Here is a 57127-nt window from a genome sequence, read left to right as displayed (position 1 = left end):
CGACGCTGTGGTTTGATCGGGTACCGAAACTGCCGGATGTCGAACGTTATATCGCCGAAGGCTGCGTGCCGGGCGGCACCGGGCGCAATTTTGACAGCTACGGCCACCTGATTGGAGAAATGACCGATCTGCAGCGCCAATTGTTGTGCGATCCGCAAACTTCCGGTGGCCTGCTGTTGGCGGTACTTCCTGAAGCGGAACAGCAGGTGCTGGCGATTGCCGAACGCCACGGTATTCAGCTCACCGCCATCGGTGAACTGCATACGGCAACGCCGGGCAAGCCACTGATTGAGGTTAAGTAGTGTCGTCTATGCCGCCACGGGCCGACACCCACGACTATCGTCGTATTTTTTTGCAGGATATTCCGCTGATTGATGTGCGAGCGCCGGTTGAGTTCCAACAGGGCGCCTTCGCCAATGCGTTGAATCTGCCGCTGATGAATGACAGCGAGCGGCAGGCGGTAGGCACCTGCTACAAACAGCAGGGGCAGCATGCGGCGTTAGCGCTCGGCCACAGTTTGGTAAACGGCAGGTTGCGTGAGCAGCGCACGGCGGCCTGGCTGGCACAGTGCGCCCAATGGCCGGAAGGGTATATCTACTGTTTCCGTGGTGGGTTGCGTTCGCAACTGGTACAGCAGTGGCTGCGTGAGGCTGGGGTGGCATACCCGCGCATCAGCGGCGGCTACAAGGCGCTGCGTCATTTCCTGATCGGCACGCTGGAACAGAGCGCCAAATTGCCCATGGTGCTGGTCGGCGGCAACACCGGCAGCGGTAAAACCCTGTTGGTCAACGAGTTGGCGGAGGGCATCGATCTGGAAGGTGCTGCGCGCCATCGAGGTTCATCTTTTGGCCGAACGCTGGTGCCGCAGAGCTCGCAGATTGATTTTGAGAATCGTCTGGCTGTGTTATTGCTGAAAAAACAGCATGGTGGCTGCCGCCGTTGGATACTGGAGGATGAAGGGCGCATTATCGGCAGCAATAATCTGCCGCTACCGATCTTCAACCGCATGCAGCAAGCGTCGGTGGCCGTTATTGACGATCCCTTTGAGGTACGTCTGGCGCGGTTGCAGGATGAATATATCGTTCGCATGCGCATGGGGTTTGAACAGACCTACGGCGCGGAGCTGGGCTGGCAGAAATACGCTGAGTATCTGCATCACGGCCTGTTCGCCATTCGCCGTCGCCTGGGAATGGAACGCTTCCAACTGCTGACGCAGCGGCTGGAATGGGCGTTACAATTCCAGCATGCCAGCGGTAATAGTGACGCGCATCAGGAGTGGCTGGTGCCGTTGTTGAAGCATTACTATGATCCGATGTATCACTATCAATTGGAAAAGAAATCCCGGCGGATTGTCTTCCGCGGGAATTATGCTGAAGTAAGAGAATTCCTGATGACGTACAGCCAGAATAACGGTGAATAATGCGACTGTTTATTGCCGAGAAACCGAGTTTGGCGCGCGCCATTGCCGACGTTCTTCCCAAACCGCATCGTCGCGGTGACGGGTTTATCGCCTGCGGCAACAACGATGTGGTCACCTGGTGTGTGGGCCATTTATTAGAGCAGGCGCAGCCGGATGCCTATGACAGCCGCTATGCGCGCTGGTCGTTGGCGGATCTGCCCATTATTCCCGAAAAGTGGCAACTGCAGCCGCGTCCTTCGGTCAGTAAACAGCTTAACGCCATCAAAAAGCTGCTGCATGAGGCCGACGAGGTGGTACATGCCGGTGACCCGGATCGCGAAGGACAATTGCTGGTGGACGAGGTGCTGGACTATCTGGCGTTGACGCCGGAAAAACGTCACAGCGTGCGCCGTTGCCTGATTAACGATCTCAACCCGCAGGCGGTGGAGCGCGCCATCGAGCGCTTACGTGACAACCGCGATTTTATCCCGCTGTGCGTCTCGGCGCTGGCGCGTTCCCGCGCTGACTGGCTGTATGGCATCAATATGACCCGCGCCTATACCATTTTAGGGCGAAATGCCGGCTACGACGGCGTGTTGTCCGTTGGGCGGGTGCAAACGCCGGTATTGGGATTAGTGGTGCGGCGTGATGAAGAGATTGAAAACTTTGTGCCGAAAGACTTCTTTGAGGTCAAGGCGCACATCGTGACGCCAAAGGAAGAGCGCTTTGTCGCGCTTTGGCAGCCGAGTGATTCCTGTGAACCTTATCAGGACGAAGAAGGGCGCTTGTTGCACCGGCCGTTGGCGGAGCACGTGCTTAAACGCATCGAGGGCCAGCCGGCGCTGGTCACATCCTATAATGATAAACGGGAATCCGATACCGCGCCGCTGCCGTTTTCACTGTCGACGCTGCAGATTGAGGCTTCCAAACGTTTCAACCTGAGTGCACAGCAGGTATTGGATGTCTGCCAGCGGTTGTACGAAACCCATAAGCTGATCACCTATCCGCGTTCTGACTGCCGTTACCTGCCGGAAGAACATTTTGCCGGGCGTCATGCGGTGCTTAACGCGATCGGCGTTCATCAGCCGGATCTTTACCCGCAACCGGTGATCGACAGCGATCGCCGCAACCGTTGTTGGGACGACAAAAAAGTCGATGCCCACCACGCCATTATTCCCACCGCCCGTGCCAGCAAAGTGAGTCTCAGCCAAGACGAACTGAATGTTTACGGGCTGGTGGCACGCCAGTATCTGATGCAGTTTTGTCCGGATGCCATGTTCCGCAAATGCGTGATTGAGCTGGATATCGCCGGCGGTAAATTCGTTGCCAAGGCGCGTTTTCTGGCCGAGGCGGGTTGGCGAACGCTGCTGGGCAGCAAAGAGCGTGACGAAGAAAACGAAGGCTCCCCGCTACCTGTGGTGGCGAAAGATGATGAACTGCTGTGCGAACGTGGCGAGGTGGTGGAACGTCAGACGCAGCCTCCGCGGCCCTTTACCGATGCCAGTCTGCTTTCTGCCATGACCGGCATAGCGCGTTTCGTACAAGATAAAGCGCTAAAGAAAATCCTGCGAGCGACCGATGGTTTAGGTACTGAGGCGACGCGTGCGGGCATCATTGAGTTACTGTTCAAGCGGGCGTTTCTGTATAAGAAGGGGCGCTATATTCATTCCAGCGAAACCGGCCGGGCGTTGATCCATTCGCTGCCGGATATTGCGGCTCGTCCTGACATGACGGCCAATTGGGAAGCTACGCTGACGCAAATCAGTGAGAAATCCTGCCGTTATCAGGACTTTATGCAGCCCTTGGTAGGTACTTTGCAGGAGCTGATTTATCAGGCCAAGCAAAGCCGGGCGAGTATGGCGTTTCGCGGGCTGCCGCCGTCACCTTCCTCCGGGGCGAAAAAACGCAAGAAAAGCGCCGGCAAGGCGCGGGAGAAAAGCGAATGAATCACAGGTTACTGATGCTGGCCGCAGGCGGAGTGTTGTTTTCCACAACGGTGGCGGCCAATCGTGGCGATGTGGATGTGGTGTTACCGGTGGCGCCGGAAATCTGGGGGGCGGCGAAAAACGCCGCCGCTCAGCCGGCAGCACAACCCTGCAGCCGCTGCTGCATTTATCAGGATCAAAATTATTCTGAAGGGGCGGTGCTCAAGATCGAAGGGGAGGCGCTGCAATGTACTCGCGATCCCAATGTAGTCGGCACCAACCCGTTGGTTTGGGTCCGTTTGAAAAAGTGACGCGGTAACCTGGCCGGTCAGTTTTTAGGTGGTAAAGAGGCAATATAAGCGGCTAACAACGGCACATCTGCCGGGGCCAGTGAATAGTCGCATGCCTGTTCCGGCGTTAGCCAGGCAAAATCAGAATGGCAGCGATTCTGTAATTCACCGCTGAATGCCTCAATACGCCAGGCATGCAACCGGATAATGCGTTCGTTGTGTTGCCACTGGTTGCTGGCGACGTAATTCCCTACGCTCGCCATAATCCCCAACTCTTCATCCAGTTCACGCGCCAACGCCTGCGGCTGGCTTTCGCCTTCTTCAACCTTGCCGCCGGGAAATTCCCACAAACCGGCCTGATCACTGTTTGCATCACGTTGGGCCAGTAAAATTTTGCCATTCTTTTCAATGATGGCGGCGACGACGTCGATGATTTTCATGCGTACCACATTGTGAAACCCCGGCCGCGGCCGGGGTTGGAGGAATTACAGCGAGAATTCAGCCCAGACCGGGGCGTGGTCCGAAGGTTTTTCCATTCCGCGGATCTGATAATCGATGCCGGTTGCGGTGCAGCGCGCTGCCAGTGGCGTACTGGCCAGCAGCAGGTCGATGCGTAGGCCCCGGTTCTCGTCGAAGCCGCGTGAGCGGTAATCGAACCACGAGAATTCATCGTTGCGCCCAGGGTTGGCATGGCGGTAGGTATCCACCAGACCCCAGTTCAGCAAGCGGTCCATCCATTCACGCTCTTCCGGCAGGAAGGAGCATTTGCCGGTACGCAACCAACGTTTACGGCTTTCTTCACCGATACCGATATCGTAATCGCTTGGGCTGATATTGACGTCACCCATCACCAGCACCGGCGACTCCACAGACAGTTGCTGCTCCAGGTAGTTTTGCAGATCCTGATAGAAGCGCGACTTGGCCGGGAACTTGATCGGATGGTCGCGGCTTTCTCCCTGCGGAAAATAGCCATTAATTACGGTCAATGTGCCTTGAGGTGTGGCCAGATCCGCCATGATGATGCGACGCTGTGCGTCGTCATCGTCGGTAGGGAACCCGCGGCGTACGGCAATCGGCTCATCTTTAGTCAGCAGTGCGACGCCGTAGTGGCCTTTTTGCCCGTGATAGAACACGTGATAGCCATGCTGGCTGACTTCTTCCAGTGGGAACATGTCATCGTGAACTTTGGTTTCCTGCAGGCCAATCACGTCGGGTTGGTGCTGTTCGATAATGGCGGACAGTTGATGCGGACGCGCGCGCAGTCCATTGATATTGAAAGAGACAAACTTCATGAGCGGTGCCGTTTTCGCAAGAAAAATGTGTTGAGATAGTAGCAGAGTTTGGCCGGAAATGTAACGCAGACCGGCGGCGCTTGCCGCCGGCGGGGTGGGATTATTTTGCCCAGCGATCGTAATTTTTCGGTTGATAATCGTCGAATTGTTGCAGCAGGGTATGCGGTGATTCGCTGAGGTGCAGGGTACCGAGATAGTCATGGCGCATAAAGCCCTGATCGGCAACGTGCTGCAGGAAATTGTTTAACGGACGATAGAATCCATTCACATCCAGCAGGCCAACCGGCTTATTGTGATAACCGATTTGGCCCCAGGTCCAGATCTCGAACAGTTCTTCCAGGGTACCGATACCGCCGGGAAGGGCGATAAAACCGTCCGCCAGGGCCGCCATGCGTGCTTTGCGGGTATGCATGTCCGGCACGACCTCCAGCTCGGTCAGACCACGATGCGCGGTTTCGGCTTCTACCAGCCGTTCAGGGATGATACCCACGGCTTCACCACCGGCTTCAAGCACTGCGTCCGCCACAATGCCCATTAACCCTTTTTTGCCGCCACCATAAATCAGGCGTCTGCCCTGGGTAGCAAGTGCTCGGCCCAATTGCCGAGCATTATCGGCATAAGCAGGGTTAACGCCTTCGCTGGCACCACAAAAAACGCAGATATTGTTACGCATGCACTTTTTTCCTTACTGCATTCAAAGAAGTCAGTGGTATAGCGAATTGTTGGCTGGAGTTCAAGTTGAGCGTGAGATGAATGGTTAAGGTAACTGATAAATGTGATGCGCAACTATTTTGAGAAGAGTCTGCAAGGATGGTGGTATGGAGACTTTCAGGTTTGATTTGACTCTGGGGAGTGTACAAGGATGGTGGTGGGGGAAGGATGACTCGTCGTTGCACTCCTCGCCCTGCGGGCCGCGCTGAAGCGCGTTGTCTCACGTTGTGAGACTCGAACCTTGTCGAAGCTTCTCATCCCTCCCCGTAAGGAGTGGTATGGATACTTTCGGGTTTGATGTGATTCTGGGGAGTGTACAAGGATGGTGGTGGGGGAAGGATTCGAACCTTCGAAGTCTGTGACGGCAGATTTACAGTCTGCTCCCTTTGGCCGCTCGGGAACCCCACCATGATATTCATGGATTTACAAATTGTCGTTCCGGTGTGACCCGGAAGAAACCTGGCCGGTTTCTTTTTCCCCCTCGGTGTTTTATGCAGCTTCAGCTTTCGCTGTGCTCTCATCAACAGAGAGAAGATGGTGGTGGGGGAAGGATTCGAACCTTCGAAGTCTGTGACGGCAGATTTACAGTCTGCTCCCTTTGGCCGCTCGGGAACCCCACCACTGGCCTTGCTTGCGAAACGTCTGTCTCGGTAAGCGGGGCGCATCATATCAAATGAAACGCGTGTGTAAAGTATTGAAATGCAGAAAATGAATCGTTTGCCGTTTTTTTACCCGTGGCGGTGCATTCCTGACCGAAAGGCCCCGCTTTATACCCCTGACCTTTCAGGCTGCAGCGTTTTTGGCTGCGCTTGCCCCCCCTGGGGTGCAAATATGTTCGCACCTGCAATACACGGGGATGAGCGAGCTGGCCTCCCGGCTGCAACTTGAAATTCATCGGGTACATTAAGCAATTACAGTATGACCGTCCGGTTACCGTAAACGAATACTCGCTGCGCCAACACATGATACAGCGCGCGGCTGAGCGCGTTTTTTTCAACGTCACGCCCGGCACGCATCATATCTTCGGCAGAATAGGTGTGATCGACATGAATCACCTCCTGCATGATGATCGGGCCTTCATCCAGATTATCGTTAACGTAGTGCGCAGTAGCGCCGATGATTTTTACTCCGCGTTCGTAAGCCTGATGATAAGGCCGCGCGCCAATAAAGGCCGGCAGGAACGAGTGGTGGATATTGATTACCTGGTTCGGGTAGTGCTGAACGAATGCCGGAGTCAGCACGCGCATATATTTGGCCAGCACCACGTAATCCGGCTGATATTGGTCGATCTGGGCCACCATTTTTTGATCGTGCTGGTCGCGTGTCAGCCCTTCATGACTGACCAGATGGAACGGAATATCGAAGCGTTCCACCAGTGTTTGCAGGGTATCGTGGTTGCCGATAACCGCCGCAATCTCTACATCCAGGCCGCCGTAAGCGCTTTTCATCAGCAAATCGCCCAGACAATGTGCTTCTTTGGTCACCAGCACCACAATGCGGCGACGGCCGGAATTGTGGAGCTCGCGAACGGAGCCTGTCGGCAGCGCACTGTCGAGATCTGCCAACAGCGTGGTGTCGTTGAAGATACCTTCCAGCTCGGTACGCATAAAGAAACGCCCGGTACGGTGATCAACAAACTCATTGTTTTGAACAATATTGAGCTCATGTTTGTAGCAAATGTTGGTGATCTTGGCGATCAGGCCTTTGGCATCCGGGCAGATGGTGCGCAAAACTTTTCTTTGTACATTTTGGTGTGGCATGGGAATGAGGATCCTGTCTGATACTGAACGCCCTGTCTGTGCAGGCGAGAGTTTTTATAGTCTTTATCTTCTTCAAGCCGCAACCTGGTCGGTTACGGCTTGAACGCTATGGGCGCGCGGTGATCATTGGCTAGCGCCCGCAGCACTTTTTATATTTTTTACCTGAACCACAGGGGCAAATTGCATTTCTGCCAGGCTGGGGTTTGGTTCCGTCAATATAGTACCAGCGTTGGTCAAGCTGAAGGAAGCGCGAACGCTCATGCATCGCCTTGTGTTCGCCACTCCCGGTGTCAACGAAGCGCGCAATGAATTCTACAAAACCTTCCCCGGCATCATGACCTTCTTTTTCTTCCACCACCGTCAGGCCAAGCCATTCGGTGCCTTTGAAACTGTCGACGATGGACTTGCGCCATTCACCGGCGTGGCAATCGGGGTGCCAGGTGGCAATCAGATAATCAACGTTGTGTTTCACGTAGGCGGTAAAGCGCGAGCGCATTAGCGTGCCTGGCGTGGGAGCGGGTCTGACCCCGTTAATGTAGGGTTCGCAGCATGCGCTATACTCCAGACCGCTGCCGCAGAGGCATAATTCAGGCAAGGTGGCTCCTAAAATGGCCGGAACGCAAAAGAACGGGCCAATTATGATGAAAAGAAATCAGCGCATATGTTACCTAACATTATTCGGTCGTGACAATCTACGCTGACGGCGGGTTTGATACCATTCACCGGGCAAGGGGCAGACGTTATGCGACAAATTAAAGTGGGGCTGGCATTGGGGGCCGGGGCGGCCAAAGGCTGGGCGCATATCGGCGTTATCAACGCGCTAAAGAAATTGGGCGTTGAGGTCGATATAGTAGCCGGCTGCTCGGTTGGTGCGTTGGTAGGCGCCGCATTTGCCAGCCATCGTTTGCCGGCCATGGAAACCTGGGTGCGTTCGTTCGGTTATTGGGATGTCATTCGGTTGATGGATTTGTCCTGGCGGCGAGGCGGGTTGTTGCGGGGTGAAAGGGTCTTCAATGTGGTAGGGCAGTTGTTGAAGATCGATGATATTGCCGAGTGCTCGCTGAAATTTGGTGCCGTAGCAACTAATCTGAGTACTGGGCGGGAGCTGTGGTTGACGAAAGGGGATATTCATCAGGCGGTGCGTGCTTCCTGCAGCATGCCCGGTTTGTTGGCGCCGGTGTGGTTCGACGGTTATTGGCTGGTGGATGGCGCCGTGGTTAACCCGGTTCCCATCTCATTAACCCGCGCGATGGGCGCCGATATCGTCATCGCCGTTGATTTACAGCATGATGCGCATTTGATGCAGCAGGATTTGTTCTCGGTCCGCCATGATGAGGAAGAGCAGAACGATCTTCCTGCCCTTAACTGGCGGGGGCGTTTGCGGGAGCGAATCGGCAAGATGACGTTGAGAAAACCTAATTTCACGCCAACGGCGCTGGAAATCATGGGGACTTCGATACAGGTGTTGGAAAATCGGCTGAAACGCAACCGGATGGCAGGCGATCCTCCCGACGTGTTGATCCAACCCTATTGCCCGCAGATTTCAACGCTGGACTTTCACCGCGCTCATGAGGCGATTGAGGCCGGGCAACTGGCGGTGGAAAAACAGATCGATATGTTGTTGCCATTGATAAAAAATAAATAACTGCCGGTTCCAGGGGGTGCAACGTACGGTCGGGAAATTTTCCGGCAAGCGTAAATGACCTTTTTGAGCCACTATTACACTATGAAAAGGGAAGAGGCTCGGCTGATGGCATTACCATTCACTCACAAGCGCATTTTGATCGTTGAGGACGAACTGGTGTTTCGTTCCGTGCTTGTTGGCTATTTGAAATCGTTGGGAGCGGAGACCAGTGAAGCGACCAATGGTTTGCAGGCGCTGAGTGCAGTCGACGATGTTCACCCCGATTTAATCTTGTGCGATCTCGCCATGCCGGAAATGGGCGGGATCGAGTTTGTAGAACATCTGCGGCTGCAGGGTGTGCAAATCCCTGTGCTGGTGATTTCGGCTACGGACAAAATGGCGGATATTGCCAAGGTGCTGCGCCTGGGCGTGCAGGACGTGTTGCTGAAACCGGTGGCCGATCTCAACCGGTTGCGTGAAGCGGTATTGGGGTGTTTGTATCCCAATATGTTTACCTCCCCGGCTCTGGAAGAAGCCGACCTGTTCAAAGATTGGGATGCGTTGAGTAAAAATCCTTCTGAAGCGGTAAAATTGCTCAAACAACTTCAGCCGCCAGTGCAACAGACCGTAGCTCACTGTCGGATCAATTACCGGCAATTAACCACCGGCGAGAATCCGGGGTTGGTGTTGGATATAGCGGCGCTGTCGGATAAGGATCTCGCTTTCTATTGCCTGGATGTAACCCGTGCCGGTGATAATGGCGTATTGGCGGCACTGTTGCTGCGTGCTTTATTTAATGGGTTATTGCAGGATCATTTAGCTAATCAGCATCAACGGCTACCGCAAATGACGACATTGTTAAAGCAAGTTAATCAATTATTGCGACAAGGCAAGCTGGAAGGGCAATTCCCGTTGTTAGTCGGTTATTATCACGCCGAATATAAAAACCTGATTCTGGTTTCTGCCGGTCTGCATGCCAATGTGAATACCGGTGACAATCAAATCCAACTGAGCAACGGCGTGCCTTTGGGCATGCTGGGCGCGACCTACATGAACCAAATCAGTCAGCATTGTTCCGCCTGGCAGTGTCAGGTCTGGGGCACTGGGGGCAGGCTGCGGCTGATGCTCAGCGCCGAACGGTAAGCCGTTGTAAAATGTTATTTGAAATTCAAATATTGAACCTGCTTATTTTTATCGCAGAAAATCTGATTGGGTAATTGTCCTAAATTTTTTCTATTTGTGCTCAGACTAATGCCTGGCAGACATAAGCTGGTATACTCCGAAGGTTTTTTGTGTGGCAGATGAAGCTCATAAAACGAGCGCTATTAGAGAGAGGAAATAATGCCTGCTGTAAATCGTAAAGTCAGAAAAGCCGTGATCCCGGTTGCAGGCTTGGGAACACGAATGTTGCCGGCGACAAAAGCCATCCCCAAAGAAATGTTGCCGCTGGTTGACAAGCCATTGATCCAGTACGTGGTCAATGAATGCATTGCGGCAGGGATTAATGAAATTGTGTTGGTAACCCACTCCTCCAAGAATTCGATTGAAAACCATTTCGATACCAGTTTTGAGCTGGAAGCGATGTTGGAAAAACGCGTCAAACGTCAGTTGCTGGATGAAGTCCAGTCTATCTGCCCGAAGGGCGTTACCGTGATGCAAGTGCGTCAGGGCGTGGCGAAAGGCCTTGGGCACGCCATTATGTGCGCTTATCCGTTGGTGGGCGATGAGCCGGTCGCCGTAATTTTGCCGGACGTGATCCTTGATGAGTACAGCGCCGATCTGAAAAAAGACAATTTGCACGAAATGCTGCAGCGGTTCGAACAAACCGGTATCAGCCAGATCATGGTTGAACCTGTGCCGCAGAAAGATGTCGGCAATTATGGCGTAGCGGACTGCAAGGGTTATGCACTGCAGGCGGGCGAAAGCGCTCCGATGGTCAGCGTGGTGGAAAAACCTTCGCCAGACGAAGCGCCGTCAAATCTGGCCATTGTGGGCCGTTATGTACTTTCTGCCGATATCTGGCCGCTGCTGGCGAAAACGCCTCCGGGCGCCGGTGGAGAGATTCAACTTACCGATAGCATTGAAATGCTGATGCAACAGGAAACGGTAGAAGCCTATCACCTCAAAGGGGTGAGCCATGACTGCGGCAACAAGCTGGGCTACATGCAGGCTTTCGTCGAGTATGGTCTGCGCCATGCCAGCCTTGGCAAAGAATTTTCTCAGTGGTTGCAACAGTTGCTGGCCGCTGATAAGAAGTAATTTATTTATCTTTCGTCTTAATTTGAAAAACTAGGATTTTCCCATGAAAGTAACAGTTTTTGGTATTGGCTATGTTGGCCTGGTGCAGGCTGCGGTACTGGCCGAAGTCGGTCATGACGTTATGTGTATTGATGTTGACGAGCGTAAAGTCGAAAACCTGAAAAAAGGGAATATCCCTATTTTTGAACCCGGCCTCACGCCGTTGGTGCAACAGAACTTTGAAGCGGGACGTTTGCACTTCACCACCGATGCCAAAGCCGGCGTTGCACACGGCACCATTCAGTTTATTGCTGTAGGCACGCCGCCAGACGAAGACGGCTCTGCCGATCTGAAATACGTGACTGCCGTAGCGCGCACCATCGCGGAACATATGACCGATCGCAAAGTGGTGATCGATAAATCTACCGTTCCGGTCGGTACCGCAGATAAAGTCCGCCAGGTGATGGAAGAAACCCTGAAGCAACGCGGTAGCACAGTGCCTTTCGACGTGGTTTCCAATCCAGAGTTCCTGAAAGAAGGCGCGGCGGTTGCGGACTGCATGCGTCCGGAGCGTATTGTTATCGGTACCGACAACAAAGAAGTTATCGAGCCGATCCGTGAGCTTTACGAGCCGTTCAACCGCAATCACGATCGCATGATCATGATGGATATCCGCAGCGCCGAGCTGACCAAATATGCCGCCAACTGCATGCTGGCGACCAAGATCAGCTTTATGAACGAAATGTCTAACCTGGCTGAAATGCTGGGAGCGGATATTGAGAAAGTACGTCAGGGGATCGGTTCTGACTCACGTATCGGTTACCACTTCATCTACCCTGGCTGTGGCTATGGCGGTTCCTGTTTCCCGAAAGACGTTCAAGCGCTGATCCGCACCGCGGAGCATATTGGTTACCAGCCAAAACTGCTGCAGGCGGTAGAGCAGGTTAACTATCAGCAAAAATATAAGCTGACCAAATTTATCAAACATCACTTTGGTGAGGATCTGAAAGGCAAAACCTTCGCATTGTGGGGGCTGGCATTCAAACCGAATACCGACGACATGCGTGAGGCATCCAGCCGTGTACTGATGGAGCAACTGTGGGAAGCGGGTGCTATCGTTCAGGCCTTCGACCCAGAAGCCATGAACGAAGTTCAACGCATCTATGGTCAGCGTGAAGACCTGAAGCTGGTAGACACCAAAGAGGCTGCGCTGCAGGGGGCTGACGCTCTGGTTATCTGTACCGAATGGCAGAACTTCCGTGCGCCAGACTTCGATGTGATTAAAGGTTCTCTGAAACAGCCGGTAATCTTTGATGGCCGCAACCTGTTTGATCCGGAACGTCTGGAAAGCCGTGGCTTTACGTATTATGCAATTGGCCGTGGCGCGTCCATTCAGCCGGTGATCTAAGGGGTTAACATGAAATTCCTGGTTACAGGCGCTGCAGGATTTATTGGCTATCACGTTGCTGAGCGTTTGTTGGCTGCCGGGCATCAGGTTGTCGGTATCGACAACCTGAATGAGTATTACGATGTGGGTCTGAAAATGGCCCGCCTTGAGTTGCTTTCAGATAAATCCGACTTTGAGTTTATTAAGTTAGATCTGGCCGATCGCGAAGGTATGGCGAAGCTGTTTGCAGAGCAAAAGTTTCAACGGGTGATTCATCTTGGAGCACAGGCGGGCGTGCGTTATTCGCTGGAAAATCCTCTGGCCTACGCGGATGCCAATCTCATTGGGCATTTAAACGTGCTGGAAGGGTGTCGCTACAATAAAGTTGAGCATCTGTTATATGCCTCTTCCAGTTCGGTATACGGCCTGAACAGCAAACTGCCATTTTCGACAGAGGACTCTGTTGATCATCCGGTGTCATTGTATGCGGCTACCAAAAAAGCCAATGAGCTGATGTCGCACAGCTATTCCCATTTATATGGTATTCCGACCACAGGTCTGCGCTTCTTTACCGTATATGGCCCGTGGGGCCGCCCGGATATGGCATTGTTTAAATTTACCAAGGCCATATTGGCGGGTGAAAGTATCGATGTATATAACCACGGTGAGATGCACCGTGACTTTACCTACATTGACGACATTGCTGAGTCTATTGTGCGGTTGCAGGCGGTTATTCCTCAGGCTGATGCGGCATGGACGGTCGAGCAGGGCTCACTGGCGAGCAGTTCTGCACCATACCATGTCTATAATATCGGCAATAGCAGCCCGGTGAAGCTGATGGAATATATTCACGCGCTGGAGCGGGCATTAGGGATTGAGGCACGCAAGAATATGCTGCCGATGCAACCTGGCGACGTTTTAGATACCAGTGCCGATACCGCCGATCTTTATCGTGTCATCGGTTTCAAACCGAAAACCGGCGTTGAAGAGGGCGTGAAACGCTTTGTCGAGTGGTACAAGACATTTTATAAAGTTCAGTAATTGAACAACTGGGCAATGTAATAAAGGGGGCTATGGCCCCTTTTTTTATGGCTTGAAAAACGCCTGGGTGCCCAGTAGTTATCGGGATAAGAAGCCTGAGGGGTATGGCGAGTATCGGATATTTGCCTAAAAGCTAAGCTGCGGAACGGGGGGGCAGAAAATACACATAACAAAAAAGGCTCCCCGAGGAAGCCTTTTTTACATACAGCGAAACGCTATTACAGCAGGAAATCGTCCAGAGATTTACCTTGCTCTTCGATAGCTTTCTTAATCACCGCTGGGGTACGGCCTTGGCCGGTCCAGGTTTTCAGTTCGCCGTTTTCGTCTTTATATTGGTATTTGGCTGGACGTGCTGCACGTTTAGCTTTACCTGCAGCTTTAGTTGCAGCCATAGTTTGCAGCAGTTCATTTGGGTCAATACCGTCAGCAATCAGCATTTCACGATATTGCTGCAATTTACGAGTGCGTTCTTCCACTTCTGCTTGAGCCTGGCTGTCTTCTTCGCGACGTTCGTTCACAACAACTTCCAGTTTTTCAAGCATCTCTTCCAGCGTTTCCAGGCTGCATTCTCTTGCCTGTGCGCGTAGAGTACGGATGTTGTTCAAAATCTTTAATGCTTCGCTCATTGTCCTAGTCTCAAATTATATTGGTGGGGGGCGTCTGGATAATAATAGAGTGCTCTTTTCTTTTCTGCAATAGCCAAATTGAAAGGAGTACTCAAATTTGTCTTTAAAAAAACGATTAATCAGATCAGTCCGACTAATATAGGCAGGGATGTTAAGTATTACAACCTCCATTTTTAAGTCAAATTTTCAACAGCCGCACTATGTTTGGCGGGGCTGAAAGGCATTTATGGCTAAGTTATAATTGTGTTTTATATCAATATTACGATGAATTCTGTGGGCTCAATCACGCGTTTTAGTCTGCAAACATTGTAAACAATGGGGGTATGCAGGTAAAGATAACGTCAAGAACTGTGCGTTTGCCTGTTTTATGTCATTAAATTTCTCGGCCTCGCCCTGGAGGGAGCTAATAGATTTGAACCTGTAACAGGGAGGCGATGGTGTGGCGGCTTCTCTCCACCCGCTTAACCATTAATGCTGAGGGCAAATCATTAGCGATAATTAATAGTGATGGCAGGCAAAGATTATCCTGTAAATAGATGTAAAAGGGGGCGGGGTCAGGACGAAATGTTTCATTTGAAAGCCTGCTATTACCTTTGCCGGGATATTGATCCGAGAGCATGAGCAGGCCGGCGGGTTATGGTACACTTGGCGTTTGAATCAACGTCTGAATATTTCTTATACCATTGGAGTTACGGGCCCATGGCTCAACTTTATTTTTATTATTCTGCTATGAATGCAGGAAAATCCACCGCGCTGTTACAATCTTCATATAATTATCAAGAACGTGGTATGCGCACGCTGGTGTTTACTGCTGAAATCGATCACCGTTTTGGCGTCGGTAAGGTGAGTTCGCGCATCGGGTTGTCGTCCCAGGCGCAGCTCTATAATAATGATTCCATGCTCTATACCATGATTGCTCAGGAACATCAGCAGCAGCCGGTACACTGCGTATTATTGGATGAAAGCCAATTCTTGACGAAAGCGCAGGTTGAGCAATTGTGCGACGTAGTTGACCAACTGGATATTCCGGTCTTGTGCTATGGGCTGCGCACCGACTTCCTGGGTGAGTTGTTCATAGGCAGCCAATATTTACTGGCCTGGGCGGATAAGCTGGTGGAGTTGAAAACCATCTGCCATTGCGGTCGCAAGGCGAATATGGTGCTAAGGCTGGATGAAAGCGGCCGGGCAATGCATGCCGGTGAACAGGTAGTGATAGGCGGTAACGAGAGCTATGTGTCCGTTTGCCGCAAACATTACAAGGAAGCCATACAGGCGCCGGAGTGAGCCTCCGGGCAGCGTAACGTGCTTTGTGGGGCGTTTTGGCACTATTGAGCCGAGAGACCGAGTAGATTATCCCTCGGCATAAAAAAACCGCCTTTCGGCGGTTTTTTTGTCGGCTCAATGAACCGTTATTTTTTGGACTTTTTTTCCGTTTTGGCCGCAACCGGTGCAACCACAACTTCTTCATCATCCGCTTCGCTGAACTTACGGCCGTAGAAGGTATCCAGCATGATTTGCTTCAGTTCTGCAATCAGCGGATAACGCGGGTTGGCGCCGGTACACTGGTCGTCAAAAGCGTCTTCGGACAGTTTGTCGACCTTCGCCAGGAAATCGGCTTCCTGTACGCCGGCTTCACGGATGGAAGCAGGGATGCCCAGCTCGGTTTTGATCTCATCGAGCCACACCAGCAGTTTCTCGATTTTTTGCGCGGTACGGTCGCCCGGTGCGCTCAGGCCGAGGTGGTCGGCGATCTCAGCGTAGCGACGACGTGCCTGTGGGCGGTCGTACTGGCTGAAGGCCGTCTGCTTGGTCGGATTGTCGTTCGCGTTATAGCGAATGACGTTGGAGATCAACATGGCGTTGGCCAGACCGTGCGGGATGTGGAACTCGGAGCCCAGTTTGTGGGCCATGGAGTGGCAAACCCCCAGGAAGGCGTTGGCAAACGCGATACCGGCAATGGTCGCGGCGTTATGCACGCGCTCACGGGCTACCGGGTTCTTGGCGCCGTCTTTGTAGCTGGCTGGCAGATATTCTTTCAGCAATTTCAGCGCTTGCAGCGCCTGGCCGTCAGAGTATTCGTTCGCCAGTACCGAAACGTAAGCTTCCAGCGCGTGGGTAACCGCATCCAGGCCGCCGAAGGCACACAGCGATTTCGGCATGTTCATCACCAAATTGGCGTCAACGATCGCCATATCCGGCGTCAATGCGTAGTCAGCCAGCGGGTATTTCTGGCCGGTCGCATCGTCGGTCACTACCGCAAACGGCGTGACTTCAGAACCGGTGCCTGAGGTGGTGGTGACGGCAATCATTTTCGCTTTGACGCCCATTTTCGGGAACTTGTAGATACGTTTACGGATATCCATAAAGCGCAGCGCCAGGTCTTCGAAATGAGTTTCCGGATGCTCGTACAACACCCACATGATCTTCGCAGCATCCATCGGTGAACCGCCGCCCAGCGCGATGATCACGTCTGGTTTGAAGGAGTTCATCTGCTCGGCGCCTTTACGCACGATGGACAGCGTTGGGTCAGCTTCTACCTCAAAGAACACTTCTGTTTCAAGGCCGTGCGATTTCAGAACCGTGGTGATCTGGTCTGCATAGCCGTTGTTGAACAGGTAGCGGTCGGTCACAATGAAGGCGCGTTTTGCCCCGTCGGTCGCTACTTCTTCCAGCGCGATAGGCAATGAGCCACGGCGGAAGTAGATTGATTTCGGAAGTTTATGCCACAACATGTTTTCTGCTCGCTTCGCTACAGTTTTCTTGTTGATCAAGTGTTTTGGACCGACGTTTTCAGAGATGGAGTTACCACCCCAGGAACCGCAGCCCAGCGTCAGTGACGGAGCGAGTTTAAAGTTGTACAGGTCACCGATACCACCCTGAGACGCCGGGGTGTTGATCAGGATACGTGCGGTTTTCATCTTGTCGCCGAAGAAAGCAACGCGTTCCGGCTGGTTATCCTGGTCGGTGTACAGACAGGACGTGTGGCCGATACCGCCCATGGCGACCAGTTTTTCGGCTTTGCTGACGGCGTCTTCAAAGTCTTTGGCACGATACATTGCCAGCGTCGGAGACAGCTTTTCGTGAGCGAAAGGTTCGGATTCATCAACCAGTTTCACTTCACCGATCAGCACCTTGGTGCTTGCAGGCACTTTAATGCCGGCCATTTCGGCGATTTTCGGCGCAGACTGGCCAACGATGGCCGCGTTCAGGCCGCCGTTTTTCAGAATGATGTCCTGGACCGCCTTCAGCTCTTTGCCTTGCAGCAGGTAGCCGCCGTGAGAAGCGAAACGTTCGCGCACTGCATCGTAGATGGAGTCTACAACGATGACGGACTGCTCGGAGGCGCAAATGACACCGCTGTCGAAGGTTTTCGACATCAGGATCGAAGCAACAACGCGTTTGATATCCGCTGTTTCGTCGACCACGACCGGGGTGTTACCGGCACCGACGCCGATGGCAGGCTTGCCGGAGCTGTAGGCGGCTTTCACCATGCCTGGGCCGCCGGTCGCGAGGATCAGGTTGATGTCCGGGTGGTGCATTAACTGGTTGGACAGTTCAACGGTAGGCTGGTCAATCCAGCCGACGATGTCTTTTGGTGCCCCGGCGGCAATCGCTGCTTGCAGCACGATATCCGCGGCTTTATTGGTGGCATTTTTCGCACGTGGGTGCGGAGAGAAGATAATGCCGTTACGGGTTTTCAGGCTGATCAACGCTTTGAAAATAGCCGTAGAAGTTGGGTTGGTGGTCGGGACGATACCGCAAATCAAGCCGATAGGCTCGGCGATGGTGATCGTGCCAAAGGTATCGTCTTCGGACAGGATACCGCAGGTTTTTTCATCTTTATACGCGTTGTAGATATACTCTGAAGCGAAGTGGTTTTTGATCACTTTATCTTCAACGATACCCATACCGGATTCAGCAACGGCCATTTTAGCCAGAGGAATACGGGCATCGGCAGCGGCGAGGGCAGCAGCGCGGAAGATTTTATCAACTTGCTCTTGAGTGAAGTTGGCATATTCGCGCTGGGCTTTTTTGACACGTGCAACTAGCTCGTTCAGTTCAGCGACATTCGTTACAGCCATAATGCTCTCCTGATAATGTTAAACTCTTTCAGTAAATAAGCCGTGCGAGCAACTAGTATAGACGTCTAAGTGGAAAATGCCGCTTAAAAACAAGGACTTTCCATTCTATACAACGCATGCTGCTGATTTGCTTAAAGAGCTTTCCCACGGCTTCCGGGGAGAAGCGGCGGGCTGAACAGAGATACCTCTTTTTCCTTAATCTGTTCTACTCCCTGACTACGACTAAGAGCTTAACTACTCTTGATTAGCGGTTTTGTGATTTAAATCATGAAAAGTGCAAGCTGACACCATTCAGCTCATGTTGTTGAGAATTTTTCTTGATAACTCTGTGGTAGATGCATTTTTTAAACATAAAAAATCATAAACCGTACATTGATTTAACAATAGCGAATTATTTCGGATTATTTGTTCTTAAAGGATAAAAATGCTGCATTCGGCCAATGGATTACCCGTGGTAATTCCATTACATTAGCGCGCGTAGGCAGTATCACTTTTCAGGGCTATTTAAGCGGAGTCATTTGTGGGCCAATCTCTGTTGGATTTTTCCGGCTACATTAAATTTTTTGTCGGCCTGTTTGCGTTGGTGAACCCGGTGGGCATTTTGCCGGTGTTTATCAGCATGACCAGCTACCAGGCAGCGGCCGGGCGCAATAAAACGAACATGACCGCCAACCTGTCGGTCGCCATTATCCTGTGGACCTCGTTGTTTCTGGGGGAGGGGATTTTGCGCATGTTCGGCATCTCCATTGATTCGTTCCGCATTGCCGGCGGCATTCTGGTGGTGACCATCGCCATGTCGATGATCAGCGGCAAGCTGGGTGAAGACAAACAGAACAAACAGGAAAAATCAGAGAGCGCGATCCGTGAAAGCATTGGTGTAGTGCCATTGGCGCTGCCGCTGATGGCGGGGCCGGGTGCGATCAGTTCTACAATAGTCTGGAGTTCTCGCTACCATAACTGGCAAAACCTGCTGGGTTTTAGCCTGGCGATTGCGGTGTTTGCCTTCTGCTGTTGGTTGCTGTTCCGCGCCGCGCCTTTGCTGGTGCGTCTGCTGGGGCAAACCGGCATCAACGTTATCACCCGTATTATGGGGTTGCTGCTAATGGCATTGGGTATCGAGTTTATTGTTACCGGTATTAAAGCCATATTCCCGGGGCTGCTGTAATCAGGTCAGTGAGTCGCGAATAGGATAATTCGCGACTCAAATTAATTTTAAAAATTAAAATTAATTATTAGCCCGCATTAATATAGTGCGCAATATGAATGAATTTTCTTCACTTGCACCACTATGTGGCATAAATCTCACTTTACTGTTCAATAAAAGCTCTAAGCGTTATTTTTAACCCTTATCTTGCCCCTTTTTTGCCCTTTATAGCCTCCCTAACGTCAAATCTGCTGTTAATTTAGTCACATCATTCTGTAGGGCTTGTCTCGCTTTCATTCAGGTGTTATTAGTGATTAACCGCGTATAAGCAGGTGTTTGTTCTTTGAATCGCCCCTTTGTTAACTGAATGTTTCTTTGCTGTGCTCGCCGGTCTGTCTTGCGGAGCTCAGGCAATGATTTTTTTTATTATTATCAATAAAATCAATACATTGCATTAGTTCCCGGTTGCTTTGTCGGGGAGGCGGTAAATCGAACTTTGGTCAATAAAAGAGAATTGCTTAACATTTTCGTAAAAATTATTGGCTATGGAATTTGGCTTCTGCTAATTTCCGAGCAACTTTATACGCTTAATTAATTGCAAAGCGTCGTCAAAGTGGGAACGATTCTTGCTGGTGTCCGTTATTTAGAATTCTTATAAATACTTCACGAATATCGATAAGCAATGCTTGTTGGTGAAAAGGAGCCTCGACTAATGCAGCAAACAATGAAGCGCACGCCGTTGACCATGTTCTTTGCCGGCATGCTGAGTCTCAGCGCCGTTTATTCCGTACAGGCGGCCGATGTCCCGGCCGGGGTGCAATTGGCCCGACAGCAAAGCATTGTGATCAACAACGGCAGCGAAGTCGCTTCATTGGATCCGCACAAGGTCGAAGGAACACCGGAAAGCAATATCATTCTTAACCTGCTGGAAGGGTTGGTCAGCACCGACGCCAATGGGCATGTGGTGCCGGCCACCGCGGCAACCTGGGAAAATCAGGATTCTAAAACCTGGACTTTCCACCTGCGCCCGGATGCGGTGTGGAGCGATGGCTCCCCGGTTACCGCGCAGGACTTTGTCTACAGTTGGCAGCGTCTGGCCGATCCCAAAATCGCTTCCCCTTACGCCAGCTATTTGCAATACGCCAAAATTGAAAACGTCGACGATATCCTGACCGGCAAAAAAAGCCCGCAAACCCTGGGCGTCAAGGCTATCGATGACAAGACGCTGCAGGTTCAACTGAGTGAACCGGTGCCGTACTTTGTCAGCATGTTGAGCCATACCTCGCTGAAACCGGTAAAACGAGCGGTAGTTGAAAAGTTTGGCGACAAATGGACGTTGCCCGCCAACTATGTCGGCAATGGCGCTTACCGCCTGAAAGAGTGGGTGGTGAATGAGCGTATTGTGCTTGAACGCAGCCCGAGCTACTGGAACAACAAAAAAACGATCATCGACCAGGCGACCTTCTTGCCGCTCGTTTCAGAGGTCAGCGACGTCAATCGCTTTCGCAGCGGTGAAATTGATATCACCAACAATGCTATTCCGCCGAATTTGTTCGTGAAGATGAAAAAAGAAATCCCGGAGCAACTGCACGTTAACCCGTTCCTGTGCACGTTCTATTACGAACTCAATAATCAGCGCGCACCTTTTACCGACGTCCGGGTGCGCACTGCGGTGAAGCTAACGCTCGATCGCGACATCATCGCCAACAAAATCATGGGCCAGGGCCAGATCCCGGCGTACAACTTCACCCCAACCTTTACCGATGGCGCCAGGTTCACCACGCCGGAATGGGCGGGCTGGAGCCAGGAGCAGCGTAATGCCGAAGCGAAGAAACTGTTGGCGCAAGCCGGTTTCACTGCGGCAAATCCCTTGAAGTTCACGCTGTTGTACAACACCTCGGATCAAAACAAACAGCAGGCGATCGCTGCGGCGTCGATGTGGAAGAAAAACCTCGGGGCGGAAGTCACATTGCGCAATCAGGAGTGGAAAACCTCGTTGGAAAGCCGTCATCAAGGCGACTACGACGTGGCGCGTGCGACCTGGTGCGGCGATTATAACGAGCCAAGCGCCTTCCTGAATCTGGTGATGTCCAATAGCAGTATGAACACTATCTTTTACAAGAGTCCGGCATTCGACGCCCTGATGGCCAGTACGCTGAAGGTGCCGGATGCGGCTGCGCGCGCCGCCATTTATCAGCAGGCTGAAGCGCAGTTGGATAAAGATTCGGCGTTGGTTCCGGTGTATTACCGCGTCAGCGCGCGCCTGATCCGGCCGTCGGTGGGGGGCTTTACCGGTAAAGATCCGCTGGATTATACCGATGTGAAAAATCTGTACATTATCAAGCAGTAAAAGGGGTATTACGCCACGCCAACAACGAGGAGTAATACAGGGAAGGCCGCCTGCCGTATTCGTTCACCTGCAGACGGTATAACAAGGTCCGCTCACGGGCAACGCAGGCTCCACGATGAGTCTGTGATAATAAAAAACTGGAGTATATCAATGACCAACATCACGAAGAAAACCATCCTTGCCGCCGGCATTATTGCCGCGCTGGGCATCACAGCAACCGGTAGCGCAATTGCTGCTGTCGTGCCTGCAGGTGTGCAACTGGCAGATAAACAAGAGATCGTTAAAAACAACGGTTCGGAAGTACAGTCGCTGGACCCGCATAAAATCGAAGGCGTGCCGGAAAATAACGTCACACGCGATTTGATGGAAGGTTTGGCCAACAACAGCCTGGATGGCTCCATCGTGCCGGGGGCGGCGGAAAGCTGGGATAACAAAGATTTTAAAGTCTGGACCTTCCACCTGCGTAAAGACGCGAAATGGTCGAACGGCAAACCGGTAACGGCGCAAGATTTCGTGTATAGCTGGCAACGCGTGGTGGATCCGAAAACCGCATCCCCTTATGCCAGCTATCTGCAATACGCCCACGTAGAAAACGTGGATGACATCATTGCCGGGAAGAAAGATAAATCTACCCTGGGCGTGAAGGCCATTGATGATCACACCTTCCAGGTGACCCTGACCGAGCCGGTCCCTTACCTGGTTGAAATGACTCCGCACTATGCGATGAAGCCGGTGTATAAAGACGCCGTAGAGAAGTATGGCGAGAAGTGGACTCTGCCAGCCAACTACGTCAGCAACGGCGCTTACAAACTGAAAGATTGGGTTGTTAACGAACGCATCGTACTGGAACGTAACCCGGAATATTGGGACAACGCGAAAACCATCATTAATAAAGTCACGTTCCTGCCAATTTCGTCGGAAGTGACCGACGTTAACCGCTACCGCACCGGCGAAATCGACATGACCTATAACAACATGCCGATCGAACTGTTCCAGAAGCTGAAAAAAGAGATCCCGAAAGAAGTTCACGTAGATCCATACCTGTGTACTTACTACTACGAAATCAATAACCAGAAAGCGCCGTTTACCGACGAACGCGTACGTGAAGCGCTGAAACTGGGCCTGGACCGCGACATCATCACCAACAAAGTGAAAAACCAGGGCGACCTGCCTGCCTACAGCTTCACGCCGCCTTATACCGACGGCGCCAAGTTGACTCCGCCGGAATGGTTCGGTTGGACGCAGGAAAAACGCAACGAAGTGGCGAAGAAACTGCTGGCAGACGCGGGCTATGGCCCGGGCAAACCGCTGACCTTCTCGCTGCTGTACAACACCTCGGATCTGCATAAGAAGCTGGCGATTGCCGCCGCCTCCATCTGGAAGAAAAATCTGGGTGTGGATGTGAAGCTGGTGAACCAGGAGTGGAAAACCTTCCTGGATACCCGTCATCAGGGCACCTATGATGTAGCTCGCGCCGGCTGGTGTGCGGACTACAACGAGCCTAGCTCGTTCCTGAACATGATGCTGTCTGACAGCAGCAGTAACACCCCGCACTACAAGAGCGCCGAGTTCGACAAGCTGATGGCCAACGTGCTGACGGCGAAAACCAAAGAAGAACGCGCCGCTCTGTATCAGAAAGCCGAAGTTCAGCTGGATAAAGACTCCGCCATCGTTCCGGTTTATTACTATGTGAATGCCCGTCTGGTGAAACCTTATGTTGGCGGTTACACCGGTCAAGACCCGCTTGATAACGTGTACGACAAAAACCTGTACATCATCAAGCATTGATACGGTAGGCGCCGGCGGTGCGAACCGCCGGCCCATGTTGAGAATAATAAGCCGTTATCAGGCTGCATCACAGGGTTAGGGCAATGCTAAAATTTATATTTCGTCGCTTGTTAGAAGCGATCCCGACACTATTTATCCTTATCACCATTTCATTCTTCATGATGCGTCTGGCGCCCGGCAGCCCCTTTACCGGCGAGCGTGCGTTGCCGCCGGAAGTGATGGCCAATATCGAGGCCAAATACCATTTGAATGATCCTATCTGGAAACAGTATGGCCACTATCTGGCCCAGCTCGCGCAAGGCGACTTCGGCCCGTCATTCAAATATAAGGATTATTCGGTCAACGATCTGGTCGCCGCTTCTTTCCCGGTTTCAGCCAAATTGGGCCTGGCCGCATTTTTGCTGGCGGTGGTTTTGGGGGTTAGCGCCGGTGTCATTGCCGCATTGAATCAAAATACCAAATGGGATTATACGGTGATGGGCTTTGCCATGACCGGGGTGGTTATCCCCAGTTTCGTGGTGGCGCCGTTGCTGGTATTGATTTTCGCCATCACGCTGAAATGGCTGCCAGGCGGAGGGTGGAACGGCGGGGCACCGAAATTTATCATCTTGCCGATGGTGGCGTTGTCGCTGGCCTATATCGCCAGTATCGCCCGTATCACGCGCGGATCGATGATTGAAGTGCTGCACTCGAACTTTATCCGCACCGCCCGCGCCAAGGGCTTGCCAATGCGCCGCATCATTCTGCGTCATGCCTTGAAGCCTGCGTTATTGCCGGTACTGTCCTATATGGGGCCTGCCTTTGTCGGCATCATCACCGGTTCGATGGTGATCGAAACCATTTATGGTTTGCCGGGTATCGGCCAGTTGTTCGTTAACGGTGCGCTGAACCGTGACTATTCTTTGGTATTGAGCCTGACCATTCTGGTGGGCGGCCTGACTATTTTGTTTAACGCGATCGTGGACGTGCTGTACGCCGTTATCGATCCAAAAATTCGTTATTAAGCTGGAGCACGCAAATGATGTTGACGAAAAAGAACAGCGAAGCTCTGGAACACTTCAGCGAAAAGCTGGAAGTGGAAGGGCGCAGCCTGTGGCAGGATGCTCGCCGCCGCTTTGTGCATAACCGTGCGGCGGTCAGCAGCCTGTTTGTACTGGCGCTGATTACCCTGTTTGTGATTGTAGCGCCGTGGTTGTCGCAGTTCGCCTATGACGATACCGACTGGGCGATGATGTCGGCAGCGCCGAGTCTTGAATCTGCGCACTACTTCGGCACGGACTCCTCCGGCCGCGATTTGCTGGTGCGCGTGGCGATTGGCGGGCGCATCTCGCTGATGGTCGGCGTGGCTGCGGCGCTGGTGGCGGTGATTGTCGGTACTCTGTACGGCGCGATGTCGGGTTACCTGGGCGGCAAGACCGACTCGGTAATGATGCGCTTGCTGGAGATCCTCAACTCCTTCCCGTTCATGTTCTTCGTGATCCTGCTGGTGACCTTCTTCGGCCAAAATATCCTGCTGATCTTTGTGGCGATCGGCATGGTGTCGTGGCTGGATATGGCACGTATTGTGCGTGGGCAAACCCTGAGCTTAAAACGTAAAGAATTTATCGAGGCGGCATTGGTGTGCGGGGTTTCAACCCGCAATATCGTATTGCGCCATATCGTGCCTAACGTGCTCGGCGTGGTGGTGGTATATGCCTCATTGCTGGTGCCGAGCATGATCCTGTTCGAATCCTTCCTCAGCTTCCTGGGGCTGGGCACGCAGGAACCGTTAAGCAGCTGGGGCGCATTGCTCAGCGATGGCGCCAACTCGATGGAGGTTTCACCGTGGTTGCTGCTGTTCCCGGCGGGTTTCCTGGTTGTCACTCTGTTTTGTTTCAACTTTATCGGCGATGGTCTGCGTGACGCCCTCGACCCGAAAGATCGTTAAGGAGTGCCATCATGAGCACCATTGAAAACCCGCAGTTGCAAGCCGGCTCCGCTGCCAAATCGCCGCTGTTGCTGGATGTAAAAGACCTGCGCGTGACCTTCGGCACCCCGGACGGCGACGTGACGGCAGTGAACGATCTGAACTTCGACCTGCGAGCCGGTGAAACGCTGGGCATCGTCGGTGAGTCCGGTTCAGGCAAATCCCAGACCGCTTTCGCGTTGATGGGGCTGCTGGCCAGCAACGGCCGCATTGGCGGCTCGGCCAAGTTTAACGGCCGTGAAATCCTCAACCTGCCGGAAAAACAGCTCAACAAGCTGCGGGCGGAAGAGATTTCGATGATCTTCCAGGATCCGATGACGTCGCTTAACCCTTATATGCGCGTTGGCGAGCAGCTGATGGAAGTGCTGATGTTGCATAAGAAAATGAGCAAAAGCGAAGCCTTCGAAGAGTCGGTGCGCATGCTCGATGCGGTAAAAATGCCGGAAGCGCGCAAGCGCATGCGTATGTATCCGCATGAGTTCTCCGGTGGTATGCGCCAGCGCGTGATGATCGCCATGGCGTTGCTGTGTCGGCCCAAGCTGTTGATTGCCGACGAACCGACCACCGCTCTGGATGTGACGGTTCAGGCGCAGATTATGACGCTGTTGAATGAGCTGAAACGCGAGTTCAACACGGCCATCATCATGATCACCCACGATCTGGGCGTGGTGGCCGGTATCTGTAATAAGGTGCTGGTAATGTATGCCGGGCGCACGATGGAATACGGCAGCGCGCGTGATGTGTTCTATCACCCGAGCCACCCTTACTCCATCGGTCTGCTGAATGCGGTTCCGCGTCTGGATGCCGAAGGTGAAGCCTTGATGACCATTCCGGGCAACCCGCCGAACCTGCTGCGTTTGCCGAAAGGCTGCCCGTTCCAGCCGCGTTGTCAGTTCGCGATGGAACAATGCGCGAGCGCTCCGCCGTTGGAGCAGTTTGGTGAAGGGCGCCTGCGCGCCTGTTTTAAACCGGTGGAGGCGTTGGTATGACAGCGGTAACCGACAAGAAAGTGCTGCTCGAAGTGGCCGATTTGAAAGTGCACTTCGACATTCATGATGACAAACAGTGGTTCTGGCAGCCGGCGAAAACCCTGAAGGCGGTCGACGGCGTGACGCTGCGGTTGTTCGAAGGGGAAACGCTGGGCGTGGTTGGCGAGTCCGGCTGCGGAAAGTCGACCTTCGCCCGCGCCATTATCGGCCTGGTGAAAGCCACCAGTGGGCGCGTTGCCTGGTTAGGCAAGGATCTGCTCGGCATGAGCGATGCCGACTGGCGCAAAACGCGCAGCGATATCCAGATGATTTTCCAGGATCCGCTGGCCTCGCTGAACCCACGCATGACCATCGGCGAAATCATCGCCGAGCCATTGCGCACCTATTACCCGAAAATGCCGCGTCAGGAAGTGAAGGACAAGGTGAAGGCGATGATGCTGAAGGTGGGCTTGTTGCCAAACCTGATCAACCGCTATCCGCATGAGTTCTCAGGTGGCCAATGCCAGCGTATCGGCATTGCGCGTGCGCTGATCCTGGAGCCGAAGCTGGTGATCTGTGACGAGCCGGTCTCCGCACTGGACGTGTCGATTCAGGCGCAGGTGGTGAATCTGTTGCAGCAACTGCAGCGTGAAATGGGGCTGTCGTTGATCTTCATCGCTCATGACCTGGCGGTCGTTAAGCACATTTCTGACCGCGTGCTGGTGATGTATCTGGGCCATGCGGTGGAACTGGGAACCTACGATGAGGTGTACCACAACCCGCAACATCCTTACACCAAAGCGCTGATGTCGGCGGTGCCGATCCCGGATCCGGACAAGGAGAAGGAAAAGCAGATCCAGCTGCTGGAAGGGGAATTGCCTTCGCCGATCAACCCGCCTTCAGGCTGTGTGTTCCGCACCCGCTGCCCGATTGCCGGGCCGGAATGCGCCAAGACCCGGCCGCTGCTGGAGGGAAGTTTCCGTCACGCGGTGTCGTGCCTGAAAGTAGATCCTCTTTAATTCCCCGTTGTGTTTCACGTCGCAGCGTCGTTAGCTGCGCCGGTAACAAAAAACCCGCCAAGATCGGCGGGTTTTTTCATGCAGGCAAGGGGCTTATTCTTTCCACAAAATGTGGCACAGCTTGTGGTCTTTCTCACGGCAGAGCAGGACGCGGGCAAACACGTCGTTGATCGGTTCGCCATCGCTGTCCGCGAGGCCAATGACCACTTCGGCAAAAAAGTCCGGGTTCAGGTCAAAATCCACATGTTCCGACCAGTCTTCCGCCGGATCATACAGCTCGGCGCCGCCGCGTTCCTCAAACTGCAGGTTGAACAGCAGAATATCCGCCGGATCCAGATTGTCGCCGGCCAATTCCAGAAAGATGTCATAAGCCTGTTCCAGCGTTTCGTCTTCGGTAAGGCGGTTATTCAAATCCATAAAAAAATCCTGATAAAAAATGATCTGACGTTATTAAACCATGCCCGACGCGGCTTTTATAGCAGCGGGCTGAAAAAGTAGAACAGGCGTTCAACAATGCGGTGCCAGAATGGCCGTTTCTGCCACTCTTGGGCATTCAGCAACTGCGAACGGGCGATATAATCATCCTGTACGCAGGCCAGATCGCTGCCGAAGCCGTCATCGTCGATGACCAGCGTGATTTCGAAGTTCAACCACAGGCTGCGCATGTCCAGATTTACCGTACCGACCAGGCTGAGCTGGCCATCGACCAGCACGCTCTTGGTATGCAGCAGGCCGCCTTCAAACTGATGGATGTGTACGCCGGCTTCGAGCAATTCGGAAAAGAAGGAACGGCTGGCCCAGCGCACCATCGTTGAGTCGTTATCACGCGGTACTATGATGCTGACTTCCACGCCACGCAGCGCGGCGGTGCAAATGGCATGCAGCAGATCGTCGCTCGGCACGAAATAGGGCGTTGTCATGATCAACTGCTCACGCGCAGAGTACACGGCGGTCAGCAATGCCTGATGGATCATCTCGTCCGGGAAGCCGGGGCCGGAGGCGATGACCTGAATGGTGTGGCCGCTTTCCTGTTCGAACGGCATGATATTGACATCGGGCGGCGGCGGCAGAATGCGTTTGCCGGTTTCGATTTCCCAGTCACAGGCATAAACGATACCCATGGTGCTGGCGACCGGGCCCTCCATACGCGCCATCAGATCGATCCACTGGCCGACGCCGGCACCCTGTTTGAAATAACGCGGATCGACCATATTCATGCTGCCGGTATAGGCGATGTAATTGTCGATCAGGATAACCTTGCGGTGCTGACGCAGATCCATGCGGCGCAGGAATACGCGGAACAGGTTAACCTTGAGCGCTTCTACCACCTCGATACCGGCATTGCGCATCATGCCCGGGTAAGGGCTACGGAAAAACTGCAGGCTGCCGGCAGAATCCAGCATCAGCCGGCAGTGCACGCCGCGTCGCGCGGCAGCCATCAGCGATTCGGCGACCTGATCCACCAGTCCGCCGGGTTGCCAGATATAGAACACCATCTCAATATTATGGCGTGCCAGCTCGATATCGCGGATTAACGCTTTCATCGTTGAGTCGGTCGTGGTGAGCAATTGCAGTTGGTTGCCCTTAACGCCATCGATGCCCTGGCGACGATCGCACAGTTGGAACAAAGGCCTGGCGACCTCGCTGTATTCCGTGGCGAAGATCCGTTGGCTCTCTTTTAATTCGCTGAGCCAGCGGGCGGTCGAGGGCCACATCGCCTTGGCGCGTTCGGCGCGACGTTTGCCTAAATGTAATTCGCCGAAAGACAAATAAGCCACGATACCGAATAGCGGCAGAATATAGATAACCAACAGCCAGGCCATGGCGGAAGGCACTGCGCGGCGTTTCATCAGAATACGTAGCGTGACCCCGGCGATAAGCAGCCAGTAACCGAATACCATGAGCCAACTGATTACGGTATAAAATGTTGTCATAAAGGCGAAAAATCCTGTTCGCAAACCATCAACAATGAGTGTACGCACAGAATGGTAAAGGGGGAACCTTTTCTCGGCGCTTATATTGCATAAATATGATTGTCTTAAGGCACTTGCTGTAAGCGAAAAAAACATTTTTATTCGACCATCGCGTCGCTCGGCGACGTGGCAGTGCGACGAACTGCGACTTGGATCGCTCGACGAAAGGGCTATAATGCCCGCCGTTGGCATTTGACGGACGAGTGACGAAACGATGAGACGCAGTAGAAACGAAGTGGGCCGCTGGCGGATGCTGCGGCAGAGTCAGCGCCGCAGGCATCGCTGGCTGGAGCGCCAATCATGCAGCAACCGGCACATTATCCGGGTGCGACGCCGCCTGGATGACCAGCACCGGCGCGCATTGCTGTTTGTGGTGGCCTACGACTGGTAAAACGAAAACAGTCCCGGCAGGGACTGTGATTTGACGAAAAAGTTGTTTTAAGCCCGAGGGATATTATGGGGGCGTCCTTGTATCCCCCTGTCGACAAACTCTCCCCGAGAGCGGGCTTTATCACTTCTTGCCTAAAGCCCACTTGGCCATGCTTGCCCCTAGCGCCATCAACAGCGCTGCCGCTATCAGTACCGCGATAAATGCCCGGTCGAAAGCCGTGCGCGCCAGTTGTCGCAGTTGCTCGGCCCGCTCGTCGGCCAGAGTGGCGGCCAGGCGCAGAGCTTCATCAATGCTGTCATAAGCGATGTCGCTTACCGGCAAACTGCCGGGCAACGTCAGGCTGTGGCTATAGACGGCCGTCATCAACCCACCCAGCAAGGTAATGCCCAGAACCCCGCCCAGTTCATAGGAGACGTCTTCAATCGACGCCGCCATGCCGGATTTCTCTTCAGGCGCATTCAACATGATGGCGGTCGATGCGGCGGTAATGGCGCCACCGACGCCAAAACCAGTGATACACAGGCACATCAATTGCAATAAAACGCTGCTTTGATAAAACAGGGCGAGGCCGGCGATCCCAAGACCGGTCAGAATAAAGCTGCCGAGCATCATACGACGTTCGCCGTAGCGGGGCAGGAATAAGCCAGTCAGCGGCCCGGCCAGTACGGAAGCCAGCGGGATCGGCAGAATAAATAGCGCGGCCTGCAATGGGCTCAGATCGAGAACCAATTGCAAGCGTTGGCTCAGAACCAGTTCCACGCCAATCAGCGCTATCATCGAGAGCAAGGCGACGCCGACGCCACCGGAAAATAGCCGGTTTTGGAACAGCGAGAAGTCAATCATCGGGTACTGCGCTTGCCTTTGGCGACGTACAAAAAGGACCAGAGAGACAATGCCGATCGCAGCGGCAATCGCTAACGCGATGAATGAGGGGGCGGTTTTGCTCAATTCTTTCAGCGCGTAGATGCTGCCCACCAGACCGATCATGATCTGTACCGAGCCGACAATGTCGTAAGGGCGCTTATTTTTCCCGCCACAGTGCGGTATCAGTCGCCATGCCAGCGGCAGCACCAACATCACTACCGGCACGTTGATAAGAAACACCGATCCCCACCAGAAATACTCCAGCAACACCCCGCCGACTACGGGGCCCAGCGCGGCGGCGCTGGAGGCGACCGCGGCCCAAATGCCAATGGCCAATGCGCGCTCGCGTTCGTCGGTAAAAACATGGCGGACGATGGACAGGGTTGCCGGCATCATCATTGCGGCACCCACGGCGAGAAATGCACGCGCAGCGATCAACCACTCGGCTGAGGGGGAAAAGGCGGCGCAAAGCGAGGCGGCGGCAAAAACAGGCAATCCGGCCATAAACAGGCGTTTATGACCGACGCGGTCGCTCAACATGCCGGCGCCTGGCAACAAACCTGCGACCACCAGCGGATAAGCGTTTACGATCCATAACTTTTGTGACGCATTGGCATCCAGCGCCTGTGTCAGCCGTGGCAAGGCGGTATATAACACCGTCATGTCGATGACGATGAGAAATAGTGCGCTGGAGATTAATGCCAGGATCAACCAGCGGTTGTTTACGAACATAATATTATTCCAAAAAATGCGGGCAGCGCGGATGCGCCGCCAGAAGGTAAACCCCAGTCTCCACTGATGGTATACTGGTCATAATATATATCCATACGTACGTATTGAAAAGGGGAGTCCATCAATGGGACGTCAACGCAGCATCGATCGTGACAAGGTTCTGGATGTGGCCGAAGAGATAGTCGCCAACCAGGGGGCCGCCGGGTTGACCATTGATTCCGTCGCAAAAGCGATGGGGATCTCCAAAGGCGGGGTGCAATACTGCTTCGGCAGTAAAGATGCGTTGATTGATGCGATGTTTGAACGCTGGGGCAAGGCGTATGACACCCTGTTCGACGCGATTGCCGGGGAAAATCCCTCGGCTACCACCACCGTGCGCGCGCATATGCAGGCGACCAGAAGCTCCGATCAGGCGTCCAGCGCCAAAGCGGCGGGGTTGATGGCGACGCTGATTCAAACGCCGGAGCATCTGGACAGCACGCGCGAATGGTACCGTAGCAGGATCGCCGATCTGGATTTGACCACTGAGGAGGGAAGGCGCGCGCGGTTGGTTTTTCTGGCCACCGAAGGGGCATTCATGCTGCGGTTTTTTGGCCTGATGGATATTGGCCAGCAAGAGTGGGACGCTATGTTTGCGGATATGCAGGCATTGGTTTTGGCACCGAGCCAAACGGCTGTAGCGGGTCCGGCATCGAAGTAAAAAATAATCTTAACCCCGACACCGTTCGGCGGTGGCGCGCAGGCCGGGTTGATATTTAACCTGGCCGGTTACCCGATTTTACGGCACAAATATTTGCCCTTTATGACGCCGTCATAAAATCTGCCTTTTGAAACCACCACGACAAAATCCTGGTAGATTCGCTTGGGAACCCCGATATATTGGTAGGTCCCCGCATCGCGAAACTGGATTTCCAGAATCTGAGCATTCTCATCATAGCCTATTGATATAATTCTTGAAGATGAAACCGGTTGTCGCTGCAAGTAGACCCCCCTGTTAATTCATTATTATTTATATGGTTATAGGTAGCCCGTTAACCATACCAGAAGCCGGAATGCGTCGCCAGACGCTTTGCTTTAAGAGAAAAGCTATCGCACTGATAGCTGGCGGGGCGAAACAGGAAAGCGTAGGGTTATCGGACAAGATATTCCCTCGAAGAACCCTTTAGCCAGCCACTCCGTGCTGGCTTTTTTTTTACGGTATCGTTCATTCTGAGACGGGGGGAGAAATACGTCATGGACCACCTGATGTGACCCGGACTTGTAACTGTGCAACCCGTTATTATGGAAAACAGTGGGTTTACTTGATCACTCCCTAAAACACCTGCTTGAAGGGTTTTACCGTCACGTCGCCATAAACGCCGGCGGCGACGTAGGGATCCTGTTCAGCCCAGGCCTGGGCATCCGCCAGCGAGGCGAATTCCGCAATCACCGTAGAACCGCTGAATCCCGCACTGCCCGGATCGTTGCTGTCGATAGCCGGATTTGGGCCGGCAACCACCAGACGGCCTTCATCCCGCAGCGTCTGCAGGCGCGCCAGATGCGCCGGCCGCACCGACAGACGGTTTTCCAATGAGTTGGGGACATCCTGCGCGTAGATCAGATAAAGCATGTTTCACCTTTAAAATCATTAATATAGAAGGGGTAATTCAAAGTAGCGCAAAAGGCGCGTCATGGGAATGCCCGGCCGGGGGAATTTATCTGCAGCTGGCGCTTATGCCTTGAAGCAGCTAGTTTTTATTCGTATAGTGCGGCCGCGCGATGAATTGAACTCCTGTGTGAGAGGTGAGGAAATGACGGAACTGGTTAGGGATAAACTCGACTTGCCTGAGGGCAAAAGCAAGCTGTTGCTGCACTCCTGCTGCGCGCCTTGTTCCGGCGAGGTGATGGAAGCCATTCAGGCCTCCGGCATCGAATACGCCATTTTTTTCTATAATCCTAATATTCACCCGCAAAAAGAGTATCTGCTGCGCAAGGAAGAGAACATTCGCTTTGCCGAGCAACATGGGATACCCATTATTGACGCCGATTACGATACCGATAACTGGTTTGCCCGCGCCAAAGGCATGGAAAACGAGCCAGAGCGTGGGATCCGTTGCACCATGTGTTTCGATATGCGTTTCGAGCGCACCGCGTTGTACGCGCATGAGCATGGCTATGACACCATCTCCAGCTCGCTGGGTATTTCCCGCTGGAAGAATATGCAGCAAATCACCGACTGCGGCGTCCGCGCGGCAGAAAAATATCCTGACTTGCAGTATTGGGATTACAACTGGCGCAAAAAAGGCGGCGCGTCCCGAATGATAGAAATCAGCAAGCGCGAACGCTTTTACCAGCAGGAGTATTGCGGTTGCGTGTATTCGTTGCGTGATACCAACCTGCATCGCAAAGCGCAGGGGCGACCCCTGATAAAACTGGGTGTGTTGTACTACGGTGATGAAGAATAACGCCGCATTGGTGAAAAATGACCCGCTACGGCGGGTTTTTTGGTTTTTTCGCGGTAAGCCAGGTTAATAGCGCGTGTGAAATCCGCAGTAAAAAAGCAAATGAAAGGTTAATATCCTTATGAGTTTTCAGGTTTTAGCGATGAATAATGACGATTAAAGCGATAGTTCGCCATTCGTTATTGAATATGATTGCTATTTGCATTTAAACTTGGCGAACCAGAGGAAACAGAATCATTATGCCGCTAAAAAAGATGTTCCTTAATCGCCGTTTGTCCGTGCCGATTGTCCTGTCCGTTGGCTTACACAGCGCCCTGGTGGTGGGGTTGCTCTATGCTTCTGTCAAAGAGGTCATGGAACTGCCGAAACCGGAGGATGCGCCAATCAGCGCCATGATGGTCAATACCGCCGCGATGGCGGAACCGCCGCCGCCGGCACCCGCCGAGCCTGAGCCAGAACCGCAGGTGGAGCCTGAACCGGAGCCGGAACCACTTCCTGAGCCACCGCCGAAGGCGATACTGAAACCTGAGCCGGTAAAACCCAAACCGAAGCCGAAACCGAAGCCGAAGGTCGAAAAAACGGTCAAACGCGAACCGCAGAAAACCGAGCCGCGCGAGCCATCACCGTTTGAGAATAACCAACCGGCCAAGCCGATTGATAAAGCACCGGTTAAGCAGGGGCCGTCTGCCCCGGTTCAGGGGAACTCGCGTGATGTGGGGCCGAAACCCATCAGCCGCGCCGATCCGATTTATCCGCCGCGCGCCCGAGCTTTGCAGATTGAAGGTAATGTGCGGGTGCAGTTTGATGTCGACAGCGATGGCCGTTTGAGTAACGTGCGCATTTTGTCTGCTGAACCACGCAATATGTTCGAGCGTGAAGTGAAACAGGCAATGCGCAAGTGGCGTTATGAAGCCAAGGAAGCGAAGAATCTCACCATGACTATCCGCTTTAAAATGAACGGCACCACGGAGATGAACTGATATCGACGTTGGCGCCAACAAAAAGGGTCGCCGAAGCGACCCTTTTTGTTGCCTGCGTTTCAGCTATTCTTCAAAGCCGACGCGGAAGTTCATTTTGCCATCGGGCAGAGCGCGCGAGTTACCCTCGTCGTCCACCGCGACGTAGGTAAATACCGCCTCGGTTGCACGGTAGCGTTGGCCGATAGGCGCAGAGGACACCTTCTTCACCCACACTTCGATATTGATGGTGATAGAACTGCGGCCGGTGCGGATACACTGCGCATAGCAGCAAACCACGTCACCCACTGCGACCGGTTTCAGGAAGGTCATGCCGTCGACACGCACTGTCACCACGCGTCCTTCGGCGATTTCTTTCGCCTGAATAGCGCCGCCAATATCCATTTGCGACATCAGCCAGCCGCCAAAAATATCACCGTTGGCATTGGTATCTGCCGGCATCGCCAGCGTTCTCAGTACCATCTCGCCACTGGGTAAAGGTCGTTGTTGAGTCATAGCCGTCTGCTTATCAAAGAAGGGTTTTCATTATACTGCCCGCAGCAAGCGCTGCGGGCATTAACAATTTTGTAACTATTTTTTCTGTTCTTCCGGCATGTGCCGATAAATATAAATACCGCTGAGCAGGGTAAACACCAGCGTCAGGGCCGTCAGGCCGAACACTTTAAAGTTAACCCAAACGCTTTGCGGCAGCCAAAAGGCGACGTAGATATTCGCCAGGCCACAAAGCAGGAAGAACACCGCCCAGGCCAGGTTGAGATTGCTCCACACCTTGTCCGGCAGCGTCAGCTCTTTACCCAGCATGCGCTGGACCAGTGGCTTCTTGAGCACCAGTTGGCTGATCAGCAACGCCAACGCAAACAGGCTGTAGATGACCGTAACTTTCCATTTGATAAACAAATCGTTATGGAATACCAACGTCAGGGTGCCGAACACCAGTACCATCAGGAAGGTGATCAGCGTCATCTTCTCGACCTTGCGGTATTTGATCCAGGTGAACACCAGCGCCAGCGCGGTAGCGACAATCAACGCGCCGGAAGCGACGTAGATATCGTAGAGCTTATAAAAAGCAAAAAAGACAATTAACGGGAGGAAATCAAGAAACTGCTTCATAAATCAATCCATCATCTGTTCATCGGCCGACTATACCGGATTCGGCGGGCTCTGTGTACCGCTGGGAGGCGCTGATTATCGGCGTTTGGCCGCCGGATTTCTGCCATGAAAGCAGGAATTTGCATAAACTTACGATTGAGGTCGCGAGTTAGCGGCGGGCTGCTTGCCAACAGGGCACCGGCATCTCATGATGCGCGTAATAATAGCCTGATAATTTATAACGGAAAACAGTTTATGCAGTGGAAATCTCTCCAGGCGCTGACGCCCGGTTTGGCGCATTTATTAGGGTATCAACGCAGTTGGCTTAAGCCGGATATACGCGCCGGGCTCTCCGTCGCCGCGGTGGCATTGCCGGTGGCGATTGCTTACGCCGAACTGGCCGGGGTCAGCCCGGTGGTGGGATTGTACTCCTGTATTTTGCCGATGGTCGCTTACGCGTTTTTCGGATCATCGCGCCAGCTTATTGTCGGGCCGGACGCCGCCACCTGCGCCGTGATAGCCGCAGTAGTGACGCCGCTGGCGGCGGGTAATATGGAACGGCACTGGCAGCTTACCATCATGATGACGGCAATGATGGGCACCTGGTGCCTGTTGGCTAGCCGTTTCAAACTGGGCGCACTGGCGGATCTGCTCTCCCGGCCGATACTCAGCGGGCTGCTGAACGGCGTGGCGATCACCATTATGGTCGATCAGATCGGCAAGGTTCTCGGTTTTGGCGTTCATCCTGCGCAGTTGATTGAGCGCATTTACGCGCTGCCGGGCAACCTGATGCATAGCGACTGGCTGACCATGGCGGTGTCGCTGCTGACGCTGGTCACGCTGCTGGGGTTTAAAAAATGGCGCCCTAACTGGCCGGCACCGCTGTTTGCCATCATATTGGCGGCTTTCGTCACCTGGATTGGCGGGTTGCAGCAGCATGGCGTGGTGACGGTGGGCGGTTTTAGCGATGCACTGCCGATAGTCCAGTGGCCGGATTTCCAGCCGGGTTTGCTGCGAGACATGGTCATTCCGGCGCTCAACCTGGCGGTAGTCAGTTTTGTCAGCATGATGCTGACCGCTCGCAGTTTTGCGGCGAAGAACGGCTATGAGGTGAATGCCGACGCTGAGTTTCGCGCGCTGGGGCTGGTGAATATCGTTTCGGCGCTTTCTCAGGGGTTTGCCATCAGCGGGGCGGATTCCCGTACTGCGGTTAACGATGCCAACGGCGGCAAGAGCCAATTGGTGTCGATCATTGCAGCGGGGGTGATTGCTTTCGTGCTGTTGTTCCTGATGGCGCCGCTGCAGTTTATTCCGGTGGCGGGGTTAGGCGTAGTGCTGATGTATGCCGCCTGGTCGTTGCTGGATTTTCGGGGCATCTGGATCATGCGTCGCCGCAATGCGCAGGCCTTCATGTTGGCGATGTTCACTTTCCTGTGCGTGCTGCTGGTGGGGGTGATCAGCGGCATCGGCCTGGCGGTATTGCTGGGGCTGATGCAGTTTCTGCGCACGGTGTTTCGCCCAACGGAGCAACTGCTGGGTGTGAACGACGAGGGCATGATCCACTCAATGGGCAACAACAACGGCGTCAAGGCAGTACCCGGCGTGATGATGTACCGCTTCAACTCGCCATTAACCTATTTTAACGTGGCGTATTTCAAGCGCCGGATCCTGAATCTGGTGGACAGCACGCCGTTTCAGCCGCGTTGGGTGGTGGTGGATGCCGTCGCCAGCTTTACCCACGCGGATATCAGCGTTCTGGCGGCGATAGATGAACTGAAGCGCGATTTGTTACAGCGTAACGTGAAGTTGGTATTGGCGGGGCGGCGGACCGAGCTGACGCGCTGGTTCCGCATCAATCGGCTGGGACGCGATCGTGAATTGATTCTGGTGCCGGATTTGTATCTGGCGTTGAAGCTGATTCAGAGCAAGGAACAGGCTGAGACGGCAGCGGTTCCATAAGCAAAAAGGGCACGCTTCGGCGTGCCCTTTTAGTTACTGCGGGCAGATCAACTGCGCAGCAGCATATACAGACGGAACAGGTAAATCAGCAACAGGGCGGAAACCAGGTTGCTCAGCGCGGTAAGCACTACGCTGGCGACATTCGGGGTCAGCACCGAAAGGTGGCTCACCATGAACAACACCAGCAGCTTGGCGGCCAGCCACAACATCATGGCGGGCACAATCACGCGCGCATTGGCGAAGGCCAGTTTACAGCTCAGTTTAATCGAAGCGAACACGCCTTTTTTGTCGGCGGTGCTGATGACCGGCGCAAGCGAGAAGGCGATCGCCATGATCACGCCCGGCACGACGAACAGCGTCAAGCCTAACTGAATCAGCAGAGTGCAGATAAACAGCAGCAACAGCAAACGCGGCAATTCCGGCGCAGAAGCGCCGATAGCGCGCAACGCGCTGATACGTTGCCCCTGGGAAACCAGGCGAATCAGCGTCAGCATCCCGCCAACCAGCAACACGTTGCCCACCAACGCGGAGAAAGTGGCGGCAGCTGACACCTTCAATAACACCATCTGCTGCTCGGGCGTCATTTGCTGAATGATTTCCTGGATCCCCATTCCGGCGGATGCCGTAAAATCGCCTTCCGTCGCGGACAAGATCTTCAACTGTTCGACGTCAGGGCTAAAAACCTGATTGAGCAGCACAGAAATGAACGCGGTCAACAGCGCCAGCATCAGGATGCTGGTCAGTTGATTACGGAAAAAGTTAAAACTGTCACGGTACAACGTGTTGGCCGTGATAGGCATGCAGACTCCTTGGCGTCGAGAAACAAAGATATATCCATCACTTTTCAAGTTGCGGCATTGTTGGCTGCAACTTGAAATTCATAGGTATATAGCAAAATCAGTGGGCGATTGTACCCTGTTCCGCGTCGCTGTGGCACCCCGGGAGTTGCACTGCGGCTATTTCTTCGGCAATCACCGTGATTGGCAGCGACAAGGGTAAGGGAACCGGCAGCGGTGGCAGACCATAACGCTCGCGAGCGCGATCGCAGGCTTCGTTGCGCAGGCCGTTTTCTCCGGACTGATCGAACTCGCGACAAGGGCTGGGGCGATTGAGGTAAATGGAGCAGGAGACGGCCTTGCCGATTTCACCCTCGAGAGCGGTACAACGCGGGGACTTGCCGTTGGTCCCCTGCATGCAGCGCAAAAAGGGAGTTAAGGGTTCGGTAAGAGATGCAGGGACTACACCGCCGCCATCTTCCGCTTCGGCCCAATAGAATGACACTCGAAAATAGCCGCAGCATGCACCGCAACTGACACAGGGATTAAGGATTTCGCTCATCTTGATCGCGCCGACTCCTGACGGCACCCACCAAAACCAACACGGATAATGAAATTACTCAGTGGCTGTTTTTTTAGCAACTGAAGTTTGAACATGCAGATGTTTTGCAACAAAATGCATTTTTTGATTCAGATCAATCCTCGATTTATTAGTCCCTTAGGTAACCTTGTTTTTGGTAGGAATTAAAAAATTTACACATAAGATGTGATCCCGATGGGATCATAAATACCCGTAAGTAGGTATATTCCCTTCCGAACAGTAACCATACAAATGGAATGGATAATGAAAAAGACAACTCTGGCGGTTTTGGTGGCCATGATGGCCCCTATGTTGGCAAGTGCGCATCAGGCGGGTGATTTTCTTTTCCGCGCGGGTGCGGCGACGGTACGGCCTAATGCAGGATCGGACGACGTACTGGGGCAGGGATCCTTCAATGTCGATAATAATACCCAGCTCGGTCTGACCTTCGGCTATATGGTGACGGACAATATTGGCGTGGAGCTGCTGGCGGCGACGCCGTTCCGCCATAAGGTGTCGTTGAACGGCGCTGCAGTGAACGGCAATATCGCCACGGTGCGCGATCTGCCGCCGAGTCTGATGGCGCAATATTACTTTGGCGACAAGCAGGACAAACTGCGCCCCTATCTGGGGCTTGGCGTGAACTACACCACTTTCTTCGATGAAAAGTTCAATGACAATGGCAAAGGGGCCGGGCTGAGTAATCTGAGTCTGAAAGACTCCTGGGGTGTCGCTGCGCAGGCGGGTCTGGATTACAACCTTGATGAACACTGGATGTTGAATATGTCGGTGTGGTGGATGAATATCGAGACCAAAACCCGCTTTGACGATGCCAACGGCAATCATCACAGCATTGATACGCGGTTGGATCCTTGGGTGTTTATGTTCGGGGCAGGTTATCGCTTCTGAGGATGACCGAGACAGGGAGGCGCAATGCCTCCCTGCGATCGTTATTTGAGTTGCATGACGTTCTCGACGGATTTCACACCCGCTACGCCGCGCGTTACCTGCACTGCTCGATTGGCGTCGGCGCCTGAGCTGACAAAACCGCTCAGTTGCACGCGACCTTTGAAGGTTTCGACGCTGATTTCTCTGGATTTGATGGTTTTATCCGCCAGCAGCGCTGACTTCACCTTGGTAGTGATTACCGTATCGTCGATATAACCGCCAGTCCCCTCGGATTTCGCTGTCGGCGCGCAGGCACTTACTGCGAATGCCACAACGGCTGCCATGCATAAGGCCGAAAGGGTTTTAAATAGCTTCATAAATTACTCTCCATGCAATGTTATTGTTGAAACTACATTCAGGTTATTACCTGAAAACGTTCAGTATTTCCGCAAAATGCAGAAATCTGCAACGGGCACCTTCAAGTGTGAGTCAATAAGCGGGTTTGTTCAAATTTTAGATGTAAAAAAATCGAACAACCCTGAGAGGAAACAAGATGTTATCGGCGGGCGCGCTCCATCACGCCCGCCGCAGGGAGGATCAGATGCGGGTCGCGGCTTTCATTTCGCTGACAAAGTTCGCCAGCCGAGTCAGCATTTCTGCCGGCTGCGCCTGATTTTGCTCGATAATTTTGACGATCGCCGAACCGGAGATCGCACCGGCGGCGCCGGCCTGCAGTGCATCACGTACCTGCGCAGGCTCGGAAATGCCGAATCCCTGCAGCGGCGGTGCGGCATGGTATTCGCGCAGTTTGTTCACCAGATGATGCAGGGGCAGTTGGGCACGGCTTTCGGTGCCGGTAACGCCGGCACGCGACAGCAGGTAGGTATAACCCCGACCGTGTGAAGAGATCTCGCGCAACAAATCGTCGTCTGCGTTTGGCGGGCAGATAAAGATAGGGGCGATGCCGTGGCGCGTGGCGGCGGCACGGAAGGGCGCAGACTCTTCAAATGGCACGTCGGCAATCAGCACCGAATCCACGCCGACTTCGGCGCAACGCTGGTAAAACGCATCGATGCCTTTATGAAACACCAGGTTGGCGTACATCAGCAGGCCGATAGGAATGGTCGGGTGCTTTTGACGAATGGCGGCCAGCATTTCAAAACACTGGGTCGGCGTCACGCCGGAGGCGAAAGCACGCAGCGCAGCGCTCTGGATAGTCGGGCCGTCGGCCAGCGGATCGGAGAACGGAATGCCCAGCTCCAGCGCATCGGCGCCGGCTTCAACCAGAGTATCGATAATCTGCAGCGACAGCGCCGGGTTTGGGTCGCCCAGGGTGACAAACGGGACGAAGGCGCCTTCCTTGTTGCTTTCCAGACGTTTGAACAGTTGCTGATAACGTTCCATCAGATTTCTCCCCGAGCTTTCAGTATGTCGTGAACGGTAAATATGTCTTTGTCGCCGCGGCCGGACAGGTTAACCACCAGAATCTGTTCTTTCTGCGGCGTTTCACGGATCATTTTCAGCGCGTGCGCCAGGGCGTGGGAGGATTCCAGCGCCGGGATAATGCCTTCGCTGCGCGACAAGGCCTTGAAGGCATCCAGCGCTTCGTCGTCGGTAATTGACACATACTCGGCACGGCCAATGCTGTTCAGATAGGCGTGCTGTGGCCCGACGGACGGGAAGTCCAGCCCGGCGGAAATGGAGTAGGATTCCTCGATCTGGCCTTCTGAGGTCTGCATCATCGGCGCTTTCATACCGAAATAGATACCGACGTGGCCATGCTTCAGCGGCGCGCCGTGTTGGCCGGTTTCGATACCGAGACCGGCGGGTTCCACGCCGATCAGGCCAACGCTGACGTCATCGATAAAGTCGGCAAACATGCCGATAGCATTGGAACCGCCACCGACGCAGGCCAGAACGGCGTCCGGCAGGCGACCTTCGCGCTCCAGCATCTGCGCTTTGGTTTCTTCGCCGATCATGCGCTGGAACTCACGCACGATGGTCGGATACGGGTGCGGGCCGGCTGCGGTGCCCAGCATATAGTGGGCGGTTTCATAGCTGCCGGACCAGTCGCGCAGCGCTTCGTTGCAGGCATCTTTCAGCGTGGAGGAACCGCTGTGCACCGGGATCACTTCCGCACCCATCAGGCGCATGCGGAACACGTTCGGCGACTGGCGTTCAATATCTTTGGCGCCCATGTAGATACGACATTTCAGACCGAGCAGCGCACAGGCCAGAGCGGAGGCTACGCCATGCTGACCGGCACCGGTTTCGGCGATGATTTCGGTTTTGCCCATGCGCTTGGCCAGCAATGCTTGCCCCAGCACCTGGTTGGTTTTGTGCGCGCCGCCGTGCAGCAAATCTTCACGCTTCAGATACAGCTTGGTTTTGGTGCCGGCGGTGAGGTTTTTGCACAGCGTCAGCGCCGTCGGGCGGCCGGCGTAGTTTTTCAGCAGATCGATAAACTCGGCCTGGAATTCAGGGTCGCGCTGTGCGCTGACGAAGGCCTCTTCCAGTTGTTTTAATGCCGGCATCAGAATCTGCGGCACATATTGGCCACCAAATTCGCCGAAGTAGGGGTTAAGCAGCGTCATTATAGTTCCCGTTATTATCCGTTAAATTGTCTACCCTTCATCTTTCAAACCGCAGGTGCGTTGGTTGCGTTCTTTCACCCCCAGTCATTTACCTGAGTAAGCTCCCGGGGATTCGCTCTCTTACCGCCTTCCTGTGCCTTGAAATCTATTGGGTATATTTGATTCAGTAGGCGCGCAGGGTCTTGAACACCGCCGCCAGGCGGGCAGGGTCTTTAATCCCGGGCTGGCTCTCAACGCCGGAGTTAAAGTCCAGCCCGGCGCAGCCGAGTTTGGCCGCGTCAACGCAGTTGTCTGCGCTCAGACCGCCCGCCAGCATCACGTTACCCAGGTTTTGGCCGTGCAATACCGACCAGTCGAAACGCTGGCCGGTGCCGCCTGCGCCGTTATCCAGCAGATAGCGGTCGACGTGTTGCAGGTCACGCGCCGGCAAGCTGTCTTTCACGCTCAGCGCTTTCCAAATCTGGCAGGCGGCAGGCAGTTTGGCGCGCAGGGCGTCGATATAGATTTGATCTTCCGTACCGTGCAACTGCACCGCTTGAAGATCAAGGCGTTCGACGGTTTGCACCAGGGTTTCCACTTGCGCATCGCAGAACACGCCGACGTATTTCAACGGCGCACCGGCAATCACTTCGCGGGCGCGGTTGATGTCGACATAGCGCGGCGAACGCCCGACAAAAATCAGCCCGCCGTAGACGGCGCCGGCCTGATAGGCGGCTGCGGCATCCTGCGGACGGGTCAGCCCGCAGACTTTATTGTCGCCCAGCGTTACCCGACGCACGGCGGCGCGCAGATCGGTTTCCGACATCAGCGCGCTGCCGATCAGGAAGCCGTTGGCGAAGTGGCTCAGTTCGCGGATTTGGCCGTAATTGTTGATGCCGGATTCGCTGATCACCGTTACACCGTGCGGCACGCGTGGCGCAAGTTGGCGAGTGCGATCCAGATCGATGCTCAAATCCCGCAGGTCACGGTTATTGATGCCGACCACACGCGCTTCCAACGCGATCGCCCGTTGCAGTTCTTCTTCGCTGATCACTTCGGTCAGCACGCCCATGTTCAGGCTGTGCGCCACGGCCGCCAACTGGCGGTATTGTTCGTCGTCCAGTACCGACAACATCAGCAGGATGGCATCGGCCTGATAGAACCGCGCCAGGTAGATCTGGTACGGATCGATAATAAAATCTTTGCACAGCACCGGCTGGGTCACCGTTTTGCTGACCAGCGGCAGGAAATCGAAACTGCCCTGAAAATACTTCTCATCGGTCAGCACCGAGATGGCCGACGCGAAATCCTTGTAGACCGAAGCGATTTCGACCGGATCAAAGTTTTCGCGGATCAAGCCTTTGGAAGGGGACGCTTTTTTGCATTCAAGAATAAACGCCGTTCTGGCCCCTTGCAGCGCATGATAAAAGCCGCGTTCGCTTGGGACGATTTCATTGCGAAAGCTGGCCAGTGGCTGTTGTTGCTGTCGTGCTGCGACCCATTGCGCTTTATCACGAACAATCTTGTTGAGCACGGTTTCCTGCATCATTTATCCTCTTGCTGCCAGTGCGGTGACGCGCTCGTAAGCTTGCCCGCTGTGAATCATGTCCAGTGCCTGCCGCGCATTTTGGCGCAGGTCTTCATGCCCGAATAACTTCAGTAACAGCGCCACGTTAGCCGCTACCGCTGCGGCGTGCGCCGGGTCGCCTTTACCTTGTAACAACCGTGCCAGAATGTCACGGTTTTCTTCCGGCGATCCGCCCTGCAGGGCCTCCAGCGGGTAGCGTTGCAGCCCAAAGGACTCCGGCGTCAGTTGGTAGCTTTCAATTTCACCGTTGTTCAGCTCCGCCACGTGGGTCGCGGTGTGGATCGCCACTTCGTCCATGCCGCCGCCGTGCACCACCGCTGCACGCTGATAACCCAGCACCCGCAGGGTTTGGGCTATCGGCAGCACCAGCTCCGGGCTGTAAACGCCGATCAGCGCCAGCGGTGGACGTGCCGGGTTGATCAACGGGCCGAGTACGTTAAATACCGTGCGGGTTTTCAACTGTTGGCGTACTGGCATCGCATGGCGGAAACCGGTGTGATACTGCGGTGCAAACAGAAAGCACACGCCCAGTTCATCCAGCGCCTGGCGGGACTCTGCCGCCGGCAGATCCAGGCGAATGCCGAACGCCGCCAACAGGTCCGAAGAACCGGAACGGCTGGAGACACTGCGGTTGCCGTGTTTCGCCACTTTGGCGCCGCATGCCGCCGCCACGAAAGCGCTGGCGGTAGAGATATTGATACTGTTGGTGCCGTCGCCGCCGGTACCGACAATATCGGCAAACGGATAGTCCGGGCGCGGGAACGGCAGGGCATCGGCCAGCAGGGCTTTGGCCGCACCGGCAATCTCTTCCGGGCGCTCACCGCGGATTTTCATGCTGATCAGTGCCGCTGCCAGTTGGCTAGGCTCCAGCTCACCGCGCACGATGGCGCTGAACAATTGCTGGCTTTCTTCTTGGCTCATCGACTCTGAGCGGTACAGTTTTTCAAGAATAGGTTGCATCGTCGTTTCCCTTATTATTTCGCCAGCGCCCAGGCCAGAGTTTGCTCAAGCAAACGCGCGCCGTGGGTGGTGAGGATCGATTCCGGATGGAACTGGAAACCACATACGCGATGCCGGTCATTACGTACTGCCATCACCATGTCGCCAAAGCGGGCGTTAACGGTGAGTTCGGCCGGGATATTGCTGCCGACCAACGAATGGTAACGGGCCACCGGCAGCGGGTTCACCATACCGGCAAACATGCCTTCGCCATCGTGGCTAATGGCCGAAGCTTTGCCGTGCAGGATCTCGCCCGCCTGGCCGACGTGGCCACCGTAAGCTTCCACGATCGCCTGGTGCCCCAGACAGATGCCGATAATCGGCATCTGGCCGCGCAGGCGTTGCAGCAGTTCCGGCATGCAGCCGGCTTCGGACGGCGTCCCCGGGCCGGGGGACAGCATCAGCACCGGTTGCGCCATCTGTTGCAGACGCTCGATAATCACGTCTGCGGAAATCTGGTTGCGATAAATCACTACCTGGTGGCCGCTGGCACGCAACTGATCGACCAGGTTATAGGTAAAGGAATCAACGTTATCGAGCAGTAAGATATCGGCCATCAGAACACCTCCTTGGCTTGGTGCGCGCTGGCAATGGCACGCAGCACGGCACGCGCCTTATTACGGGTTTCATCGGCTTCCGCCTGAGGAACAGAATCCAGCACCACGCCGGCGCCGGCTTGCACGGTGGCGATACCGTCTTCAACATACGCCGAGCGGATGACAATACAGGTATCCAGGTCGCCGGTGGCGGTGAAATAGCCCACTGCGCCGCCGTAGCTACCGCGACGGGAGCCTTCAGAAGCGGCGATCAGTTGCATGGCGCGAACCTTGGGCGCACCGCTCAGGGTCCCCATGTTCATGCAGGCCTGGTAGGCGTGCAACACGTCAAGGTCTGCACGCAAGGTGCCGATCACACGGGAAACCAGGTGCATCACGAAAGAGTAGCGATCCACTTTGGTCAGGTCCGCCACGTAGCGGCTGCCGGCCTGGCAGATGCGCGCCAGATCGTTGCGCGCCAGATCGACCAGCATCAGATGCTCGGCCAGCTCTTTGTGATCGGTGCGCATTTCCAACTCGATGCGGCTGTCGAGATCCAGATCCAGCGAGCCATCGGCGCGGCGGCCACGCGGGCGGGTACCGGCGATAGGGTAAATTTCGATCTGACGGTTGCTTGCGTCGTATTTCAACGCGCTTTCCGGAGAGGCGCCGAACAGCGTGAATTCGTCGTCCTGCATAAAGAACATGTAAGGGCTTGGGTTGCTGTCTTTCAACGTTTGATAGGCCGCCAGCGGGGCCGGGCATGGCAGCGAGAAGCGGCGTGATGGCACCACCTGGAAAATCTCGCCCTGGCGAATGGCCTGCTGCAGCTCGCTGACCACGGCGCTGTATTCCTCATCGGTCTGGTTGCAGCTCAACTGCATGTTTTCCAGTTTCTGATGCGGAATGGGTTGCGGGGTCTGCTTCAACTGGGCCTGCAACTGCTCAAGACGCTGCTGCAGACGCTGTTCCTCCGCCGTGTCGGCGGTAAACACGCTGGCCTGCAGACGGGCGACGCCGCGCTGGTGGTCCAGCACCAGCAGGGTTTCCGCCAGATAGAAGCAGAAGTCCGGGCAACGTTGATCCTGGCGCAGTGCCGGCAGGTCTTCAAAACCGGCGACCAGGTCATAGGCAAACAGACCGCCGAGCATGACGGCTTCACGTTCGTCCGCCGGGGCGTCAACCAGTGTCAACAGCGTGCGCAACGCGTCAAATACTGACAGCGAGCGCAGGCGGGCATCTTCATCCTGCACCGCGTCAATGGCCGGGAAGGTCAGTTCGCGGCCGTTTGGGCGTACCTGAATCTGCACTTCTGCCGGCAGCGTTTCATCGAGCAGCGGCAGCATCGCCGCGCCGTTGGCGGTCAGCGCCTGCAGCGTGACGCTGCGGCCCAGTGCAGTGATGCGCAGGGCGCTGTCGATCACCAGCAGGCTTTGGAGGTTTTGCTTGCTGTTTATCTCGGCAGATTCCAGCAGCAGGGTGGCCGGGCGCGCGCCGCACAACTGGTGGAAAATGGTCGTCGGATCGCCCCGGTAGCTGGTTTCCGCCTTTAGCAGTGTGAGTTGTGGTTTGATGTTCATCATGGGTGGTTCCAGTTAGATTTTGTCCATAAAAAAGCCCGCATTACCAGCGGGCTTAGGGAATCTGCAGTGTCAGATGACAGGTATGCGTGATTACACCGCCCGCGAAAGGGAAGTACGCCACCAACGAAGAAGAGAAGTTTGCTTATTCATATCTTTGCTCTCTCGATTATCATCCAACCAGGGAATGCCCCTGAACTTGTGTACTAGTTAACTGGTTCATGAGAATAAAGTCAACCCTCTTTTTACACAATGTTTTAGCGGCAAGCATGAGTTATTTTCATCAGGGGGGACGTGCGCAATCCAGAATAGATTTCCGTCCGGCCGCCGATCGCGGGTATGATAGAAGGCCAAGCCATTGCCGGATATTTCTTTTGACAGACAGCAACCCCCAGCCTTCCGCGTTTACCCTTTACGACCTCCACAGCCATACCACCGCCTCCGACGGCTATCTGACGCCGGCGCAGCTGGTGCAACGGGCGGTTGAAATGCGGGTTGGCGTATTGGCCATCACCGACCACGACACCACCGATGGGCTGGCCGCCGCCGCCGCCACGATTGCCGAGTTGTCGCTGCCGTTGCAACTGGTGAACGGGGTAGAAATCTCCACGCTGTGGGAAAACCACGAGATTCATATCGTCGGCCTGGGGATTGATATCGCCCACGCGGCGATGGTGCAACTGTTGGCCGAACAAACCGAACGTCGCAACCTGCGGGCGCAGGAAATTGGCGTTCGGCTGGCAAAGGCGCGTATCGATGGCGCCTTCGAAGGCGCACAAAAACTGGCTGACGGCGGAGCGGTGACCCGTGGGCATTTTGCACGTTATCTGGTGCAGATCGGCATTGCCGACAACATGGCGCAGGTGTTCAAGAAATATCTGGCCAAAGGCAAAACCGGTTATGTTCCGCCACAGTGGTGTACAATAGAACAAGCCATTGATGCGATTCATCAATCTGGCGGGCAGGCGGTGATCGCGCATCCGGGCCGTTACGATCTGACGGCTAAATGGCTGAAGCGACTGTTTGCGCATTTTGCCGAACATGGCGGCGACGCGATGGAAGTGGCCCAGTGCCAGCAAGCACCGCATGAGCGTTCGCAACTGGCGAAATACGCGCAAGAGTATCAATTACTGGCGTCGCAGGGGTCGGATTTTCATCAGCCCTGCTCGTGGATCGAACTGGGCCGTAAACTGTGGTTACCCGGTGGCGTTGAGCCGGTGTGGCGTGACTGGCCGCAACCGCAGCAGGCAGCAGTATATTGATTTAACGCAGGCGGATGCGCCTGCGTGCATCGTTTTTAGGAGCAAGTCATGAGTCAGCTTTTTTATATTCATCCAGATAATCCTCAACCGCGTCTGATCAACCAGGCGGTGGACGTGCTGCGCAAAGGCGGGGTGATTGTTTACCCCACCGATTCCGGTTACGCGCTGGGCTGCAAGCTGGAAGAAAAATCGGCTATGGAACGCATCTGCCGTATTCGCCAGTTGGACGGTAACCACAACTTTACGCTGATGTGCCGCGATTTGTCCGAACTCTCGACTTACGCCCATGTCGACAATACCGCATTCCGTTTGATCAAAAACAACACGCCCGGCAACTACACCTTCATCCTGAAAGCGACCAAAGAAGTGCCACGCCGGCTGATGAATGACAAACGCAAAACCATAGGTCTGCGCGTGCCTTCGAACCCGATTGCGTTGGCGCTGTTGGAAGTGCTGAACGAGCCGATGATGTCGACCACGCTGATGTTACCGGGTAACGATTTCGCCGAATCCGATCCGGAAGAGATCGGCGAACATCTGGGCAAACAGGTAGATCTGGTGATCCACGGCGGTTTCCTGGGCCAGCAGCCGACCACGGTGATTGATCTGACCGAGTCGGCGCCGGAAGTGGTGCGTGAAGGTGCGGGCGACACAACGCCATTCCGTTGATCTTATCGCTGCTGCGGTTGCTCATTTTTCTGAAAAGTGGCTGAAACGACGTCATTTGTCGTGAAAGCCGCTATTCTACAGTGTCGAAAACTGAAAATAGGCAGGATGCGTAGCGATGATTATACGGGGTTCTCTTTTAGCGGTCTTATTGTTTTCTTCTGCGGCCAATGCCGGTTTTTATTCCGGCAACGCTTTGCTGTCTGAAACCGGCGGCTATGTGAAAAATAAAAATGGGGCGGCTACCGTTGCCGAAGCCCTCGATGGCGGAATGTTTATGGGCTATGTGGCCGGCGTCTTTGACACCTATTCGATGCAGGGCAATCGTAATATTTGCCCGGATGCCGGCATGAGCGTAGGCATGGCTGCCGATGCGGTAATGCATTATTTAAATGAACATCCGGAGCAGCTGCATTATTCTGCCCCCTCAGTGATCATGCTGGCGTTAACCGCCGCTTATCCTTGTGAAAGGCACTAAATCTGTTCGTTTGGTGCGTATATTTTCATTTGGTGCGTTCCCCGTTTTTTAGCCCGTTCTTCAATAGATTAAATCGTCAAACGCTGTCAGTTTACTTCCTGCGCACAAGCCCTCTTAACCGCTTTGAGGGCATGACGCTTCAGGAGGCAAAATGACAGCGTTTCACTTTGGTACCCACTCCCTCGATTATCATGATTCCGGTTTCGGCCCGTTGACGCTGGTCTTGCTGCCCGGCTGGTGTGAGCCAAAAACGGTATTTGAACCCTTCAGCGCGCTGGCGAGTGAGCGATACCGGGTGATTAGCCTCGACTGGCGTGGGCACGGCCTGTCTTCCTGTGATGACGCGCTTTCGCTTGGTGCCGAAGATTTGCTGGCGGACATCCCTCATCTGTTGGCTGCTCTGCAGGTGGAAAGTTTTGTGACGCTTTCGGTGGCACATGCCAGTTGGATTGCCGTCGCTTTGGCAGAGCGGATGCCGCAGCAGATCAAAGGCCTGGTATTTCTCGATTGGATCATGACGCCACCCACGCCGGCATTTTTCCAGTCGGTGCAGCAAATGCAACGGCCAGAGCAATGGCTGGCGGCTCGCGATGCACTGTTTGCCTTCTGGCAAGGTGGGGTTGACCATCAGCCGGTGAAGCAGCATCTGACCGTTGAAATGGCCCGTGAGGACTTCCGTCTCTGGCAGGCCGCCGGCGTGGCGATAGAACACGCTTATCGGCAATATCAATCGCCGCTTGACCGGTTGAGCGAACTTGGTTCGCCGCTGCCGTGCCGGCATATTTACTCGCTGGATCGCGATGAAAATTACCTGAAGCAACAGCAGGCTTTTGCTGCCGAGTATCCGTTCTTCTCGGTCTTGCGGCTGGAACATGCCCGAACGCACCTGGGGATACTCGAACGGCCTGATGAAGTGTATCGGGAGGTGGTTAACTTTCTTGGCGATTAACCTGTTGCCTTGTTTAACCTGATGCGGGTCTGAGCCCGCGGTTAATAGATTTCGATAATCGACCGGGTAATAAAGAGGGTTCCAACCCTATTGAAAGCCTGTATAATACGCGGTTCGATCCAAGTAAACGTATTGTTACCGCTGTGGTGCGTGTCGCCGCAGTGGTCATCCCCCCGACGCCTGTGAAGGCGACACTAGAGGTTGCTCAATGAGCGAAAAGTTACAAAAAGTTTTAGCGCGCGCCGGCCATGGTTCGCGTCGTGAAATCGAAACCATAATTGAAGCCGGCCGCGTCAGCGTTGACGGTAAAATTGCCAAACTGGGCGACCGCGTTGAAGTGACTGCGGCGATGAAAATTCGCCTGGATGGTCATGTGCTTTCAATTAAAGAATCCGAAGAAACGGTTTGCCGCGTGCTGGCTTATTACAAGCCGGAAGGTGAACTCTGTACTCGTAGCGATCCTGAAGGCCGCCCGACGGTGTTTGATCGCCTTCCTAAACTGCGTGGTTCTCGCTGGGTAGCGGTAGGGCGTCTGGACGTCAATACCTCAGGCCTGCTGTTGTTCACCACCGACGGTGAGCTGGCAAACCGTCTGATGCACCCGAGCCGTGAAGTCGAGCGCGAATACGCGGTACGCGTATTTGGCCAGATTGACGATGAAAAAGTGAAGCAACTGAGCAAGGGCGTTCAGTTGGAAGACGGCCCGGCCGCTTTCCGCACCATCACTTTCCAGGGCGGCGAAGGCATTAACCAGTGGTACAACGTAACGCTGACCGAAGGGCGTAACCGCGAGGTGCGTCGTCTTTGGGAAGCGGTTGGCGTTCAGGTCAGCCGTCTGATCCGCGTGCGTTATGGCGATATCGATCTGCCTAAAGGCCTGCCGCGCGGCGGTTGGACCGAGCTGGAACTGCCGGCGATTAACTACCTGCGCGAATTGGTTGAGCTGAAGCCTGAAACCGTCAGCAAGATGCCGGTGGAGCGTGAGCGTCGTCGCGTGAAAGCGAATCAAATCCGTCGTGCCGTTAAGCGCCACACCCAGGTGGCCGGCAGCGGTCGCCGCAGTGCAGCGGGCAGCAAGCCTGGCAAGCCAAGCAAGCGCAGCTAATCATTACGCCGCAACCCTCTCCGGGCTGCGGCGTTTTCTTTTCGTTACCAGTCAATTCCCTGTTGCGCCATGATACCCGCGTCAAACGCGTGTTTCACCGGCCGCATTTCCGTCACCGTATCCGCCATTTCCAACAGATCTCGGTGGCAGCCACGCCCGGTGATAATGACCGTCTGGTGTGCAGGGCGCTGCCGCAAGGCTTCCAGCAGCTCGTCTAACTCAAGATAACCGTAACTGACCATGTAGGTCAGCTCATCCAACAGCACCAGATCCAGGCTGCTGTCGGCCAGCATGCGTTTGCCGTGTTGCCATACGGCCTGACAGGCTGCGGTATCGCCGGCTTTGTTCTGGGTTTCCCAGGTGAAGCCGGTTGCCATTACCTGGAATTCAACGCCGTGCTGCTGCAGCAGGTTTTTTTCCCCGTTCGGCCATTCGCCTTTGATGAACTGAATGACGGCGGCTTTCATGCCGTGGCCGACGGCGCGCGTCACTGTACCGAACGCCGCAGTAGTTTTGCCCTTACCGTTGCCGGTGAACACCAGCAGTAAACCGCGGACTTGCTGGGCGGCGGCGATACGAGCGTCGACCTGTTCTTTCAGGCGCTGCTGACGTTGTTGATGGCGATCTTCGGCCATGATAAAACCTCCTTTATTCAGCGGCGCCGGGTTTACGATTGGGTTGAGCATCGAAGCTCATACCGGTTTTGCGGCGGCTGTCATCGCCCATTAAATAGAGGTAAAGCGGCATAATATCCGCCGGCGTTTTCAGCTTGTTTTTATCTTCATTCGGGAAGGCCGATGCGCGCATTTGAGTGCGCGTTCCGCCAGGATTGATGCAGTTTACCCGAAGATGGCGGCTTTTATACTCTTCGGCCAATACCTGCATCATGCCTTCGGTGGCAAATTTGGAGACCGCATAGGCACCCCAGTTGGCTCGCCCCGTGCGGCCAACGCTGGAGCTGGTAAATACCAGCGATCCCGCATTGGATTTCAGCAGCAGCGGCAGCAGCGCCTGGGTGAGCATAAAGGTCGCGTTGACGTTGACCTGCATGACTTCGTGCCACATCGCCATCGACAAGTCAGCCATCGGCGCGATATCTCCCAACAGCCCTGCGTTATGCAAAACACCGTCGAGACGTGGGATCTGGGTTGCCAGATCCTCCGCAACTTGTTTGCACTGTTTCTGCGTAGTGTGCAGCAAATCCAGCGTGACGGTGAAGCTCGGCGCGCCGCCCAGCCGGGCGATCTCGTCTTGTACCGCCCGCAGCTTGCTTTCGGTACGGCCCAGCAGCACCAGTTGGGCGCCAAATTTGGCGTAGGTGAGTGCGGCTTCGCGTCCGATGCCGTCACCGGCGCCGGTTACCAGGATGATTCTTTGTTCCAGCAGGTCGTGTTTAGGTTGGTAATGCACAATAATTCCTCGCGCCGTGGTGGCTGCTCCCGCTTGCATCGGGGAGTGGTGTGGATTTAGAGACCCAGGCGGGAGCAAAGGCTCGACCGCATGCAGGATCCCGCAGCGAATTTGGTCATCATGTTGATGAATAATGCGTGTTATATGCCTCAAATGGATCGTATTTTCAATGATTGGGCAGCAGAATCGGCATTCTTTTGTAACAAAAATGGAACAGCGGTGGCTTGGTTAAGTCAAAAGGCGCCCACATAGTACAGAAGCACCACAAGGAATTTTTATTTAGCCGCGACAGCCACAGCGTCGGTTGGCTAGAATGAATGAAATCATACTAACAATCTGTAAATAAAGGCGGAATCTGTGGAGTTTATATCTGTTTACGGTCTGTTTCTGGCCAAAGTCGCGACGGTAGTGATTGCCATCGCCGCGCTGGCGTTGCTGGCGGTCAGTATCGGGCAACGCAAGGCTCGGCACAAAGGGGAACTGCAGCTTACCGATCTCGGTGAGCAATATCGCGAGATGCAGCGCGACATGCGCCTGGCGCGTATGGGCGATGCGGAACAAAAGGCCTGGAGCAAGCAGTTTAAAAAGCAGACAAAAGCCGACGATAAACTGAAAAAACAGCGTGCTAAGGCCGGTGCGGTTGAAGCGACCAAGCCTTGCCTGTATGTGCTCGATTTCAAAGGCAGTATGGATGCCCATGAAGTGACTTCGCTGCGTGAGGAAATCTCGGCGGTGCTGGCGGTGGCAACCCCGCAGGATGAGGTTCTGTTACGGTTGGAAAGCCCAGGCGGGGTAGTGCACGGTTATGGCCTGGCGGCATCGCAGTTGGCACGCTTGCGTACCGGTGGTATCCGGCTGACGGTAGCGGTAGACAAGGTGGCGGCCAGCGGCGGCTACATGATGGCCTGCGTGGCGGATCGCATCGTCGCGGCACCTTTCGCCATCATCGGTTCTATCGGCGTGGTGGCGCAGATCCCCAACTTCCACCGTCTGCTGAAAAAGAACGATATTGATGTGGAATTGCATACTGCCGGTCAGTTCAAACGCACGCTGACGCTGTTTGGGGAAAACACCGAACAGGGGCGCGAGAAATTCCGCGAAGATCTGAATGAAACCCATGAGCTGTTTAAAGAATTTGTGCATCAGCAACGGCCTTCGCTGGATATCGACAGCGTGGCGACCGGTGAGCACTGGTTTGGCTCCCAGGCGAAAGATAAAGGGCTGGTTGATGCGATTGGCACCAGCGACGATCTGTTGATCGCCGAAATGGAAAATCACGAAGTGGTCGGGGTGCGCTATGCGCGCCGTAAACGTCTGATGGATCGTTTTACCGGCAGCGCGGCGGAAAGCGTCGATCGTTTGCTGCTGCGTTGGTGGCAGCGCGGTGAAAAGCCGCTGCTTTAAGCGCTTTGATGAAACGCAACGGGGGCTAAAACCCCCGTTTTTTGCTTAATCGACCAAATGATATTTTTCGGAAAGTACATGGGCCAAATGTTTAAACATATTAAATACTGCAGTGGTTTTTACCGTAGGTAATCCATCCTGATCCAAAAAGAATTCGCCACGGAAAACTAAAACGCTGCCTTTTTGTTCAACATCGTTAGCCACCATGCCTTGCAGATAATCGCTATGCTGTCGAATAATTTTATTTGCTTCTTGCAGCAGGGCCTCGCGGCCAATGGGGATGGTATTAATGCGCATTATTACACTCCAATCATAAATTCTGCGCGTATTCTAACGCCGGTTCGCATTTATCCGCAAACAGACTAAGGTTTATTTGCCATCTGGATGGCTAGCGGTATCCATCGATTGGCGAAATCTCTCTTTCCGTGCTAATTAGGTTGCGTGACGCTTTTTATCAGGTAGAGTGTGGGATTTTGCGGCGTCAGGTGGAAGTTTTTGTTTACGCCATGAATGAGTCTCACACAGCCATACTTCTGGGGCATGAGTGAATGGTCTGCAGGATCAACAACTTGCATTCAGGTTGAGCAGTTAAGCAGCCAATAGAAAAAAACATGTTGATCTCTTGCCAGACTGCCGCAATATAAAAAAGAGAGATGAATCGCTGCGGCACGGCGAGATAAAAGACTTCTTTTTAGAAGAAACAAATTTAGGTAAAGGTAAATATGGGTAAAGCTCTCGTAATAGTTGAGTCCCCGGCAAAAGCCAAAACTATTAATAAATACTTAGGTAATGACTACGTGGTGAAGTCCAGCGTCGGTCATATCCGTGATTTGCCGACCAGTGGCTCAGCCAGCAAAAAGAGCGCTGACTCAACCGAAGACAAAGCCAAGAAGAAAGTTAAAAAAGATGAGAAAACGGCGCTGGTAAATCGGATGGGCGTCGATCCTTATCATGGCTGGAAAGCGGATTATGAAATTCTGCCAGGTAAAGAAAAAGTTGTCGCAGAGTTAAAATCGTTAGCGGAAAACGCCGACCATATTTATCTCGCAACCGACCTTGACCGCGAAGGGGAAGCCATTGCCTGGCACCTGCGGGAAGTGATCGGTGGTGACGACAAACGCTTTAGCCGCGTGGTGTTCAACGAAATCACCAAGAATGCGATCCAACAGGCCTTCAAACAGCCGGGTGAGTTGAATATCGATCGTGTCAACGCACAGCAGGCGCGTCGCTTTATGGACCGCGTAGTGGGTTACATGGTATCGCCGCTGCTGTGGAAGAAAATTGCCCGCGGCCTGTCTGCCGGGCGCGTGCAATCTGTTGCGGTACGGTTGGTGGTGGAGCGTGAGCGCGACATCAAAGCCTTTGTGCCGGAAGAGTACTGGGAGCTGCACGCCGACCTGCTGGCAAAGAATGATGTCGCTCTGCAGATGGAAGTGACGCATGCCCACGACAAACCGTTCAAACCGGTTAACCGTGAGCAGACTCACGCTGCCCTTAAACTGCTGGAGAAAGCCCGTTATACGGTGCTGGATCGCGAAGACAAACCTACCAGCAGCAAGCCTGGCGCACCCTTCATTACCTCTACGCTGCAACAGGCGGCCAGCACCCGTCTGAGTTTTGGCGTGAAGAAGACCATGATGATGGCACAGCGGTTGTATGAAGCCGGCCACATCACCTACATGCGTACCGACTCCACCAACCTGAGCCAGGATGCGCTCAACATGGTGCGTGGTTATATCGGCGACAATTTCGGCGACAAGTACCTGCCGAAAGCGCCGAATCAGTACAGCAGCAAAGAAAACTCGCAGGAAGCGCACGAAGCTATCCGTCCGTCGGATGTGAACGTGCTGGCCGAGCAGTTGAAAGATATGGAAGCGGATGCGCAGAAGCTGTATCAGTTGATTTGGCGCCAGTTTGTGGCCTGTCAGATGACGCCGGCGCAGTACGATTCCACTACGCTGTCGGTGAAGGCCGGTGATTATCAGTTGCGCGCCAAAGGCCGTACGCTGCGCTTCGATGGTTGGACCAAAGTGATGCCTGCCTTGCGCAAGGGTGATGAAGACCGCACTCTGCCGTACGTCGAAGTAGGCAGCGATCTGGAACTGCAAAAGCTGATCCCGAGCCAGCACTTCACCAAGCCGCCTGCGCGTTACAGCGAAGCCTCGCTGGTGAAAGAGCTGGAAAAACGCGGTATCGGCCGTCCATCGACTTATGCATCGATTATCTCGACCATTCAGGATCGTGGCTATGTACGGGTCGAAAGTCGCCGTTTCTACGCCGAGAAAATGGGTGAGATC

General features: G+C 54.3%; 54 protein-coding genes, 2 tRNA genes, 1 other RNA gene, 1 pseudogene and 1 other annotated feature (2 of these 59 only partly in view). Of the genes and pseudogenes, 30 read left to right on the top strand and 28 right to left on the bottom strand.

Features of this window, described 5'->3' with window-relative positions:
• The 4 genes in view from selD to JK621_RS12500 are tightly spaced (each overlapping or abutting the next) and all read left to right on the top strand, a layout consistent with a single transcriptional unit that may run on beyond the window.
• A protein-coding gene (gene selD / locus JK621_RS12515; protein WP_212560076.1) for a selenide, water dikinase SelD crosses the window boundary here: on the top strand, positions 1-302 show its 3' end. 742 nt of this gene lie to the left of the window's left edge; 302 of the gene's 1044 nt are visible here — the last part of the coding sequence; its start codon lies beyond the left edge, outside the window; it ends in the stop codon at positions 300-302.
• Complete coding sequence (gene mnmH, locus JK621_RS12510) at positions 302-1420, top strand: tRNA 2-selenouridine(34) synthase MnmH (RefSeq protein WP_212560075.1); 1119 nt, start codon at positions 302-304, stop codon at positions 1418-1420. The genes selD and mnmH overlap by 1 nt, the downstream gene beginning before the upstream one ends.
• Positions 1420-3345: a DNA topoisomerase III gene (locus JK621_RS12505; RefSeq protein WP_212560074.1), complete on the top strand. Its 1926-nt coding sequence runs from the start codon at positions 1420-1422 to the stop codon at positions 3343-3345. The genes mnmH and JK621_RS12505 overlap by 1 nt, the downstream gene beginning before the upstream one ends.
• A complete protein-coding gene (locus tag JK621_RS12500) occupies positions 3342-3635 on the top strand; it encodes a DUF1496 domain-containing protein (protein ID WP_212560073.1) in 294 nt (97 codons plus the stop codon). Before JK621_RS12505 ends, JK621_RS12500 begins: the two co-directional genes overlap by 4 nt.
• A gap of 17 nt (positions 3636-3652) precedes the next feature.
• Here the strand turns inward: JK621_RS12500 and JK621_RS12495 are convergent, their stop codons facing one another.
• The 8 genes from JK621_RS12495 to JK621_RS12460 form a co-directional block, all read right to left on the bottom strand.
• Positions 3653-4054 (bottom strand): pyrimidine (deoxy)nucleoside triphosphate diphosphatase, encoded by a 402-nt coding sequence (locus JK621_RS12495; protein WP_212560072.1) that lies wholly within the window; start codon positions 4052-4054, stop codon positions 3653-3655.
• A 45-nt stretch (positions 4055-4099) separates the two neighbouring features.
• Complete coding sequence (gene xthA / locus JK621_RS12490; RefSeq protein WP_212560071.1) at positions 4100-4906, bottom strand: exodeoxyribonuclease III; 807 nt, start codon at positions 4904-4906, stop codon at positions 4100-4102.
• Between the two features lie 100 nt (positions 4907-5006).
• Positions 5007-5579, bottom strand: coding sequence for a TIGR00730 family Rossman fold protein (locus JK621_RS12485; RefSeq protein ID WP_212560070.1), 573 nt, complete (start codon positions 5577-5579; stop codon positions 5007-5009).
• Between the two features lie 190 nt (positions 5580-5769).
• Positions 5770-5896, bottom strand: a non-coding RNA gene (locus JK621_RS12480) — RtT sRNA.
• A 44-nt stretch (positions 5897-5940) separates the two neighbouring features.
• Positions 5941-6025: transfer RNA gene (locus tag JK621_RS12475), tRNA-Tyr, on the bottom strand.
• A gap of 127 nt (positions 6026-6152) precedes the next feature.
• A tRNA-Tyr gene (locus JK621_RS12470) sits at positions 6153-6237 on the bottom strand.
• A 291-nt stretch (positions 6238-6528) separates the two neighbouring features.
• Positions 6529-7377 (bottom strand): formyltetrahydrofolate deformylase, encoded by an 849-nt coding sequence (gene purU / locus JK621_RS12465; RefSeq protein WP_004945352.1) that lies wholly within the window; start codon positions 7375-7377, stop codon positions 6529-6531.
• Positions 7378-7507: 130 nt separating this feature from the next.
• Positions 7508-7972 carry a YchJ family protein gene (locus JK621_RS12460; protein ID WP_212560069.1) on the bottom strand — a complete coding sequence of 155 codons (465 nt, stop codon included), beginning with the start codon at positions 7970-7972 and terminating at the stop codon, positions 7508-7510.
• 147 nt (positions 7973-8119) lie between these two features.
• Here JK621_RS12460 and rssA point away from each other — a divergent pair, with 147 nt between their 5' ends.
• From rssA to JK621_RS12435, 5 genes are all read left to right on the top strand, one after another.
• Complete coding sequence (rssA, locus tag JK621_RS12455; RefSeq protein WP_212560068.1) at positions 8120-9022, top strand: patatin-like phospholipase RssA; 903 nt, start codon at positions 8120-8122, stop codon at positions 9020-9022.
• Positions 9023-9127: 105 nt separating this feature from the next.
• A complete protein-coding gene (gene rssB, locus JK621_RS12450; RefSeq protein WP_212560067.1) occupies positions 9128-10144 on the top strand; it encodes a two-component system response regulator RssB in 1017 nt (338 codons plus the stop codon).
• Between the two features lie 198 nt (positions 10145-10342).
• A complete protein-coding gene (gene galU / locus JK621_RS12445; RefSeq protein WP_212560066.1) occupies positions 10343-11260 on the top strand; it encodes a UTP--glucose-1-phosphate uridylyltransferase GalU in 918 nt (305 codons plus the stop codon).
• Between the two features lie 43 nt (positions 11261-11303).
• Positions 11304-12647 carry a UDP-glucose dehydrogenase family protein gene (locus JK621_RS12440; RefSeq protein WP_212560065.1) on the top strand — a complete coding sequence of 448 codons (1344 nt, stop codon included), beginning with the start codon at positions 11304-11306 and terminating at the stop codon, positions 12645-12647.
• 9 nt (positions 12648-12656) lie between these two features.
• Entirely contained in the window at positions 12657-13667 is a 1011-nt protein-coding gene (locus JK621_RS12435) for an NAD-dependent epimerase (RefSeq protein WP_212560064.1), read from the top strand.
• Between the two features lie 218 nt (positions 13668-13885).
• Here the strand turns inward: JK621_RS12435 and hns are convergent, their stop codons facing one another.
• Positions 13886-14293 (bottom strand): histone-like nucleoid-structuring protein H-NS, encoded by a 408-nt coding sequence (gene hns, locus JK621_RS12430; protein ID WP_006321188.1) that lies wholly within the window; start codon positions 14291-14293, stop codon positions 13886-13888.
• Positions 14294-14992: 699 nt separating this feature from the next.
• Between hns and JK621_RS12425 the strand changes: the two genes are divergently transcribed.
• Positions 14993-15577, top strand: coding sequence for a thymidine kinase (locus tag JK621_RS12425; RefSeq protein ID WP_212560063.1), 585 nt, complete (start codon positions 14993-14995; stop codon positions 15575-15577).
• A gap of 125 nt (positions 15578-15702) precedes the next feature.
• On the opposite strand, the gene adhE is transcribed toward JK621_RS12425, so the two are convergent.
• Positions 15703-18375, bottom strand: a complete 2673-nt coding sequence (adhE, locus tag JK621_RS12420; RefSeq protein ID WP_212560062.1) for a bifunctional acetaldehyde-CoA/alcohol dehydrogenase — start codon at positions 18373-18375, stop codon at positions 15703-15705.
• A gap of 520 nt (positions 18376-18895) precedes the next feature.
• Between adhE and JK621_RS12415 the strand changes: the two genes are divergently transcribed.
• From JK621_RS12415 to oppF, 7 genes are all read left to right on the top strand, one after another.
• Positions 18896-19540 (top strand): YchE family NAAT transporter, encoded by a 645-nt coding sequence (locus tag JK621_RS12415; RefSeq protein WP_212560061.1) that lies wholly within the window; start codon positions 18896-18898, stop codon positions 19538-19540.
• Between the two features lie 691 nt (positions 19541-20231).
• Positions 20232-21869: an ABC transporter substrate-binding protein gene (locus JK621_RS12410; protein ID WP_212560060.1), complete on the top strand. Its 1638-nt coding sequence runs from the start codon at positions 20232-20234 to the stop codon at positions 21867-21869.
• 150 nt (positions 21870-22019) lie between these two features.
• Complete coding sequence (gene oppA, locus JK621_RS12405; protein WP_212560059.1) at positions 22020-23657, top strand: oligopeptide ABC transporter substrate-binding protein OppA; 1638 nt, start codon at positions 22020-22022, stop codon at positions 23655-23657.
• A gap of 83 nt (positions 23658-23740) precedes the next feature.
• Positions 23741-24661 (top strand): oligopeptide ABC transporter permease OppB, encoded by a 921-nt coding sequence (gene oppB, locus JK621_RS12400; protein WP_004945308.1) that lies wholly within the window; start codon positions 23741-23743, stop codon positions 24659-24661.
• Between the two features lie 14 nt (positions 24662-24675).
• The gene (gene oppC / locus JK621_RS12395) at positions 24676-25584 is read left to right on the top strand and encodes an oligopeptide ABC transporter permease OppC (protein WP_006321181.1); all 909 of its coding nucleotides are present in this window, start codon (positions 24676-24678) and stop codon (positions 25582-25584) included.
• Positions 25585-25595: 11 nt separating this feature from the next.
• Positions 25596-26612, top strand: a complete 1017-nt coding sequence (locus JK621_RS12390) for an ABC transporter ATP-binding protein (RefSeq protein WP_013813203.1) — start codon at positions 25596-25598, stop codon at positions 26610-26612.
• On the top strand, positions 26609-27610 hold the full coding sequence (gene oppF, locus JK621_RS12385) for a murein tripeptide/oligopeptide ABC transporter ATP binding protein OppF (RefSeq protein WP_212560058.1): 1002 nt from the start codon (positions 26609-26611) through the stop codon (positions 27608-27610). The genes JK621_RS12390 and oppF overlap by 4 nt, the downstream gene beginning before the upstream one ends.
• A 93-nt stretch (positions 27611-27703) precedes the next feature.
• Here the strand turns inward: oppF and JK621_RS12380 are convergent, their stop codons facing one another.
• Positions 27704-28027 carry an HI1450 family dsDNA-mimic protein gene (locus tag JK621_RS12380; RefSeq protein ID WP_004945300.1) on the bottom strand — a complete coding sequence of 108 codons (324 nt, stop codon included), beginning with the start codon at positions 28025-28027 and terminating at the stop codon, positions 27704-27706.
• A gap of 56 nt (positions 28028-28083) precedes the next feature.
• A complete protein-coding gene (gene cls, locus JK621_RS12375; protein WP_212560057.1) occupies positions 28084-29544 on the bottom strand; it encodes a cardiolipin synthase in 1461 nt (486 codons plus the stop codon).
• Between the two features lie 253 nt (positions 29545-29797).
• On the opposite strand from cls, the gene JK621_RS12370 reads away from it, so the two are divergent.
• Positions 29798-29974 (top strand): YciY family protein, encoded by a 177-nt coding sequence (locus tag JK621_RS12370; protein WP_212560056.1) that lies wholly within the window; start codon positions 29798-29800, stop codon positions 29972-29974.
• Positions 29975-30094: 120 nt separating this feature from the next.
• On the opposite strand, the gene JK621_RS12365 is transcribed toward JK621_RS12370, so the two are convergent.
• A complete protein-coding gene (locus tag JK621_RS12365) occupies positions 30095-31570 on the bottom strand; it encodes an MFS transporter (protein ID WP_212560055.1) in 1476 nt (491 codons plus the stop codon).
• 124 nt (positions 31571-31694) lie between these two features.
• On the opposite strand from JK621_RS12365, the gene JK621_RS12360 reads away from it, so the two are divergent.
• Entirely contained in the window at positions 31695-32270 is a 576-nt protein-coding gene (locus JK621_RS12360) for a TetR/AcrR family transcriptional regulator (protein ID WP_212560054.1), read from the top strand.
• Positions 32271-32338: 68 nt separating this feature from the next.
• Here JK621_RS12360 and JK621_RS12355 read toward each other — a convergent pair whose 3' ends face one another.
• Both JK621_RS12355 and JK621_RS12350 read right to left on the bottom strand, forming a co-directional pair.
• Positions 32339-32551, bottom strand: a complete 213-nt coding sequence (locus JK621_RS12355) for a KTSC domain-containing protein (protein ID WP_212560053.1) — start codon at positions 32549-32551, stop codon at positions 32339-32341.
• A gap of 331 nt (positions 32552-32882) precedes the next feature.
• On the bottom strand, positions 32883-33179 hold the full coding sequence (locus JK621_RS12350) for a YciI family protein (RefSeq protein WP_212560052.1): 297 nt from the start codon (positions 33177-33179) through the stop codon (positions 32883-32885).
• A 181-nt stretch (positions 33180-33360) separates the two neighbouring features.
• Between JK621_RS12350 and JK621_RS12345 the strand changes: the two genes are divergently transcribed.
• On the top strand, positions 33361-34014 hold the full coding sequence (locus JK621_RS12345; RefSeq protein ID WP_013813154.1) for an epoxyqueuosine reductase QueH: 654 nt from the start codon (positions 33361-33363) through the stop codon (positions 34012-34014).
• 236 nt (positions 34015-34250) lie between these two features.
• Positions 34251-34991 carry a TonB system transport protein TonB gene (gene tonB / locus JK621_RS12340; protein ID WP_212560051.1) on the top strand — a complete coding sequence of 247 codons (741 nt, stop codon included), beginning with the start codon at positions 34251-34253 and terminating at the stop codon, positions 34989-34991.
• A gap of 63 nt (positions 34992-35054) precedes the next feature.
• Here tonB and yciA read toward each other — a convergent pair whose 3' ends face one another.
• Positions 35055-35483: an acyl-CoA thioester hydrolase YciA gene (gene yciA / locus JK621_RS12335; protein ID WP_004945276.1), complete on the bottom strand. Its 429-nt coding sequence runs from the start codon at positions 35481-35483 to the stop codon at positions 35055-35057.
• A gap of 75 nt (positions 35484-35558) precedes the next feature.
• On the bottom strand, positions 35559-36098 hold the full coding sequence (locus tag JK621_RS12330; protein WP_212560050.1) for a septation protein A: 540 nt from the start codon (positions 36096-36098) through the stop codon (positions 35559-35561).
• A 234-nt stretch (positions 36099-36332) separates the two neighbouring features.
• Between JK621_RS12330 and JK621_RS12325 the strand changes: the two genes are divergently transcribed.
• Positions 36333-38036 (top strand): SulP family inorganic anion transporter, encoded by a 1704-nt coding sequence (locus JK621_RS12325; RefSeq protein WP_212560049.1) that lies wholly within the window; start codon positions 36333-36335, stop codon positions 38034-38036.
• 47 nt (positions 38037-38083) lie between these two features.
• On the opposite strand, the gene JK621_RS12320 is transcribed toward JK621_RS12325, so the two are convergent.
• On the bottom strand, positions 38084-38836 hold the full coding sequence (locus JK621_RS12320) for a YciC family protein (protein ID WP_212560048.1): 753 nt from the start codon (positions 38834-38836) through the stop codon (positions 38084-38086).
• A 97-nt stretch (positions 38837-38933) separates the two neighbouring features.
• Positions 38934-39374, bottom strand: coding sequence for a YkgJ family cysteine cluster protein (locus tag JK621_RS12315; protein ID WP_212560047.1), 441 nt, complete (start codon positions 39372-39374; stop codon positions 38934-38936).
• 282 nt (positions 39375-39656) lie between these two features.
• On the opposite strand from JK621_RS12315, the gene ompW reads away from it, so the two are divergent.
• A complete protein-coding gene (gene ompW / locus JK621_RS12310; protein ID WP_212560046.1) occupies positions 39657-40301 on the top strand; it encodes an outer membrane protein OmpW in 645 nt (214 codons plus the stop codon).
• Between the two features lie 41 nt (positions 40302-40342).
• Here the strand turns inward: ompW and JK621_RS12305 are convergent, their stop codons facing one another.
• The 6 genes and pseudogenes from JK621_RS12305 to JK621_RS12275 all read right to left on the bottom strand — a co-directional run bounded on the left by JK621_RS12305 (position 40343) and on the right by JK621_RS12275 (position 47559).
• The gene (locus JK621_RS12305; RefSeq protein WP_212560045.1) at positions 40343-40657 is read right to left on the bottom strand and encodes a BON domain-containing protein; all 315 of its coding nucleotides are present in this window, start codon (positions 40655-40657) and stop codon (positions 40343-40345) included.
• A 220-nt stretch (positions 40658-40877) separates the two neighbouring features.
• Positions 40878-41684, bottom strand: coding sequence for a tryptophan synthase subunit alpha (trpA, locus tag JK621_RS12300; protein ID WP_126483080.1), 807 nt, complete (start codon positions 41682-41684; stop codon positions 40878-40880).
• Positions 41684-42874, bottom strand: coding sequence for a tryptophan synthase subunit beta (trpB, locus tag JK621_RS12295; protein ID WP_004945250.1), 1191 nt, complete (start codon positions 42872-42874; stop codon positions 41684-41686). Before trpB ends, trpA begins: the two co-directional genes overlap by 1 nt.
• A 163-nt stretch (positions 42875-43037) precedes the next feature.
• Positions 43038-44399, bottom strand: a complete 1362-nt coding sequence (gene trpCF, locus JK621_RS12290; protein WP_212560192.1) for a bifunctional indole-3-glycerol-phosphate synthase TrpC/phosphoribosylanthranilate isomerase TrpF — start codon at positions 44397-44399, stop codon at positions 43038-43040.
• Between the two features lie 3 nt (positions 44400-44402).
• Positions 44403-45997: pseudogene (trpD, locus tag JK621_RS25375) on the bottom strand (bifunctional anthranilate synthase glutamate amidotransferase component TrpG/anthranilate phosphoribosyltransferase TrpD).
• Positions 45997-47559 (bottom strand): anthranilate synthase component 1, encoded by a 1563-nt coding sequence (locus JK621_RS12275; protein WP_212560042.1) that lies wholly within the window; start codon positions 47557-47559, stop codon positions 45997-45999. Before JK621_RS12275 ends, trpD begins: the two are co-directional and overlap by 1 nt.
• A 25-nt stretch (positions 47560-47584) precedes the next feature.
• Positions 47585-47688: a sequence feature (Trp leader region), on the bottom strand.
• A 242-nt stretch (positions 47689-47930) separates the two neighbouring features.
• Here JK621_RS12275 and rnm point away from each other — a divergent pair.
• The 5 genes from rnm (at position 47931) to rluB (ending at position 52016) form a co-directional block, all read left to right on the top strand.
• On the top strand, positions 47931-48818 hold the full coding sequence (gene rnm / locus JK621_RS12270) for an RNase RNM (protein ID WP_212560041.1): 888 nt from the start codon (positions 47931-47933) through the stop codon (positions 48816-48818).
• A gap of 48 nt (positions 48819-48866) precedes the next feature.
• Positions 48867-49487 carry an L-threonylcarbamoyladenylate synthase gene (locus tag JK621_RS12265; protein WP_212560040.1) on the top strand — a complete coding sequence of 207 codons (621 nt, stop codon included), beginning with the start codon at positions 48867-48869 and terminating at the stop codon, positions 49485-49487.
• A gap of 115 nt (positions 49488-49602) precedes the next feature.
• Complete coding sequence (locus JK621_RS12260; RefSeq protein WP_212560039.1) at positions 49603-49962, top strand: Rap1a/Tai family immunity protein; 360 nt, start codon at positions 49603-49605, stop codon at positions 49960-49962.
• A 151-nt stretch (positions 49963-50113) separates the two neighbouring features.
• Entirely contained in the window at positions 50114-50911 is a 798-nt protein-coding gene (locus tag JK621_RS12255; protein WP_212560038.1) for an alpha/beta fold hydrolase, read from the top strand.
• Between the two features lie 208 nt (positions 50912-51119).
• Entirely contained in the window at positions 51120-52016 is an 897-nt protein-coding gene (rluB, locus tag JK621_RS12250; RefSeq protein WP_006321138.1) for a 23S rRNA pseudouridine(2605) synthase RluB, read from the top strand.
• A 44-nt stretch (positions 52017-52060) separates the two neighbouring features.
• Here the strand turns inward: rluB and cobO are convergent, their stop codons facing one another.
• A complete protein-coding gene (gene cobO / locus JK621_RS12245) occupies positions 52061-52651 on the bottom strand; it encodes a cob(I)yrinic acid a,c-diamide adenosyltransferase (protein WP_126483062.1) in 591 nt (196 codons plus the stop codon).
• Between the two features lie 13 nt (positions 52652-52664).
• Positions 52665-53426 carry a YciK family oxidoreductase gene (locus tag JK621_RS12240; protein WP_212560037.1) on the bottom strand — a complete coding sequence of 254 codons (762 nt, stop codon included), beginning with the start codon at positions 53424-53426 and terminating at the stop codon, positions 52665-52667.
• A 357-nt stretch (positions 53427-53783) separates the two neighbouring features.
• Between JK621_RS12240 and sohB the strand changes: the two genes are divergently transcribed.
• On the top strand, positions 53784-54830 hold the full coding sequence (sohB, locus tag JK621_RS12235) for a protease SohB (protein WP_212560036.1): 1047 nt from the start codon (positions 53784-53786) through the stop codon (positions 54828-54830).
• 45 nt (positions 54831-54875) lie between these two features.
• Here the strand turns inward: sohB and JK621_RS12230 are convergent, their stop codons facing one another.
• Complete coding sequence (locus JK621_RS12230; RefSeq protein WP_212560035.1) at positions 54876-55127, bottom strand: YciN family protein; 252 nt, start codon at positions 55125-55127, stop codon at positions 54876-54878.
• A 425-nt stretch (positions 55128-55552) separates the two neighbouring features.
• Here JK621_RS12230 and topA point away from each other — a divergent pair, with 425 nt between their 5' ends.
• A protein-coding gene (gene topA / locus JK621_RS12225; protein ID WP_212560034.1) for a type I DNA topoisomerase crosses the window boundary here: on the top strand, positions 55553-57127 show its 5' portion. Its footprint extends 1023 nt past the window's final position; the window shows 1575 of its 2598 coding nt (coding positions 1-1575); its start codon is at positions 55553-55555; its stop codon lies beyond the right edge, outside the window.

The sequence above is a fragment of the Serratia plymuthica genome (assembly GCF_018336935.1).
Taxonomy (GTDB): domain Bacteria; phylum Pseudomonadota; class Gammaproteobacteria; order Enterobacterales; family Enterobacteriaceae; genus Serratia; species Serratia plymuthica_B.
This window is presented reverse-complemented; position numbering and strand designations above follow the sequence as displayed.

Coding starts and splice junctions, on each gene's coding strand:
- oppF (WP_212560058.1), top strand. CDS start 26,609: ATGACAGCGGTAACCGACAAGAAAGTGCTGCTCGAAGTGGCCGATTTG.
- xthA (WP_212560071.1), bottom strand. CDS start 4,906: ATGAAGTTTGTCTCTTTCAATATCAATGGACTGCGCGCGCGTCCGCAT.
- rssB (WP_212560067.1), top strand. CDS start 9,128: ATGGCATTACCATTCACTCACAAGCGCATTTTGATCGTTGAGGACGAA.
- trpCF (WP_212560192.1), bottom strand. CDS start 44,399: ATGCAGGAAACCGTGCTCAACAAGATTGTTCGTGATAAAGCGCAATGG.
- cobO (WP_126483062.1), bottom strand. CDS start 52,651: ATGGCCGAAGATCGCCATCAACAACGTCAGCAGCGCCTGAAAGAACAG.
- ompW (WP_212560046.1), top strand. CDS start 39,657: ATGAAAAAGACAACTCTGGCGGTTTTGGTGGCCATGATGGCCCCTATG.
- JK621_RS12350 (WP_212560052.1), bottom strand. CDS start 33,179: ATGCTTTATCTGATCTACGCGCAGGATGTCCCCAACTCATTGGAAAAC.
- JK621_RS12380 (WP_004945300.1), bottom strand. CDS start 28,027: ATGGATTTGAATAACCGCCTTACCGAAGACGAAACGCTGGAACAGGCT.
- JK621_RS12500 (WP_212560073.1), top strand. CDS start 3,342: ATGAATCACAGGTTACTGATGCTGGCCGCAGGCGGAGTGTTGTTTTCC.
- tonB (WP_212560051.1), top strand. CDS start 34,251: ATGCCGCTAAAAAAGATGTTCCTTAATCGCCGTTTGTCCGTGCCGATT.
- hns (WP_006321188.1), bottom strand. CDS start 14,293: ATGAGCGAAGCATTAAAGATTTTGAACAACATCCGTACTCTACGCGCA.
- oppB (WP_004945308.1), top strand. CDS start 23,741: ATGCTAAAATTTATATTTCGTCGCTTGTTAGAAGCGATCCCGACACTA.
- JK621_RS12230 (WP_212560035.1), bottom strand. CDS start 55,127: ATGCGCATTAATACCATCCCCATTGGCCGCGAGGCCCTGCTGCAAGAA.
- JK621_RS12325 (WP_212560049.1), top strand. CDS start 36,333: ATGCAGTGGAAATCTCTCCAGGCGCTGACGCCCGGTTTGGCGCATTTA.
- JK621_RS12330 (WP_212560050.1), bottom strand. CDS start 36,098: ATGAAGCAGTTTCTTGATTTCCTCCCGTTAATTGTCTTTTTTGCTTTT.
- JK621_RS12265 (WP_212560040.1), top strand. CDS start 48,867: ATGAGTCAGCTTTTTTATATTCATCCAGATAATCCTCAACCGCGTCTG.
- JK621_RS12505 (WP_212560074.1), top strand. CDS start 1,420: ATGCGACTGTTTATTGCCGAGAAACCGAGTTTGGCGCGCGCCATTGCC.
- JK621_RS12410 (WP_212560060.1), top strand. CDS start 20,232: ATGCAGCAAACAATGAAGCGCACGCCGTTGACCATGTTCTTTGCCGGC.
- JK621_RS12435 (WP_212560064.1), top strand. CDS start 12,657: ATGAAATTCCTGGTTACAGGCGCTGCAGGATTTATTGGCTATCACGTT.
- JK621_RS12260 (WP_212560039.1), top strand. CDS start 49,603: ATGATTATACGGGGTTCTCTTTTAGCGGTCTTATTGTTTTCTTCTGCG.
- galU (WP_212560066.1), top strand. CDS start 10,343: ATGCCTGCTGTAAATCGTAAAGTCAGAAAAGCCGTGATCCCGGTTGCA.
- JK621_RS12440 (WP_212560065.1), top strand. CDS start 11,304: ATGAAAGTAACAGTTTTTGGTATTGGCTATGTTGGCCTGGTGCAGGCT.
- rssA (WP_212560068.1), top strand. CDS start 8,120: ATGCGACAAATTAAAGTGGGGCTGGCATTGGGGGCCGGGGCGGCCAAA.
- purU (WP_004945352.1), bottom strand. CDS start 7,377: ATGCCACACCAAAATGTACAAAGAAAAGTTTTGCGCACCATCTGCCCG.
- trpB (WP_004945250.1), bottom strand. CDS start 42,874: ATGACGCTGCTTAACCCCTACTTCGGCGAATTTGGTGGCCAATATGTG.
- trpA (WP_126483080.1), bottom strand. CDS start 41,684: ATGGAACGTTATCAGCAACTGTTCAAACGTCTGGAAAGCAACAAGGAA.
- cls (WP_212560057.1), bottom strand. CDS start 29,544: ATGACAACATTTTATACCGTAATCAGTTGGCTCATGGTATTCGGTTAC.
- rluB (WP_006321138.1), top strand. CDS start 51,120: ATGAGCGAAAAGTTACAAAAAGTTTTAGCGCGCGCCGGCCATGGTTCG.
- adhE (WP_212560062.1), bottom strand. CDS start 18,375: ATGGCTGTAACGAATGTCGCTGAACTGAACGAGCTAGTTGCACGTGTC.
- oppA (WP_212560059.1), top strand. CDS start 22,020: ATGACCAACATCACGAAGAAAACCATCCTTGCCGCCGGCATTATTGCC.
- JK621_RS12485 (WP_212560070.1), bottom strand. CDS start 5,579: ATGCGTAACAATATCTGCGTTTTTTGTGGTGCCAGCGAAGGCGTTAAC.
- JK621_RS12370 (WP_212560056.1), top strand. CDS start 29,798: ATGAGACGCAGTAGAAACGAAGTGGGCCGCTGGCGGATGCTGCGGCAG.
- JK621_RS12275 (WP_212560042.1), bottom strand. CDS start 47,559: ATGATGAACATCAAACCACAACTCACACTGCTAAAGGCGGAAACCAGC.
- JK621_RS12305 (WP_212560045.1), bottom strand. CDS start 40,657: ATGAAGCTATTTAAAACCCTTTCGGCCTTATGCATGGCAGCCGTTGTG.
- JK621_RS12495 (WP_212560072.1), bottom strand. CDS start 4,054: ATGAAAATCATCGACGTCGTCGCCGCCATCATTGAAAAGAATGGCAAA.
- JK621_RS12315 (WP_212560047.1), bottom strand. CDS start 39,374: ATGAGCGAAATCCTTAATCCCTGTGTCAGTTGCGGTGCATGCTGCGGC.
- JK621_RS12345 (WP_013813154.1), top strand. CDS start 33,361: ATGACGGAACTGGTTAGGGATAAACTCGACTTGCCTGAGGGCAAAAGC.
- JK621_RS12365 (WP_212560055.1), bottom strand. CDS start 31,570: ATGTTCGTAAACAACCGCTGGTTGATCCTGGCATTAATCTCCAGCGCA.
- JK621_RS12360 (WP_212560054.1), top strand. CDS start 31,695: ATGGGACGTCAACGCAGCATCGATCGTGACAAGGTTCTGGATGTGGCC.
- oppC (WP_006321181.1), top strand. CDS start 24,676: ATGATGTTGACGAAAAAGAACAGCGAAGCTCTGGAACACTTCAGCGAA.
- JK621_RS12390 (WP_013813203.1), top strand. CDS start 25,596: ATGAGCACCATTGAAAACCCGCAGTTGCAAGCCGGCTCCGCTGCCAAA.
- yciA (WP_004945276.1), bottom strand. CDS start 35,483: ATGACTCAACAACGACCTTTACCCAGTGGCGAGATGGTACTGAGAACG.
- JK621_RS12320 (WP_212560048.1), bottom strand. CDS start 38,836: ATGCCTATCACGGCCAACACGTTGTACCGTGACAGTTTTAACTTTTTC.
- JK621_RS12425 (WP_212560063.1), top strand. CDS start 14,993: ATGGCTCAACTTTATTTTTATTATTCTGCTATGAATGCAGGAAAATCC.
- JK621_RS12255 (WP_212560038.1), top strand. CDS start 50,114: ATGACAGCGTTTCACTTTGGTACCCACTCCCTCGATTATCATGATTCC.